Genomic DNA, 57,671 nt, shown 5'->3' with positions numbered 1-57,671 from the left:
TTCCATGCATCCCAATATTGACCACTATCCTCGAAAGCTTGTAGCTGATTTCCAGGACCACTAAGCACTTCCCGCTGATTAACCTGATCGAAGACACTACTTAAATCTCCAGTTTCTGGGTCTACCACCACTCGTAGGTATTGATTCTCTAATACGAAATCTTCAATCGGGAGTTGGGAATCGGGAATTGGGAATCGGGGATTGGAACCCACCCCTAACCCCTCCCAGGAGGGGAACGGGAATCGGGAATCGGGAATCGGGAATCGGGAATCAGGAATCGGGAATCGGGAATCGGGACGTAGCTCTAACTTCAAGTGCTCAGTATTGCTGCACAACCAAAAAACACGATATCCTACCGAAGGAATATTACTGGCTAGAAACAGCAATTCTATTTGAGAATAGGAGAGATTGTCATTGTTATTGTCATGGTTTTGGATGTGCTGGGCTTGATCGTGCTTAACTTGAGAGACTATCTTTTCCCCAAAACAGTCATACACTTCCCATTCGATTGACCCGACCGGTAAAGAAACAGGTAAAGAAATAGCTAAAGAAATAGCAATTACTTCTGAACGCTGCCAATTGAGAGGATTAAAGACAATAATGGCTTGAGCATGGGGTTTCGGTGGTGGTGGCAGGGTGATCTTGGATGCGATCGCATTTAATGATTCCTCTAATATCTCCCCTGTCACCTCCTCGACTTCCTGCCAAGCCTGATTAGCGTCTACAAAGACTTCCGGAATCGATGTTCCTGGTAAGATATCGTGAAACTGATTAAATAACACCTTTTTCCAGGCTTCCTCCAGTTCAGTCTTAGGATAGGCTTGTCCTGTCGCAATGGTTTTCAGGGCGGCAAACAGTTCTGCTTGGTACAATAACCCCTCACAACGACGTAGATAGCGCTTTTGGTCAGCGTGAGTGGTATAGCAACCCCGATGGAATTCTAGATAGAGTTCATCATTCCAGACCGGAATCTCTTTAGTGGTTTGGCTTTGGCCTTTCCCCCCTCCGCTGTCCTCTGTTCTGATTTCTTCTTCCCCCACACTTCCGACACTAAGGTTCTCAATACAACCTGCAACCTTGGCCAAAAGGCCACGCTTTCGGCAAAGCCGACGCTGCGCGAACGCGAACAACCTGCTAACCTTCAACCTACTAACCTTCAACCCGCTAACCTTGGCCAAAAGGCCACGCTTCGCGAACAACAAATACTCACTGGCGGTGGTAAATTCCAGCTTTGGGAAGAATGGGGATTTTTGCCAACGTCTTGCTACTTGTAACATATCCCTGGTGGGACCACCGCCATGATCTCCGACACCAGGTAACCAAAATGCCTCCTTGAGTGAGGTTTGAATTTCCCAATCAATGGCGTAGCTTGCCATAGTAATGGGATTTGTATCCATCACACCAGCAACGTTAGGGGGAGACATCAGGCTGAAGATTTGGCTGCCATCGGGAGACTGCCACCAGAAAGCACCATAGGGAAATTTGGTGGTATCGTTCCAGTGCAGCTTCTGGGTCACGAAGTAGTCAATTCCACCCTGTTTGAGTAATTGAGGTAGTTGCCAACAGAAGCCAAAACTATCCGTTACCCATGCCACTGTGGTTAACTGACCGAAGGTTTTCTGGACGTAACGTTGACCATAGAGGATTTGTCGGACTATTGATTCACCATCAATTAGGTTTAATTCCGGTTCTACCCACATCCCCCCCACAATTTCCCAACGACCAGCTGCAACTTGTTGTTTTATCCGTTTAAATAAATCAGGGCGATGCTGTTCTATCCAAGCATAAAGGGCAGGGGTGGTATGGCAAAAGGTGAAATCTGGAAATTCTTGCTGTAGCTTTAATACTGATTCAAAGGTACGCACAGCTACGTCCCAGGTCTCGCTGACTGGCCATAACCAAGCCAAATCAAGGTGAGCATGACCTAGCATTTGGATAGAGTTTTGACTATTTTGAATTCTGAAGTTTGAATTTTCAATTGTACTGAGTTGTTGGCGCAATCGGGTAAGCGATCGCATAAATTCTGTCGGCTGTGACACCATTTCCCAATCAATCTCAGCCACAGCCTTAGCTAGAGTCCCTAATTGTTCTGGATCAAAACTAGCGCTATACTTTTGTAAGACAGTCAATTCATCAGCTACAAAGCCTGGATCGATATCATTGGTGGCTTCGTAGAGGATTTGCGATCGCATTAATCCGCCGATATCATGACCAGGACTAACCAACCTGAGGGCTACGGCAAACTCTTCCCCTGGCACTACTGCTGGATTTAGCAGCATCCGTGTGGAGGAATCAAATAAATCCCCCTCTTGTACCAGCTGACTGTTGACAAAAATCTGAGCCGATTCTGCCCACCACGTCAATACCAAACGTAATCCTAAGCCAGCTAAAGGATAGCGCTGCAAATCCTGGGGCACTAGGAATCGTTGACTCAACCAGATCACTTGTCTTCCAGCAGACCAAGTAATGTAATCCTTGTCATTACGTTGGGCTATTGACCAATTGTTCCAGCACTCTGGTTGAGTGGCCACAGGATAAGGAATATCTTCTTTACAGTATCGCCAACCCTGCTGAACATTGGTTTGAGTTAAAGCACGGAGTTTTGCGATCGCATGATTAATCCCATCAATAAGCCTAATCTGATCCATTTCATTTACAGCGGTTTTCAATTCGGTGAGGTACTTTCGTTCTGGGAGGGAGCAGGGAATCGGGAATCGGGAATCGGGAATCGGGAATCGGGAATCGGCAATCGGGAATCGGGAATTGGGAATCGGGAAACAATCCTGTGTACCTGATCAGCTAGTCTTCATTTAAATTCTCTTGTGATCAGAGCAGGGGAGCTTCGCGAGCAGGGGAGAGGGTTTGACGGTTTTTTTGATAAGGGAATAATATCCAATTTTAAATACGCAACAGGTTATCATTAATTTGTTATTTGTGGTTTATTGACAGTTAACCGTTAACCATCAACTGTCAACCCATAACCACTTCCTGGTATATAGCGTTTCTCATAACTATGAGGTACACAAAATTTTTTACCTCTGCCCTCTTACCTAATCCCTGCTCGCTGCTCCCTGCTCCCTAAAACCCACAACTCTGTACCTCACCCAAATAATAATTGCTATATATGCAGCTTCAATGTCTATCAGCTAGCTAATCCCTCACCCAAGCAATAATCATCATGTCTTCCCCTGCCAAAGGTCCCTATCGCAGTAGATTGTTTAACTTTATCAATCGACAATCTCAACGGTTTGCTGACCAAATTCAACGTACAATACGGCATTTAAAAGTTGCAGGGGTATGGGGAGGGCAAATTTTACTTTATCCGGTTTACCTGCTGGTGCAAGCTAGTTTATCCGCTGGGCGTCAGATTTCTTCTTCGGTAAAAGCTGGATTGCCCCAATTAAGCACATTTAGCCACGCCCAGCCCCAGGAAAAACCGCCAGAAGCAGATACAGCAATTCAGCGAGTGCTACAAGAGTTGAACCTTGGCAAGTTTACCCTTGAAGCTGATCTAGACAACCTAAAACCGTCTAACGGGCAAGCTGTAACCCTAAATAACGGGCAACCTATCCTACTGGAACGGCAAAGGGGAACATCCCTAAATAACCAGGAACCTGTAAGCCTATATAACGGGCAAGCTGTAACCCCAGCTAAACCCGCGACTAATGAGCATATGCTAATTAAGGGAGTGGCTTGTTTATTGGACAACCGGGGTCTAGTGCTGGTGACAGTGGAAAATCAAATTCTGGATATATTGACACCCCAGCAGCAGCACAAACTAGCATCCAGAATCAGTTGGGAGCTGGCTGACTTACTGCGTAAATGGCGTTTAGCCCACTCGTTAGACGGCAAAAAAGCATCCCCTTCCCTTGCTACCTTAGATCACCCCCCTATTTTTCCACCCATCAGGCTATTCTGGCGATTAATGGCCTGGGTGCAAACTAGTCCTGTAGCGATCGCAATTAATCTGTTCGGGGAATCGAGGATCATCCCAGCTGTTTCCAACCGTCAATCAGCCACCTCTGAGCACCGACAACCTAAACCTTCCAAACCACTCAATCTATTACCTTCTAACCCAATTGAGAACCTATTAACTTCCCTGGATAACAAATTCCTGGAACTGGAATCACACCAATTAGTACAACGATCGGAAGTTGTGGTTAAACTGAGTAAGCAAATCCCCCTAACCCTGCGCCAGAGTACTAATCAGCTGATGCAAGCCCTACAAAAACCATTTATTAAGGGTGATAGCTCAGAGGAGGTAACGGCAGGGTCTGAAACTAACCGATTTAAACTCTTAAGCTTAATCTATGCTGCTATTGACTACTTCTTTGGCAGAACATCATCTAACTTTACTTTGAGTGGTTCCTCAGAGCAATCCCAAATTCTTTCTGGTTCTGGAGAGGGTTTACCAGGAGGAAACAGGGATAATTTATACCCAGAAGCCCATCAGCTATCAGGAGATAATTCCCCTCCACTTTCCCCGTCATTAATACCATCCACCTCAACACCATCTCGGTCTAAATCAGATGAACTTGATCCTTGGTTATCCGATAATGATTTATGGGGCAACCCAGATGGATCTGACCAGCCCGAAAATTTATCTTCCTCAACCTCCAACTCCGGAAATCAGGCACAATCACCGGTTGCTAATAGTAAATCTAGACATCAGTTACCAGAAGGATTCAACAGCAAAATTCCTGTGAAGTCAGAAAAGTCTATTTGGATTCTATTTAAGCGATACCTGAACTTACTAAAGGCTCCAGGTAAGCTAATTATTTCGAGAACTAAATCTTCAAAAGTTCAACCAAAACCATCTATCAGCCAGAATAAAAATTCCAGGACTGAAAAATCACCAGACCTGTCCCAAATTCAGGATAATTTAGGAAAAACTACTTCCAAAGAATATCAAGATCAACCGCTAGCAGTTGTTAAGTCTGGTAGCACCCAGGTTAAAGGATATAAGGGAGAAGAAAATAATGCGATCGCTAACTCTAGAAACGATAGTGATGTAGAGCCAAATCAAGAATGGATTGAAACTAAAGCAACTCCAGAAGGATATATTAAGCATCCTTTAGAACGAGTGTTGGAGTGGTTAGACATCACCATGCTTTGGATAGAAGAGCTAGTGGTTAAAATTTGGCGGTTGCTGCAACGGTTGTGGCCATTTTGAAAAAAGGGAACAGGGAATCGGGAATCGGGAGTCGGGAGTCGGAACCCACCCCTAACCCCTCCCAGGAGGGGAACGGGAATCGGGAGTCGGGAATATGGCATCAAAATTCTCGGCATTCCTACACGGATTGCTATATCAATGATCAGCATTCAGCTATCAGCATTCAGCTATCAGCATTCAGCTATCAGTGATCAGCTATCAGTGATCACTGAATACTTACGATGTAAAGCCCTAGGATTCCTCATCCATCGGATTATTACCGACATCGAATACAATCACAAATTTCGCATCAGGCATTAATCGCTTCAGGGCCCATAAATGTCCCTCCGCATCCGACCGGTTGCGAAAGCGAGCAACAACAACTCGCTGCATTTCGGGTAATAGCCTAATGACCACCCATGGATGAAGGCGTTCCGAATAACTCATAATCAAACTGTCTCCTTTTTTAGGGGAGCCAGAGCTAGCCCGTAGATTTTGGACTTTCGCCGGGCTAGCTCTTGACTCTGGGCGTCTCAGCGCCCACCTTTATAGTATAGCACAAATAACCTTTTATTATAACATATTTTGAAAAATTTTGTAAAAAACTGATCGGGAGTCGGGAATCGGGAGTCGGGAATCGGGAGCAGGGAAACTATTGCCTCTTGCCTCTTGCCTCTTGCCTAATCAATATCAGTAGAGTGGGCATCCTGCCCGCCCGACAATAAGCATGACACTGGCAAGATGCCAGTTCTACAGCAAGATGCCCGCCCGACAATAAGCATGACACTGGCAAGATGCCAGTTCCACAGCAAGATGCCTCTTGCCTCTTGCCTTTTGCCTATTGCCTTCCCTACCATGACTCCTCAAGTAAACCCTCCAACACCTCTTCCGTAAAAGGATTCTTACCAGCCCGGAGCTCATCTATCCATTGTTGCCGTTCTGCTTTCAACTCATTATCATCCCAAGTCCAGTCTACAAATGCCTGAAAATCTGATATCGCTCCTGGGGTATCCCCAGTCAAAGCCCTAGCCAAACCACGACTATCCTTTATTCCTCCATTTTCAGGTTCTTTTGCCACTGCTTTTTCACAAGCATCCATTACATCAGCAGCATATCCATGGAGGCTACCAAACCAACAGAGATTGTTCCAAGAATCAGCATCAATGTCTAGGTTTGGATCTAGTTGTTGTGCTTGTTTATAGAGAGATAGGGCTTTGGTTAATTTACCCTCTTTAGCTAACTGCTCACCTTGTTTAACTTTAGCGGGTACTGCTAGCTGTCTAGCTTTTATCTCTGGCTGTAATTCTAGCTCCCGATTCCATTCTTTGGCTTCTTGAAACTTAGCAATAGCACCATCAACATCCCCCTGTGCTCCTAACTCCTCACCTTTTGCAACAAGAGCGATCGCTTTTGCCTTTGCCTCTGGCTCTAATTCTAGCTCCGGATTCCATTCTTGGGCTTTTTGGAACTTAGCAATAGCACCATCCACATCCCCCTCTTTCGCTAACTTCTCACCTTGTTTAACAAAACCAGAAGCTGCAGCTATTTTGCCATCTTAATCTTGGCATTTCTTTAAGCTATCTAAGGATTCAGGATGATCCAAAAAGTAACCTTCAAGCAACTGACAGCCCCGAGCCAGCATCTCACCTAAATCTTCAACGGCCCAGAGTCTGGCAGTATGGTCGTAAGATGCCGTAGCCAGCATTTTACCATCTCGGCTAAAACTTACACTTAATACCGAGTCTTGATGTCCTTGAAAAACAGCTAATGGATTGCCCTGTAAATCCCAGAGTCTGACTGTTTTGTCCGCTGATGCCGTAGCCAGCATTTTACTATCGGGACTAAAACTTACACTTAATACCGAGTCTTGATGTCCTCTCAACACACCTAATGGATTTCCCTGTAAATTCCAGAGTCTGACGACCGTATTGTCCATTGATGTCGTAGCCAGGGTTTTACCATCGGGACTAAAACTGACACTATTGACCGAGTTTTGATGTCCTTTAAACACAGCTAAGGGATTGCCCTGTAAATTCCAGAGTCTGACAGTTGTGTCGGATGATGCGGTAGCCAGGGTTTTACCGTCGGGGCTAAAACTGACACTAGTTACCGGGGCTTGATATCTTATCAATACACCTAATGGATTTCCCTGTAAATCCCAGAGTCTGACAGTTCCATCCCATGATCCAGAAGCAAGCCTGTTACCATCGGGGCTAAAATGTACACTTTCTACCGAGTCTTGATGTCCTCTCAACACAACTAATGGATTTCCTTTTAAATCCCAGAGTCTGACAGTTGTGTCGGATGATGCGGTAGCCAGGGTTTTACCATCTCGGCTAAACCTTATACTTGATACCCCTTTTTGATGTCCTCTCAACAGTGCTAATTGATTGCCCTGTAAATCCCAGAGTCTGACTGTTTTGTCCGCTGATGCGGTAGCCAGGGTTTTACCATCTCGGCTAAAACTGACACTACTTACCGAATCAGTATGTCCTTGAAACAGTGCTAATGGATGTTCTTGTAAATCCCAGAGTTTGACAGTATCGTCCACTGATGCCGTAGCCAGGGTTTTACCATCGGGACTAAAACTGACACTATTGACCGAGTTTTGATGTCCTTTAAACAGTGCTAATTGCTTTCCCTGTAAATCCCAGAGTCTGACTGTTTCGTCCAATGATGCCGTAGCAAGCCTGTTACCATCGGGGCTAAAACTGACACTATTTACTGAGGATTGATGTCCTTCAAACACAGCTAATTGATTGCCCTGTAAATCCCAGACTCTGACCGTATTGTCGTATGATGCCGTAGCAAGCCTGTTACCATCGGGACTAAAACTGACACTATTGACTGAGGATTGATGTCCTTCAAACACAGCTAATGGATTTCCCTGCAAATCCCAGACTCTGACCGTATTGTCGTCTGAGCCAGAAGCGAGTATCTGACCATCGGGACTAAAACTGACACTATTGACCGAAGATTGATGTCCTTTCAAAACAGCTAATTGCTTTCCCTGCAAATCCCATAGTCTGACCGTATTGTCCTTTGATGCAGAAGCAAGCATCCTAGCATCTCGGCTAAAACTTACACTATTTACCCAGGATTGATGTCCTTCAAAAATTGCTAATTGATTGCCCTGTAAATCCCATAGTCTGACCGTATTGTCGTATAACCCGGTAGCCAGGGTTTTACCATCTGGGCTAAAACTTACACTCCATGCCCAGGCTTGATTTCCTTTAAATCTTCTCTTTTCTTTGAATTTACTAAGACTCTGCTGTAAAGCATAGAGAGGACTAATAGCAGGATAGTTATCCAGGGGGCGACCATCTTTCACGATATTATATAGTTGTTGCCCAGTCTCCATGGCTGAGTATAAAAGCTCTCGATTGCCATAGTAACCATTATCCCCTGGTAACCGTCGTAAAATACTAACCCCTTGTTGTTCTAGTCGCGTACCTTTCTGTGCTTTCTTAACTTGTTCCTCAGCGTAGATACCAGTCACTATAGCAATAATTATTGCTACAACTGAGAACAAACCCAGTGTTAAACCCCCTATCCGCATGGTTTGCTTCGCTTTCGTTTGAGCTTGAGTTAAGGTATCATTGGCTTTAGCTAATATTCGACTTTCTTGTGCCAATACCTTGCGGTCTAATTCCTGACCAGCAGCTAAAAACTGATAATCTAAATCGCTCAAACGTTTACCCCTAGCCCAAGCTTGAGCATCCTGTAAAGCCACCCCCCGCAACAAACGGGATTCATGCTTACATCCAGACTCAACCCAAGCGCTAAAGGCTTCAGAGTAGGGACGCAGTCTAGCTAATTCCTGCTTAACCCAATCCCGATCGAAAACACTGCCATAAATCCGGTTGTTAACCCTCAAACAGCCATCCCGCTCCACTACCAACCCCGATAGCCTTAATTCTGTCTGTTCCTCACTGCCATCAGCGGCAATACCACCGTGATCTAATACGTGCTGATACAATCCCAACAGCCTACCAGCCCGTTGCTCATTTCTGAGAATGCGATCGCGTATAGTCTTTAAATGCTCTGGCTTATCCTGAGATACCCAATTGTCAATAATCTGGCTACGGGCGACCTGTGCAACTCCAGTTCCCCCCTTGTTAAGGGGGGTTAGGGGGGATCCCAATCCCGAAGTGCTGTGGATGGATCCCCCTCCAGAATTTCCCCCAACTCCAGTTCCCCCCTGGTTAAGGGGGGTTAGGGGGGATCCCAATTCCGGAGTGCTGTGGATGGATCCCCCTCCCGTCCCCCTTAATAAGGGGGAAGCTTGAGCATGGTTCGATTCCCCTCCAGAATTTCCCCCAACTCCAGTTCCCCCCTTGTTAAGGGGGGTTAGGGGGGATCCCAATTCCGGAGTGTTATCGATGGATCCCCCTCCCGTCCCCCTTAATAAGGGGGAAGCCAGAGCAGGGTTAGATTCCCCTCCAGAAGTTCCCCCAACTCCAGTTCCCCCCTGGTTAAGGGGGGTTAGGGGGGATCCCAATCCCGAAGTGTTATCGATGGATCCCCCTCCCGTCCCCCTTAATAAGGGGGAAGCTTGAGCATGGTTCGATTCCCCTCCAGAAGTGCCCTCAACTCCAGTTCCCCCCTGGTTAAGGGGGGTTAGGGGGGATCGCAATCCCGAAGTGCTGTGGATGGATCCCCCTCCCGTCCCCCTTAATAAGGGGGAAGCCTGTTGATGCTCCACCATTAACTTACACAACTTCTGGGTCAGAAACGGTTGTCCCCCTGTCCAGGTCAATATCTCACCTAACACCTGTTGAGGATTATCCACTTTCCCTACCAAACCAGGGAGCAGTGGTGTTTTCGCCTCCTCAAAGGTAAAGCCAGTCAGTTCAATATCCCGACCAATATTAAACGGAGTGCGCTGTTTATCCTGAATCAAATCCGCTGGAGTTGCTACTCCCAGCAAACAAAAACTCAGGCGATTGTAGACAGGATTTTCGGCTCGTTTGTTATAACAACTGCGAATAAAGGCAAAGAAATCATCTTTAAACGCTACTTTAATAATACTGTCAATTTCATCTAGAAATATAACAATAGTTTCCGAAATAGTTGCCAACAATACCGATTCAATAAACTTGCCAAACCCTAACAATGGAGCGATGTGTTCTGTATCTCTAAACCAAGCTTCTTCATCAAACTTACTTGATAGCTTAAACTCATCCACGAGCATCACTATCAAGCTTGAATACCACATTTCTACCGGTATATTCTCTTTCCCAATCATGGTAAAATCGATACAACCACAGGCTACTCCTGCTTCCTGGAGACGCTTCATAGTTCGTACCCGCAAACTCGATTTACCCATCTGTCGCGAGTTGAGCACATAACAAAATTCCCCAGCCATTAAAGCCTGAAAAATTTCGGTATCAGCTTTTCGCAGGGCATAAGTTGTGGCATCTTGAGGTAAACTTCCGCCAACTTGGTAGATTGTTGATTGGTTGCTCATGGTAGGAAAGGGAGTAGGGAGTAGGGAGTAGGGAGTAGGGAATAGGGAACAGGGAACAGGGAACAGGGAACAGGGAACAGGGAATAGAGAACAGTAGTGAAGATATTGGAGTAGTATTTGGTTTTATGCTAAAGGGATACAGTATTGGATTTGATGATATAGTTATAGAGTTTTACAGGATTTATTTACTCTTCCTATTTCACTGCTCCCTGCTCCCTGCTCCCTGCTCCCTGCTCCCTGCTCCCTATCTATAAAATCCTGTTACTAAAATACTGACGATACAAATTATATCGAGGAATACAATCGTTCCCGATTGCTCTGACTAATCCCAGACTTTCTAACAGATACGTTTCCTTATAATCCAGACGCACAGCTTTAGTAGTTGTCAGTAACTTTTTGAAAGGGTTTAGTAAATTGGGATGGAGAATTAGATTATTTAAAAGTTCTCGCAAATGATGACGATAAATTCCTGATTCTGTCGGGGCGGTTTCTAACAGATGCTCTATGGTCATGTTTGTATTTTTGCTAAGAGTAGAGAAAGCTAGCTTCAATAAATAAGGATGTCCGCCTACCATACCCATTAATTTTTGCCCTGATTCAATAGATAAACTTAAGCCATAGCGCCCAGCTAAACTCTGAATATTGTTTAAATCAAAGTCCGATAACTCTACTGCTTCTCCCACATTAAAAGGAGACTGATTGATATCCAATTCAATATAAACTTCCGTAGAATAAACCACAATCAACCGCAGGTTTTTCCAAAGTTGATTATTTTTAGCATCCTCATGCCACGTGCGCAGCAACCCTAGAAATTCTCCAGCTACTTCTGGATGAGGAAACACTCGGTCTACTTCATCCAAGCACAAAACTACAGGACTGGATAAAGACGGTAACAGATACTGCTCAAAATATCGTTGACAATTCACCTTACTATATAACCGTTTACTCCAATAATTATCCAACTGGTCTGATAAGCCCAAATTGTCACCAAATCGCACGGAAAACGACTGTAAAAATACATCCAAATCATGGCAAGGTAACTGATTCAGATTCAAATAAACCGTGCGATAACCCCGAGACTTAGCATAACTAAGAATCCGATTACTGAGTAACGTTTTCCCCATCAGCTTCGGTGCTTTAATCCGAATTAGCGCTCCTGGTTGTAAAATCTTTTGATAACACTCAGCATCTTGGAGACGTTCTAGATAAAAGTCTCCAACTTGAGCAGTTGTCTGTGGTTGATTATTGGTGCTATTTGTGCTATTATAGTTGTTATTATTTGTTGGTAACTTAATACCCAGTAAGTTTAAAAATTCTGGTATAGACTGAGGGCGATCCCTTGCCACCAAATTCATGGCCTTGAGAATGGCTCGATTTATGCGATCGCTAATCTGGGGATTAAGATGGTTTGGTGGTGGTAATACAGCTCCCTCAACCCGCTCGTCAGCTGTTACTGGTTCATTTCCAGTTAAGAGCACATACAAGGTAGCGGCCAAAGCATAAACATCGGTGTAGGGACCGAGTTGCGCTCGCCACTCATATTGTTCCAGAGGAGCATAACCTGGTGTTAGGGCACACAGATAAGTTTGTTTAACCCCAGGGACAAACTTAGTGGCAATACCCAAATCAATCAACACCGCACCAGAACCATTGTTCCGCACCATGATATTATTAGGTTTAACATCCCGATGGAGCAAGCCTTGCTGATGAATGTCCCAGAGGGCGCTACCAATTTGCTGGATGTAAAGCAAGGCTTGCTCTTCTGAGAGGAAACCCTGCCGTTCCACCAGAGCCGACAAGGTTTCCCCCTCGATGTATTCCATGATTAGGCAGGGTAGTTCACCTTCTCGGATAATTTCTTCAGATAAGCGGACTAGATGAGGATTACCACAGCTACATTGGGCTAATTTTACGGCTTCATTGGCGAAAATTTTCCAAAATTCTAATAAATTATCTTGCCGGAGTACATCATTAAGGATAGTTTTGATAACTATGCGATCGCCTGTTTTAGTTCGGGCTAAATAGGTAATACCCAGCCCACCTTCTCCTAGTTTTGTTTCGATGGTGTACTTACCGTTCTGTAGCCGATAACCAGGGGGCCAGGTAAGATTACTTACGCCGTAGCTGTGGTTAGGTGCCTGAGTAGTTGAGGGAGGTTTGTAGGGAGCATAAGGCTCTCCAAGCGTAAGATGTATGGGTTGTGTGGTGCTGCTATGACGAATTTTAGGGGAATTAAAGAAGCGTTTAACTGCATTTAACCGCTTCTTTAATTTCCCACAGACTGACCGATGCTTATGAGTCTTCATTGGAGATGCCCAACCTATCCAGGAGCTTAATTTGGTAGGGTTTATATTTCCACACAAATAATTTTAACGTTTCTGATAACTATCAGAGCCATTCGATTTGCTTCACCCTACTTCCTACTCCTACTCCCGACTCCCGACTCCCGACTCCCGACTCCCGACTCCCGACTCCCGACTCCCGACTCCCGACTCCCGACTCCCGACTCCCGACTCCCGACTCCCTAATCATCCTCCCAGCTGTTGCTAAACGTATCAAAAGGCTCCGTTGCACCTGTCCAATTAAAATCATTAATTCGTAAACCAACTAAACCCCGTTGTTGAACTGGATTATAGCGCAATAAAATATTGTAGCTTCGACGAGAATACTCTAAAAAGAAATCAGTACTAATTTCCTGATTAGTATCTAAATTTAGGGAAGTCTGAAAACCCACTCGAAAGGGACCATAGAGTTGTTGGGTAATACCAGCATTAAGAATACGAGTATCTGCAACTCGGTCGAATAAAAATGGTGATGTATTTCCTAAAGCTACCTGACTATAGCTGATATTAAAACCCGTATAGTCCAGAAACGGTTTAGAAAAATGACCGAATTGCCCAGTTAAGCCAATGTTCCCACGGAGAAACTCTTGAGAATCACCGTTACTATAGGCACTAGCAACACCCGTAATGGATGAATTCAGTTGAATATTGGGAAGCAGTGGTGCTGGTGTATAGCGCATACCTTCTTCAGCAGTTGCTGGCAAGATTTTACCTTGCCAAAGGGGTTGTGTCCAAGTTAAGGTTGCACTCCCTTGATAACGGGTCAAATTAATCCGATTGTTATCCCGAGGTGGCAGAGGTAGCAAGTCTACTCGATCTGTGTTAGCATTAATGCGCTGAACGCCAGCTTGATATCGAATAGTCAAGCCAGTTTTCCCTAAGGGAATTGTCGGTGATTCAAATATACCCCCAATACTACTCTGAACGGTTTGGAAACCCAAAGACCCGTTAAAAAGGCGATCGCGGTAGCTAGCTTCTAAGGTCAAGCGATGAGGGTAGGTGTTACCAATAGTTTGTCGGAGGCGCAAACTCCCCCTAGTTTCGTTTTCTAAATCCTCAGGATCCAGACTAGTGAGTGCTGCGGAACCTACTAGTGTAGTGCGTGGACCTAAGGTAGCATCGAGGTCAACAAGCAAACCAAAGTTAGCCGGATCGATTACGCCACCACCTTCTGCATCATTGTTCTCATCTTCATCATTGTCTCCAAGAATAGCTTTTTGAAGAAAGAACTGTGGTGTTAGACTAAACCTGACCGAGGGAGTTTCAACTATCTTGAAGCCACGCTGAATAAACACACCACCCCGGTCGTCATCATCATACCCAAAATCCAATAAACTCGGTTGCCGCTCACGGCGGTCAATCACAAACCGTTCACGAAATGTAGGCAAGGAAAACCCTTGATCAAAAACCAGTCGAGGATTCTTGGCAACTACTTCATCTACTTCTGGGGAAATCCGTCTAAATCGAGCATTTCTGGTGCGCCACTCCAACTCTGGTGGGGAAAAGGGGTCGTTGGTAATTCTGACATTAGTAGCAACTCCTTCTAACCCGTCAAACTCCACCCGGTCGGCTTCATAGCGGAATCTATTGATAGTCCCTTCTATTTCTGGGGATTCTATGGTTGTTGTGCTTGTCCCAGTTTCAGCATTGGGAATAACCCGAGCACCAAACTCAATGGCAAAGGCTCCAGGATTACTAATTCCAGTTAAGGGCTGGCTATTAATAATTCTGCGACTGACCGGTTGAGTTGGGGGGGGTGGCCCAGAATCTGAACTTGCTCTGACAAATTCTCCCCTAGCCTTGAAAACCACACCAGTATCTTGAACAAAATAATACTCAAAGCGCTCTCCCTCTAGCACCTGGTTACCACGGGTCAGAGCCACATTCCCATCCGCAACCACAATCCGAGTAGGCAAGTTGACTTGCAGACGGTCAGCTTCTAGTAAGGCATCTTGGAACCGCAAGGTAACATTGCCCACCGCTGTAATCACTTGTCTGGTTTGGTCATACTCCTGACGGTCTGAAGTCAGCTCAAGTATGTCTAGCTGCTCATTGGTATCGAAGGTAATTGTAGGAGCAGTAACCTCGGAATCTAACTCGGAACCAGATTGGGGTTGAGACAAGTCTTGGTCTGATGGTGGTGCAGTCTCGTCTAGGGAAGCTGGGTTAGATTGTTCAGGGATGATTAACTCAAACTCTCTAGTCTCTCCCCCCCGCTCTTGAGCTATAATGCGCTTGCTTCTAGCAATTGGCAAAGGGCAATTGGAATTGATACTCAAGGATTCATCTGGATTCGGTAAGGTTTCAAGAGTAGAACATGGTTTGGGGTAGGATTTGACAGCAAAGAATATTTCCTGATTCCCAGGCTCAGGTTTAATCTCAGGTTGGCTATCAGCTTGGCGATCAGGTTGGCGTTGCTCAATTGAAGTCCGATAATTCCCCCCAAAATTGGGGGGTGAGGGGGGCAGGGGACTTTGAAGGTTTTGTTCCCCCCAGCGAGGGATTGCTCGCTGGGGGGCTAGGGGGGCGGAATCATACCCAGAATCAGCAACGGGTGTCTCAGAAGTAACCGATGAGGAAAACCTAGGAGAAACCCTAGTAGAAAATTCCGGTTCCAGAGTTGATGGTGCTTCTGGAGTTGGACTCTTGAGTAAGGACGTTAAATCAGGATTGAGTGGTTGCTTGATTCCTAGTTTTAGAAGAGCTTGTTGCCACTGTTGTCCTTGCCCTAGTTGCCAATTGTCTTGGCTGTTTGTTATCCTTGGCAAGGTCTGGCCAACTGCTGGGGAAATGGGTGGACCTAAGCTAGCAGCGCTTTTGTCTGTGGCTAATATTGGGAAAGCCTCAATCTTGAGCTCTCCTGTGGGGTAGGGTTTGAGCAGTACCTGGTTTTGCTGTTTTTGGTACTGTGCCGAAACGGTTATGGTTTGAGATAATTCATCTAGGTGGCTAGTGGTCTGGGAAGGTTTAACGGTTTGAATAATTGCGGGTACGACCGGCGGCTGAACTGGCTGGGGCATTTTTCACTAATTGTCTGGTGTTTTACTATTCAGACCAACAATCCTTGACTCAATCCCCAAGATTGTAGTTCCAAATCGGTTATCGACAAAGACAGCCCATATTACAATAATTAACCACAAATACAAAACCACCCTCCTCTAAGAGCGTGGTTTTGTCTGTATAGTCCCGTGTTAAAGAGCTGTGGCTATCTCTAGTTGGCCGATCGCTATTTACTCGAAATCCTTCCGCTTAGGGTTACGAGATGGATCGTTTGACAAGAATCCAAAGACAAATAAGGCAATAAAGAAGCTAACGACTATATAAACAATGATTTTGAGGGTTACCATGTTGAGTTCTCCCAAGAAGATATGAAATACGGAAGATGAAGAAGTAGGTGAGACATTGGTCTAATGGTGAAAGTTCTAGAATTTGGAATCTAGATCAAAAACCATCTTACCTCGCTACACGATTAACTTCATACTTTTTTAAGATCATACCTAAAGGTGGCTCCCATTTGAGCTTTAATATCCTTAAAACTAATATCAGTGGGTAAGCAGTCAGCGGTCAGCGGTCAGCGGTCAGCGGTCAGTGGTCAGTGGTCAGTGGTCAACAGTCAGTGGTCAGCGGTCAGCGGTCAGCGGTCAGCTGATTTTATTCAAAAGCTGTTCAGTGTAGCTTGGCCACAGGCCCGAAGCTGATAGCTGATAGCTGATAACTGATAGCTGATAACTGATAGCTCTATGCTTACCCAAAGCCGATGAGCGGATTTGAACCGCCGACCGTCCGATTACGAATCGAATGCTCTACCACTGAGCTACATCGGCACCAGTTTATTAATATAGCAAATATTACTATAGCAATAGCAAATCAGTCAGCTAAGTTAGGGTAAAACATTAATGACAAACTCGAACTCAAAAAATCCTGACCCCAATCCCAAAGTCTCTCGGCCAAAAATAAATCCAGAGAAGTATGCCAGGCTAAAAGCAGAAGCTCAACATCCCTACCGAGGCTTAAGAAAGTTTATCTATATTGCCTTCGGTGCCTCTGGTTTTATCGGTGCAATGGTTTTTCTAGCCCAGTTAGCTGCTGGGAAATCTGTAGCTACTGCCATGCCTAACTTGGCTCTGCAAATTGGTGTAGTTATCTTGATGGTTTGGCTATTTCGCTTGGAAAATAAGGCAGAACGAAAAATATAGCAGGAAAACCATGATACTCCTTTGAGCCAAAGAGGAATCTCAGGTATACTAGTAGGAGAAGAGTATCATCAAAGCCATGGTGAGCATAGGCTCTCTTCTGGATCCGATTAGGTCACTCCGGCTCAGCAGTTATAAATTTTAGACCGCTTTTTGATGAGAAAGTACACTCAAGAAAAGTGAATTTTAAGCATTTAGCGATCAGCGGTCAGCGGTCAGCTTATTTTATTCAAAAGCTGTTCGGTGTAGCTTGGCCACAGGCCTTTGGCTGATAGCTGATAAGCGACAAGCTGATCGCTGATAGATTAAGCTTCCTCATCTCCTGCTTCTAAGCTATCCGCTTCCTTGCTATCCATAGGAGCCACTGAGTTAGCTGAAACTACTGCTCCCATGTCGAGTTGCTGACGTACTTGCTGCTCAATATTCTCAGCAAACTCGGGATGTTCAACCAAATACTTAACTGTATTATCCCGACCTTGAGCAATATTGTCCCCATTGTGGCTGTACCAGGCTCCCTTGCGCAGAATGACTTTGGTTTGTTCTGCTAAATCCACCAAACACCCTAAGCGGGAAATCCCTTGGCCAAAAATAATGTCAAACTCTGCGATGCGGAAAGGAGGGGCAACTTTATTTTTGGCAACTTTGACTTTGGCACGAATCCCATATTCGCCCTCGTTAGATTTTTTCAGGGTTTGAATTCGACGAATATCCAGGCGAACTGAAGCATAGAACTTAAGTGCATTACCACCAGTAGTCACCTCTGGGCTACCATAGGTGATGCCGATTTTTTGTCGTAGCTGATTGAGGAAAATAACAGTACACCCAGATTTACCAATGTTACCAGCAATCTTGCGCAGCGCTTTACTCATCAACCGCGCCTGTAAACCCACTTGGTTATCACCCATTTCCCCTTCAATTTCTGCACGGGGTACCAAAGCGGCTACGGAGTCAATAACAACGATATCGACTGCAGCAGAACGAACCAGCTGATCCACAATTTCTAGGGCTGATTCCCCTGTGTCAGGTTGAGATACTAAAAGGTTGGCGATGTCAACCCCCAAAGCGGCAGAGTAGGTAGGATCAAGGGCGTGTTCTGCATCAACAAACGCTGCAACTCCCCCAGATTTTTGCACTTCTGAAACGGCATGCAAAGCTAGGGTTGTCTTCCCAGAGCTTTCTGGACCATAAATTTCAATAATGCGACCTTTTGGCAGACCACCCCCCAAGGCTAAATCTAGGGTAATTGCCCCACTCCGAATTGTTTCCACTTTCATCCGGGTGGCATCACCCAAGCGCATGATGGCACCTTTACCAAAATTACGCTCAATTTGTTTTAGTACCAGGTTCAGAGCTTTTTCTTTTTCGGGACTGTTTGTGATTGGGGTAGCCATGGATGCCTCAAAAAGTTTACTGTATCGGGACTGGTTAGGTAGTTTGGATTCTAAGTTATCGCTCTATAAGAGCTGTGGTGTGAATTTTAATTTTATTGAAATTAGGGCTCTTTACCGATTTGACTAATACTCTATATTAGGCCAACGGTCAGGTAAATCCCATCCCTTGTTAAGATTGGTGTTGCTCAAGCCTCCTGGATCTCAAATGCAAGGATAAGGCCAGAGTATAATTACTGATCCATTCTAACGGTTGAAAGTCCTTCAGCTCTCTGCAACACTGCTTGGTTAAGCTGGGTAGGAATGTTGAGGAGGATCAGTGACTTGGGTAAATTATAGTACAAAAGTACTTCCTTGTAAAGGAACTAGTCAGATTTTGTCAGTTGCTAAGGGCACAAGTCTTGGCATGGGCTACCCACTAGGAAATACTTTTGTTCAGAATTTAAATAAAATTGGTTACATAGAATCAACAAAACCCTTGTTGAGTCACTAAACAACATTCAACAGCATTATGTGAAAAATTATTAATTTAATAGACGATTAGCTTAACAATGGCCTCATCTCTAATCAATTCCCTATTCTCAGAAGCAATTTTGTCGGTTGCTGGGTTAACCGACTATATCCAAGAGTTGTTAGAGGAAGATAACCAACTCCATAGAGTTTGGGTGATTGGAGAAGTTTCTAGTAGCAACAACCATCCAAAAGGGATGTTTTTTACCCTCCAAGACCCAGATGCCAAAGCTACTATACAATGTGTAGCCTGGAGGAGCCAGTTAAGCAAGCTGGTGCAGGTACCAGCACTAGGAGAACAGTTGATTATTTTGGGCAGCCTCCGAGTTTATCCTCAGCGGGGACAGTATCAGCTAAATGTTTGGCAAGCCTTACCGGCGGGTGAGGGGTTGCAAGCCTTGCGCTCACGCCAATTACGTCAACGATTTGAAGCAGAAGGATTATTTGACCCACAACGAAAGCGCCCCCTGCCGATTCATCCTGAAACTATTGCTGTGGTTACCTCCCCCCAAGCTGCCGCTTGGGGAGATATTAAACGTACACTAAAGCAACGGTATCCTGGTTTACGAGTCTTACTTTCACCAGCTCAGGTTCAGGGGGAACTTGCGATCGCATCAATAGTTAACGCTATTGATCGAGTCGAGGGGGATGGCAGAGCCAAACTGCTGATATTAGCTAGAGGGGGTGGAGCATCAGAGGATTTAGCTTGTTTCAATGATGAACGGGTGGTGCGAGCAATTGCTCAATGCTCAATACCGGTGATCACTGGTATTGGTCATCAACGGGATGAATCCTTAGCTGACTTAGTAGCTGATCACAGTGCTCACACCCCTACAGCAGCAGCGGAAAAAGCTGTACCAGAACTGATTACCCTTTATGCTGAACATCAACAGCGGCGGACTAGCCTTTATCAAGCCGTGACTCAAATCACAGAGGCATCTCGCCATAAACTGCACCATCTACGCACACGATTACGACACCTAGGTCTAGACCAACAACTACACCAGGAACAAAATGGGAACGCATTTCAGCATCAGCGATTGTTGCAAGTGACCTCAAAGCGTTTGAGCCAAGGAGTCCAGCACTGTCAACTGCTCAAGGAAAAGCTCAATACCCTTGACCCTCAAAAAGTCCTAAAACGAGGCTATGCACTAGTGCGTACCCCAGACGGAACCATTGCTTCGTCTACAGAAAATTTGACTCCTGGAGAAGAACTACAAATTCAGTTAGGTGAGGGTCAAGTTAAAGTCAAGATTATCGAGATTGTTGATAGTTGACGGTTGAGGGTTAACGGTTAAGTTAAAGCTTGTAAGGCTTGCTCTACAATAAGAGCTGCTTGGTCAACTTCACCGGCTGAGACAATTAGGGGTGGAACAAAGCGAACTACCTTTGGTCCTGCTGGTACCAACAACAAACCCCGTTCCATCACAGCTTTAACCACATCCACTGAAGTTAGATCAATATCTGATTTTAGTACAAGCCCATTAATTAGACCCCAGCCTCGCACTTCTTCAATAACTTGGGGATATTTTTGAGCGATCGCTCTCAGTCTGGTGCGCAGCTGGTCACCCCGCACCTGAACATTTTGCAAAATATTCTCCTGTTCCAAGGTTTTTCCTACAGATAGGGCGACTGCACAGACAAAGGGATTACCACCAAAGGTGCTAGCGTGCTCTCCCGGTTGGAAGATATCACAGAATTTCTTAGACATCATCGCTCCAATGGGAATGCCACCAGCCAATCCCTTAGCACTGGTGAAGATATCTGGCTCTATTCCCAGATTCTGATAGCCCCAGTATTTACCAGTGCGACCCATACCCACCTGGACTTCATCTAGAATCAGCAGGATGCCAGTTTGATCACAGATCTTTCTAACTTGCTGGAAGTAGTCTAGGTCTCCTGGGCGAACACCCCCTTCTCCCTGCAATGGTTCGAGCATCACTGCTGCTACTCGCCGATTTCCCTCATCAATATCTGCGATCGCATTTTCCAGTGCCTGAATATCGTTGTAGGGTACGTACTCGAATCCAGGTACCAAGGGGTCAAAGTTTTTCTGGTACTTAGGCTGGCCAGTTGCCGTGATTGTTGCCAAGGTTCGCCCATGGAAACTGGCCTGAGCGGTCAAAATCACTGGCTGTTCAATATCGAGCACAGTGTGGCCATATTTCCGTGCCAGTTTGATAGCAGCTTCATTAGCCTCCGCTCCCGAGTTACAGAAAAATACTCGTTCTGCACAAGAATGGTCAATGAGCCACTTCGCTAATGCCCCTTGCTCTGGAATGTAGTAGAGATTGGAAACATGGTTTAGCTTTTGGATTTGCTTAATTACCGTTTCTACCACAACTGGGTGAGCATGACCTAAGGTACAGGTAGCAATCCCTGCCACAAAGTCAAGATAGTCTCGCCCAGAAGTATCCCAGACATGGCAACCGGCACCCCGCTCTAAGGCAATAGGAAAGCGTCCATAGGTTTTCATGACCCTAGCATCGAATGCAGTTAGGTCATAAGGTGCCCCCCCAGCCGGAGCTGACTCTGCCGGTGGCGAGGGATTGTTAACAATAGTTTCTGGGCTCACGAGCTTAGTCCTTGTGTGATTAGTGAATGGTCAAGGTTGGCTTTCTAGGATTTACCAATCAGCGTACGGAGCGTTATGCCATACTATTTTCAATTGCCCAACGAGCTAATTCAGTACGGTTATGGAGACCAGTTTTCCCTAGCATGTTCGATACATGGCTTTCTATGGTGCGCTGAGAAACATTCAGTTTCTCAGCTATTTCCCGATTTGCCATACCTCTTGCCACGTGCTGGACAACCTTTAGCTCAGTAGGAGTCAACTCAACATCGTAAGGAACTTTAATTTTGGGTGTGCTGTCTGGACCAGAACCTGAGTGAAGGATTAGACGAGACGCTTGCTTGAGGGAGGATTCCACCTGTGCTACCAGTTCTTCTGGCTCAAAGGGCTTCACCATATAAACATCCGCACCTTTATTAAGACCCTTTACGCGATCTTGGCTTTGACCCTTGGCTGAGAGAAAGAGTATGGGAATCCAGCTGGTGCGAGAATCATCTCTGACCTTTTCTACCAGGGTATAGCCGTCCATCTCTGGCATCATTACGTCACAGATAATCATATCAGGAATATCCTGCTCTAAAATGTCCAGAGCTTCTTTCCCATGTTCAGCAGTAATCACTTCGTATCCCTGAAACTCGAGGTAGTCCTTGACTAACAATATGAGGTTGGGGTCATCATCAATCAGCAGCAGTTTTTTTTGCTCTCTTACAGCATTGTCCTTCATAACTGTAACGTTTGTTATACTTTGCTTGCTTAATTTTATTAATAGTGGTAGTACCTCTTGCCTTTTCTTATGCCTGGAAGTTACCAAGCTGCTTTAACTCTCCAACCAATAATCCTACCTCACCATAATTAGGGTTGGTAAGGAAAAGGATCTTAACCTGGTTGGGGTTGGGTACCATTTGCTGCCATTGCCTGGTAGTCTGAAGCAGATGCTTGAAGAGTTTCTGGCAAAGGATGAACTAAAAAAGCATAGTCTTCTAAAACTTGGTTGCCAATAATATGCTCTTGAATAATGCGTTCAATTACCTCAGGGGTAGCATGGTGATACCAAACACCATCTGGGTAAACTACCATCACAGGACCAGAGGTACAGACTCGCAGACAATTAGCCTTGGTGCGAAAAATGCAACTTGGCTCAACCTCCTTGGGCTGGTCTAGTTTTAGCTCTTTTAGGCGTTTTTTAAGATATTCCCAGGATTCAAGGCTAATTTTTTTTGAGCAGCATTTCGGTTTAGTTTGATCAGCACACAAGAAAATGTGGCGCTGAATTTGATTAAGTCCTAAGCTCTTTACGTTAGCGGCTAGGGTAAGTTGTTCCGATTCTCCGAGAGTCGAAGTGTCAGAATTATCAGAATTATCAGAATTATCAGAATTAGATGGGGTAGCTTCAGGCTCAGTTTTGTCTGCTGGCATGAGTTTTAGGGCTTTTGTTGTGTGAGGATGAGTCGAAAGGACGAGAGTAAGAATATATCTGTTATATCTATTTGCTGGTTTTAGTGATCAGTGGTCAGCAGTCGATGGGTTGTAGTTCTGGTTTTTTAATCAATTCCTGGGACTAAGGTCAAACCTTAGATGAAACAGGTACAAGCTACACCATACCGATACGGATACACAGATAATAACCCAAAGCTATATCATCCGTGCATTCGCCATCTGTTAACCTACTATGAGTTCGGGAACCCGTACAGAGGTATTTATTGCCATCTCTTGCTGATTTTGAGTAAATTAGCACTCAGGAGCTGAGAGTGCTAAATCGGCTCAGATGAATCAGATGAACTAGAGAGGAAAAACTGATATGGCAGCTGTAACTCTGAGTGTTTCCACCGTTAAGCCCTTAGGGGATCGAGTTTTTGTTAAGGTAAGCGCCGCTGAAGAAAAAACTGCTGGCGGTATCCTACTACCGGATAACGCTAAGGAAAAGCCTCAAGTTGGGGAAATTGTAGCGACCGGACCTGGGAAGCGGAACGATGATGGTTCTCACGCTGCTCTCGAAGTCAAAGTAGGGGACAAGGTACTTTACTCCAAGTACGCTGGTACCGATATTAAGTTAGGCAACGAAGAGTACGTTTTGTTGTCAGAGAAAGACATCTTGGCAGTCGTCAGCTAACACCTTGAAGGTGAGTAAACAGCAAACAAGTTGAACCCTTAAATTTTCAACCTTTTACCTTCAACCTTTTACCTTCAACCTTAATAACCCTTAGGAACTGAATTCAAAACCTATGGCTAAGCGCATTATTTACAACGAAAATGCTCGTCGCGCCCTAGAAAAGGGAATGGACACTCTGACTGAAGCTGTAGCTGTCACGCTTGGACCAAAAGGTCGCAACGTAGTGTTAGAGAAGAAGTTTGGTGCTCCTCAAATTGTTAATGACGGTGTCACCATTGCTAAAGAAATTGAACTGGAAGACCACATTGAAAACACTGGTGTTTCTCTGATTCGGCAAGCAGCTTCAAAAACCAATGATGCTGCTGGTGATGGGACTACAACAGCTACAGTACTAGCTCATGCTGTGGTCAAAGAAGGCTTGCGCAACGTTGCTGCGGGTGCTAACCCAATCGCGTTGAAGCGGGGTATTGATAAAGCTACTGCGTTTCTGGTAGACAAGATTGCTCAACATGCCCGTTCAGTAGAAGACTCTAAAGCCGTTGCCCAAGTTGGTTCTATCTCTGCGGGTAACGATGAGACTGTTGGTCAGATGATTGCTGACGCAATGGACAAAGTGGGCAAAGAGGGCGTGATTTCCCTTGAAGAAGGGAAGTCTATGACCACTGAACTAGAAATTACCGAAGGGATGCGCTTTGACAAAGGCTATATCTCTCCCTACTTTGCTACTGACACTGAGCGGATGGAAGCAGTTCTAGAAGAACCTCACCTCCTGCTCACTGACAAGAAAATTACCCTGGTACAAGACCTGGTGCCAGTACTCGAGCAAGTGGCTCGTTCTGGCAAGCCGTTACTGATTATTGCTGAGGACATTGAGAAAGAAGCCCTGGCAACCTTGGTGGTCAACCGCCTACGGGGTGTTTTGAATGTAGCAGCTGTCAAGGCTCCTGGCTTTGGCGATCGCCGTAAAGCTATGCTGGAGGACATTGCTACCCTAACTGGTGCACAAGTAATCACCGAAGATGCAGGTCTAAAGCTTGACAACGCCAAGCTGGAAATGCTGGGTAAATCCCGTCGTGTGACCATAACTAAGGACAACACTACTATCGTTGCTGAAGGTAACGAAAATGCAGTGAAGGGTCGTTGTGACCAAATCCGCCGTCAGATGGACGAAAGCGATTCTTCCTACGACAAAGAAAAACTGCAAGAGCGATTAGCTAAGCTGGCTGGTGGTGTCGCAGTGATTAAAGTGGGTGCTGCGACAGAAACGGAAATGAAAGACCGCAAGCTGCGTTTGGAAGATGCCATCAACGCTACCAAGGCAGCTGTGGAAGAAGGTATTGTCCCTGGTGGTGGCACAACTCTAGCTCACCTGACTCCTGACCTAGAAACTTGGGCAAACGAGAACCTTAAGGCTGAAGAACTTACCGGTGCTATGATTGTTTCTCGTGCCTTGTCTTCACCTCTGAAGCGAATTGCCCAGAACGCTGGTCAGAATGGTGCGGTGATCGCTGAGCGAGTTAAAGAAAAAGAATTTAACGTTGGCTACAATGCTTCCAATGGTGAGTTTGTAGATATGTTTGAAGCTGGTATCGTTGACCCGGCTAAGGTAACTCGTTCTGCTCTCCAAAATGCCGCTTCCATCGCAGGTATGGTGTTGACCACTGAGTGTATTGTGGTAGACAAGCCTGAGCCTAAGGACAATGCTCCTGCTGGTGCTGGTATGGGTGGAGATTTTGATTACTAAAGCTTACGGAATTAATTAAAGTACTCTAATTGGAGGTGCAACTATTAGCCTTATAGCTCTCTAAACCTTGTCAAACATTATCTACTGTTTTATAATCAACTAAGTTAGTAACTTGTTTAACAAGGGAACACTACCGCCAAACGAAGAACTAAAAGCCTTGGCAGCTGGTCGTAAGTTAAGCGACGTAAAATAATGGACTGAGTGAAGTTACAGTGCGGTTTGAGAGTAGGCACCAGAGCCTCCATTAAGAAAATTAGCGCAATGCTTTTGGCATTGCTTTGTCGGCAACAACCATTAGTTTTAACTAATGCTATACCATCGTCCTATCTGCTTGTGAGTAGGTTTGTACAGGTTAAATGTTGCACTATAGGTGCGCTCTTACCATTAAGAATTAAATTCGCACCGCTTTGGGCGCGCCTTTCGGCAAAGCCGACGCGGTGCGCGTTATGGTCGCACCATTAGCTAGTTACAGCTGCTTCGTTGAAGAAGCAGCTGCTTTTTATTACCCAAACAAACCTAGATTCTCTAATCTAAGAGATACTAGAAACGAGCCTTGCAGCAGTTGAGATGGGACAGTTGCCTATGTCTTTGAAAATTGAATACGGACTCTTCAAGCTTGATTTCACTGACTACCACGCAGTTTTAGGAATTCCAGTTGATGCGGATGTTAAGGCAGTCCGTAAAAGGTACCTTCAAATTGCTAGACGTTTGCATCCCGACAGTTGCAAAGCCAGTACCGAAGTGGAAAAAAATCAAGCAAATCTGCTGTTAACACGGCTGGTTAATCCTGCTTATGAACAGCTATCCCGAGGTCATCGTGACTATGCTGCTAGTCTAAGCCACTTGAGTAAGCAGTTAGGGGCTCAAGGAGATAAAATTTCCCTGGCTAGCGCAACGGCTAAGCAATTATTACAAGCAGGGGCAAATTTAGATAATCTTTACAGAACCTCAGTTGACCACCTAGCATCAGAGCAATACCAAGCCCTTGACCAAGCCTTGGCAAAAATTGCCGAAATCAGTGAACTTAACCTAGTTTATTTGATGTGTAAAAGTGGTAAGGGCGAAACGGTAAAAACTCCTGTATCAACCCCTGTGAAAACTCAAGCAACTGGTGTGACCCAGCCAAATAGTCAGACTACTACCGGTGCAACATCACAGGGAGGGTCCGTTGGGACTAAGGGAGTATCACGAGTGGATAGCTATATCCGGCGTGCTGAAGGATATTTGGTGAAGAACAATTTTGCTGCGGCAGTTCTGGAGTTGCGAGAAGCTCTGAAGTTGGACCAAAACAATAGCGACTGCCATAGTTTATTGGGAATTGCTTATTTGAAGCAAAATAAGGGGACAATGGCTAAAGTACACATTAATAAGGCGTTGCAATTGAACCCTCAGAACGAAAAAGCATTGAAGGCGAAACAGATTCTCAATGAATTAACCCCGAAAAGTGGCGGTAGCCAACCAAAGGTTTCGCCTCAAGCAGCTAAAGGGAAACCTTCCAATAAATCTGGTGGTGGCTTATTTGGTGGTTTATTTGGTGGAAAGAAAAAGTAATGATTCATCAACCACCCCCAGGGGCAAGGGATTTACTTCCCCTAGAAGTTACCCAAAAACGCTGGATTGCTAACCACTTACAGCAAGTATTTCACCGCTGGAGTTACCACCGGATTATCACATCAACCCTAGAATGGTTGGATACTCTGATGGCAGGAGGAGCTGTCGAACGTTCCACGGTTATTCAGTTGCACGATGCTGAGGAAGGAACCCTGGGGCTGCGTCCAGAATTAACAGCATCCATAGCCAGAGCAATGGTTAGTCGTATTGCTGGCAGTAATAGTGAAGCCTGCCTATCTTTACCCCAGCGACTCTATTACAATGCCAATGTATTTCGACGACCAACTATAGGTAACCACGGACGTCAACTAGAGTTTTACCAGTCGGGGGTAGAATTATTGGGAGTTGGTGGGCTGTTGGCAGATGGGGAAATTCTGCTGTTGCTAGCCGATTGTCTTAATAATTTAGGGTTGCAGCAGTGGCACCTGATTTTGGGGGAAGCTCGGCTAACGCGATCGCTTTTGTCTCCCTTCCCTAAACCTATGCAAGAAAAGGTTCGTAAAGCCATTGCCTATCTTGACCGGGTTACCCTAGAAACATTACCCCTATCCCCAGAATTACGGGAACGAGCATTGTTTCTTTTTGACCTAAGGGGAGACCCTGCTGATGTTTTGCAAAAGGTTGCTAGTTTTGATTTAGACTCGTCGGAACACGAGATTGTGACCAATCTCAAATCCCTGGTGGAACTTTTAAATAGTAGTTCGGCTAGCCCCTTACCGATCGTTCTCGACTTGACCTTAGTACAAACCTTTGACTATTACACTGGTATTGTCTTTGAAGTAGTCAGTAGTAGCGAGGGCTCTAGCCGAGTTTTAGGTCAGGGAGGGCGCTACGATCAATTGCTGAGTCTATATCATCCTCAAGGAGAAGCCTACCCTGGAATTGGTTTTTGCCTCAACCTAGAAGACCTTCATTATGTCTTACTTTCCAGTAATCAATTACCCACCCAGACACCAGCTAGTGATTGGTTAGTGGTGCCAGAATTTCCCGAGGCTGAGGCAGTGGCTTTTACCTATGCCCAGAAACTTAGAGATTCTGAGCATTTGGTCAGGGTAGAGATGGATTTAGGGGGACGCTCACCAGCACAAATTAGAGAATACGCCCTGGGTCACGGTATCACCTACATTGCCTGGGTACAAGCCGATGGCACTCCTAGGATTGAGACCGTGACTAAGAAAGTGTGAAGTATTTCATAGTTCACACTTGCTACTTCAGTTAACTAATCCTCAGCAAAAACATAGCGATGTAGTTCGCTAGGGTCAGGTTCAGGACTGGCTTGGGCAAACTCAACTGCATCATTAATGACGTCCTGGATTTTGCTCTCAATGGCTTTGAGTTCTTCGGCAGTAGCTAGATTATTTTCTGTCAGGTAACTTGCCATCTTTTTAATGGGATCGCGAGTTAACCAGAATTCCTTCTCTTCTTTGGAGCGGAGTTCATCGGGGTCAGCCAGAGAGTGACCTCGGAAGCGGTAGGTCAGGGCTTCAATTAGGGTTGGGCCTTCTCCTGCACGAGCCCGAGCGATCGCTTCTTGGGCAACAGTTCTGACAGCCATTACATCCATCCCATCGACTTCTACTCCAGCCATGCCAAATACACTGGCTTTTTTATAAATTTCTGGCTGGGATGTTGCCCGTTCATGAGCCATCCCAATTGCCCACTTGTTGTTTTCCACCACATAGATAACGGGCAGTTTCCAAAGGGCTGCCATATTCAAACATTCAAAGAACTGACCATTATTGCAAGCTCCATCACCAAAAAAGCAAACGGTGACTTGATCAGCACTCTCATCCCCCAAGGCTTCGCGACGGTATTTACTTTGGAAAGCACTACCGGTGGCAACAGGAATTCCCTCAGCTACAAAGGCATAACCTCCTAGGAGATTATGTTCTTGTGAGAACATATGCATTGAACCACCGCGTCCCTTGCTGCAGCCTGTTGCTTTGCCAAATAACTCTGCCATCACTTCCCGTGCTGGCACTCCTGCACTTAAGGCATGGACGTGGTCACGATAGGTGCTACTAACAAAGTCTTCACCAATACGCAACGCCTTGATGACTCCTGTTGACACTGCCTCTTGACCGTTGTAGAGGTGGACAAAACCAAACATTTTGCCCCGATAGTACATTTCAGCACATTTGTCCTCAAAAAAGCGCCCGAGCACCATATCCTCGTAAAGTAGTAATCCTTCTGCGCTGGTAATGGGGCTATAATCCTCTACTTTAGGTAAAGTTCTTTCCTGAGCCATTAATTTGTCCTATACTTGTCCCAACACTATACTGGCATTTCGCCAAACTACTTGTTTACCCAATTTAAGCAAAGCTATCATAAAGTTTGACTCAAGCCTACAGGGTTTATCTTCCAGGATTTCTCTTCTAGGTCAAGCCTGGAGGGAATAGTTAGGTCAAGTTGACTTGAGTTAAAATCACACTACTGCTTGACAACCAATACTCTTTAGTTTAATTAAAGTTAATTAAAGGAGATGATCCACCCTAGTTGCTAGAATTAATAGTGTTTAGGGACTCGACAAAACCGGTTAGCTGCGATACTGTGTCTTTGACAATGACAGATGAATAGCTATAGCCAGTTTAGGGAGTACGATATGGGCTATCATCAACTCATTCAGTTGCTCGAAAAGCTGGGGAAGTGAACCGTGCGCATTCCGCTCGATTACTACCGCATATTAGGATTGCCGATTCAGGCTACAGCCCAACAGCTCAGCCAAGCCTATCGTGATCGTACCTTACAACTACCGCGCCGAGAATATTCGGAAGCAGCAATAGCCTCTCGTAAAACACTCCTTGAAAAAGCCTACGGGGTTTTGAGTGACCCCGAAACAAGAGAGGAGTATGATGCTGGCTTGATTGCCAAAGCTTATCAACTCCAAGAGCAACACCCATCAGTGGCGGGTGCTCCTGGTACTAATCAAACAGTAACAGGTGAAACCGTCGAAGCTCACACTCCTACGATTGAAATTGAGAACGACCAATTACTCGGAAGCTTACTGATTCTTCAAGAACTTGGGGAATACGAACTGGTTCTAAAACTGGCGCAACCGTTACTGGAAAAAGGTGACAGCGTTGGATTAAGTCAGGGGAAATTGGGGGATCCCCAACTTGTTCAACCCGACGTGGTTTTGACCTTAGCTATTGCCTGCTTAGAGCTAGGTCGAGAGCAATGGCAGCAAGCGGAGTATGAAAACGCAGCTATGTCCCTAGAAACTGGACAACAATTACTTCTACAAGAAGGCTTATTTCCGAGTGTTCGAGGGGAAATCCAGGCAGACCTCTATAAACTTCGCCCTTATCGGATTTTAGAATTATTAGCCCTGCCAGAAGAAAAAGCCATTGAGCGGCGCAAAGGCTTGCGGTTGCTCCAAGAAATGTTACAGGAGCGTCGAGGTATCGATGGCACTGGTAATGACCAATCTGGTTTAGGGATTGATGACTTTCTCCGCTTTATCCAACAGTTGCGAGGCTATCTTACCTCCAACCAACAGCAAACCTTATTTGAAGCTGAAGCACGACGCCCTTCAGCAGTTGCTACATACCTAGCTGTTTACGCCTTACTAGCAAGGGGATTTGCTCACAGAGAACCAGCTTTGATTGCTCGTGCCAAGAAAATGCTGATGCGTTTGGGTAAGCGGCAGGATGTTCACCTAGAACAAGGGGTGTGTGCTCTGCTTCTCGGCCAAACGGAAGAAGCCAGTCGTGCCTTGGAACTGAGCCAGGAATACGAACCTCTAGCTTTCATTCGGGAACATTCTCAAAATTCCCCAGACTTATTGCCAGGATTATGCCTCTACGGAGAGCGTTGGCTACAAGAATCTGTATTTCCCCACTTCCGGGATTTGGCGAATCAAAAGGTCTCTTTGAAGGAATACTTTGCTGATGATCAAGTACAAGCCTATCTAGAAAATTTACCAGATTCATCTGAGGAAACTAGCAATCAGTGGACGGTTGTACCTTCCCAAACAACCAGCTATGCAACGGTAGGCTCTTCTAAAAGCATCCTGGGGCAAGAGAGATTCAGCAATGGCCAAGGCTCACAGACAACGGCAGAACCAGTAACGGTGGGGTCAAGGTGGCCAAGTGGGGCGTTGGCAAACGGTGTTAGTCAAAGCAGGGTCAATAGCGATCGCTTCACCACTAATGGGGTATCAACTTTGCCTACAGCTCAAGGGATGTCCCACTCATCAAATGGCTCAGAAGCACAAACTCATCAGGACTTAGAGTCAAAAACCACAGGCTTGCGGAGTCATGGGCGGCGTCGTAGGCGTCAATCCTTAGGTAGTTTTATGGGTGGGGGCAAGTCAGGCAAAACCCTCGATAGTCAAAATTCAACTGCCTCAGGTGGTTGGTCTAGAGGCGGTTCTTTGGTCAAAGACTCCTCAAGTCAGCGGAGCAGTCTGAATCATTCATCCCCTGATCCTATGGAACCTTCACCAGAGCGATTCAAACCAGGGACTAAACTAAGACGTCTGATTTTCCTGAGTCTTTTAGGTTTGCTAGGACTGGGCATCCTGCTGATTTTGCTCAATAAAGCTCTTAAAAGTTTGTCAACACCACCCTTAGAGGGAGAACAAGCTTTTGTGCAGCTTGACCAACCTCCAGTCCCGATTCCTCCGAGCGGCAGTGAGCTGATCGCTCCAAGTGGTCCTCTAAATCAAGAAACGGCTCAGCAAGTCATCGAAACCTGGCTAAACACTAAGAAACTTGCCTTTGGAGAAAAACATGACGTAGGGCAACTTAATAAAATATTAGCTGAGCCAGCTCTGTCTGTCTGGCGAAAAAGTGCTAAAGCGGCTAAAAACAATAACTCTTACCGGTTCTACAAGCACAGCGTCAAAATTAACTCAGTTGAGACTAACACATCGAATCCTAATCAAGCTGTGATAGATGCTGCGGTCAAGGAGGAAGCAAAGGTATATCAAGATGGTATTCTGAGTCCGGCAGCTTCGAGTAATGACAACTTAAGAGTCAAGTATGAGTTAGTACGCCAAGGGGGTCAGTGGTTAATTAAGGGTTGGATGGTAAGATAACTAAAAACATATCTGACCAGTTAATTCCTGTCGAAAAGAAAAGGGAAAACTAATGATTATTCCTGTCGATGATTGATGATGCGATTAGCTTTGCCTTGCCACGCTTCGCTCACCTTGAGGAAAGCAGCCAAATAGTCTTGCTTATCCTCATTAAGGCTGAGAGATAAATGATTAATGAAAAGTGTCTTGGATAAGTAGATCAGAGCTTCATCCTTATTGGCGACGGATTACTGATGGTGCCTAACTTGATAATATTGATGACTGAGTCCTTAGGTGCGCTTGACCTATTAAGAATTAAATTCGCGCTTTGGTGCGCGCCTCCTAGGCCGGGGAACCCGGCCTAGGGTCGCGCCTTTCCGCAAAGCCGACGCGGGGCGCGTTCGGGTCGCACCTGAGGAGTGATGTGATAATTTCATGACATTTTGAGTCCATATTTTCTGGTAAATGCGTGAATTTACCGAAAATCGCCTGATTTACCCCTTGACCTGACCAAAAAATTCCTTGTTATATATAGTTGATCAGAGGATCCCATAAAAATGTTGGTTTGTTAGTATTTCACCAAATTATCGATGGCTGACTTGAGCATATTGTTGGTATAAAAAATAACTGAAGTGTCGCAAGGGTAGACGGGCAATTTCCATTAAAGTCTGGGAATCAAGAAGGATAAAAACTTTAGTCAGGTCTGACCTAATGGTAAGTTTCATAGCAACCAAAACTTTTTTTAATTAGGTGCGCTTTCCGTAATGGCGTTCGCGTAGCGTGACCTACGGTCAAGGGATTGCTCGCCATCACGGGTCGCACCTCAAGATTGACATCAGTAATCTATCAGGCAACCTAACAACGTATAGAACATAAATCATGGCAAAAGAAGGAACTCCCCTAGAAGAAATGACTCTACGGCAATTACGTAGAGTCGCGAGTGAATATGGTATATCTCGATACAGTAGAATGCGGAAAGCACGCTTATTGGCGGAAATTCAAGCAATAGAACGTCACAAAAGGTCTACCACTCCATCGCCGATAATTGAGGCACAACCGAATGTGGAATCAACCAAGTTTGAATTAGCTCAAGAAGAGCCGACTAGTGATACTCTAGTTTCTGTTGATGAGGGATTAGCAGAGCTACCAGAAGGTTATGGTGAAAGCCGGATTGTCCTAATGCCTCGTGATCCACATTGGTCTTATGCCTATTGGGATATTCCCTATGAACATAAACAAGAACTGCGCTCTCATGGAGGTCAACAACTCGCTCTAAGGCTCTATGATGTTACCGCAATCAAACTGGATTATCAAAGTCCCCATAGTATCCAAGAATATCCCTGTGATGAGCTAGCGCGAGAATGGTATCTACCCATGCCAGTTAGCGATCGCGACTATGTAGTTGAAATTGGTTATCGCTGTGAAGATGGTCAATGGCTAGTTCTTGCCCGTTCAGCACCTATCCATGTTCCCCCTGCCTATCCCTCTAAATGGATGGAAGACCAATTCGTCACGGTCAACTGGGATGATAATCTACAGGGTAAGACTGTCCTAAAACTTGTGCCGCCTAGCCAGACAGCTAATGGGAGTAGCTCGGAAATTCCTGATCGACCTATCTATGGGGAAATCTTTGGCATGACTCAATCTGTGGAAGCTGAGGGAGTAGCTGGTTCTCTTTATAGTTCTATGCAGCAACTACCAAGGTCAGTAATAAGTTCCAATGCTTTCCCTTCGGGTATTGGTAAGTGGGTTTCTCCAAATATGTCGGGAGCTGGTTTCAATGCTTCTGCTCCCCCCGCTCGTTCTCCGGAATTGTCCTTAGTCGTAGATGCTGAGCTAATTATCCATGGTACCACTGATCCTCGTGCTTCCCTTACTATTGATGGACGTCCGATTAAGATTAACCCAGACGGTACCTTCAGCTTCCAGATGTCTTTCCAGGATGGTGTGATTGACTACCCAATCATGGCAGTGTCAGTGGATGGCAAGGAAACTCGCTCAATCCATATGAAGTTAATCCGCGAGAAGCCATCATGCCATACTGATATCGTGTTCAGTTGAAGAAAATTTGTGAGTGCAGTCCCCACCCATAATTTACACCTATACTTTATAAGTTGGGTGGGGTCAGCCAAACCAGCTTTTACCGAAGCGAAGCGTCAGCTTCTATGGTACGATACCATTAGCAGTTCAACGACTCAGGGTTGATGAGGTTAGTAGACAGTAGGCAAAAGTATCACAAAGCTTGCCAAAACCTCAAGTAATTTGCTATACTTTAACTATGAAATTAGTGCCATGACCTTGTCTCACAATTAAATAAATTTCCCGAAAACCAAGGGTTTTGTAGTGACATTGGATCTGGTTGACGCACTTTTATGATGGCGCACGAGGAATATTTCTTCGTGCTTTGGGAGATACCCCCTGGCTGAGCAATCAGCTTGCATTGGCGGGCTAAAGTTTCTCTTGGTAGACTTTGGTAGCTAAAAAGTATCGGTTCTGAATCTCCTTGTATTTATGGGTTCGATAAAGTCAAACATAAATATGCTATAATATCAAAGTTTTATAGTTACCAGGATCAGTTGTAGCTTTTGATACCAATAATCTAATAGTTAGTATAGCTAGATACTAACTATTTGTATATAGTTCAAGAAGCAGCATTGGCCTATAATAACCTGAGAATTCACACTTCATACTTCTAAGGAGTTCCCCCGACACTAGCCGGGGGATTTTTTTGCCAAGAGTCAATAGGTGCGCTTGACCCATTAAGAATTAAATTCGCCACGGGTCGCACCTGAGGGAGTGACAAGCAGGATAAAAACTAGACCGGGTGTGGGTTGTGGACTGAAAGGATTTGGGGAAAATAGGAGTCAGTTCCCTGGTTCTAGTCACGCCAAGAATTTGACAAAACTTGCCTTTACCCATCCCTCTTAAGCCGCGAAGCTCAAACTAGTTAGGTGTGCTTTCCGCATCTAATTATTAAATTCGCCACGGGTCGCACCTCAAGTGTGATTAATTGGTTATGATCGCAAGTGGTTTGAAGAGAATAACAACTCATCTCAAGTCTGCTTGATACCAAGTTGCGGTCAAACGTACAACTTTCTCTTCCGCCAATTTCCCCATCTCCCCATCTCCCTATCTCCCTATCTCCCTATCTCCCCATCTCCCTATCTCCCTATCTCCCTATCTCCCTATCTCCCTATCTCCCTATCTCCCTATCCAACCAATCTACTATCTTTGAATGCAACTCGGTATGAATACCCACGGGCTAGACTGACACCGGAAAACCCACCACACGGTCAGACAGGGTAGAGATTTTGATTATGGGTAATTAAACGAATTTGATATAAGCTATAACTGCGAGAGACGATGGTGATAGTTTTTTGTAATTTTTGAACTAATCAGGGTTAGGCTTTTTAGTGGCGTTTACGTTTGGACCATTCGTTGTCACCCAAAATCCCTAGATATCCGGCTCTTCCGTTTTGAGTATGCTAAATTATCACAAACCCAATCTAAACTGTTGATACAATAAGGAGGTTGTGGGTTTAGCTAAAATTTTATAGTAAAAAATAATTATCAAAACCTTAAAGCTATACATGATAGTAATTTGAGTTCATCAAAGCTAACAGTTTAGCATAACAGGTACGGAAGAGCCAGATATCCCCACCCAAGGAGAATAAAAAACCCGATGCGCTCGAAGATCGGATTGCTTTGGCATCAGATGTTAATTAAAATTGTGCTTATAAAGTATTTATTAAAGAAATTAATATCAAATAAAAATAAATTTACACCGTTGTATTTAATAATTGCCTGGACCAGTTGTAATGATGCCCTAGCAGTAACCCTAACTTCTTTGCCAAGCAATCATAGATCTCTAAGAGCAAGTAACCTTCTGCTTAAGCAGCAGGAGAATAAAACTGCTCAGGAGTCAGTAAAATTGGTTGATGGAAATTATCAAAATCAGATAGGTGAACTATTAGCGCCCATACTATCAGATTCAGAAGGACCAGTTCTACTAGAGACTAAACCCAATACACCTGCTAGACTAACTGCTTTTGACTCTAAAACCATTCAAGTTGATAAAATCGAAGTCATTGGCAGCACCATCTTTTCACCAGAGCAGTTTCAGCAGATCATACAACCCTATCTAGGACGCTCCCTGACTATTGAACAACTAAGAGAAGTCGCGGATGATATTACCACCTTTTACCTCAAGCAGGGCTATATTAACACTAGAGCAATTCTTCTTGCCGATCAAACAATTGACATTACCAAGGGCATTGTTACAATTCGTGTCATAGAAGGGGGTATAGAAAAGATCGAAGTTGAAGGAACACGCCGCCTCAATCCCAACTATATCCGCAGCCGTGTCCAGTTGGGGACTGGAACACCATTCAATACTACTGATTTGGAAAACCAATTACGATTGTTACGGCTTGACCCAAAGTTGGACAGCATAGAAGCCAGCCTGCGCAAAGGAACAAAAGTGGGACAGAGCATTCTGATTGTTCGTGTTGTGGAAGCTAATCCGTTTGAAGGAAGTGTAGGGGTTGATAACTACTCACCTCCTAGTATTGGTTCTGAACGAATGAGCTTTAATGTTCGCCATCTCAACCTAACTGGCAATGGGGATGAAATTTCCTTCACTTATCGTCGTTCGACCACTGGCGGGTCTAATATTTTTGATTTTGGCTATCGCTTTCCCCTCAATCCCCGCAATGGTACCTTAGAACTGCGAACAGTGATCGACCGTAATCGGGTGACTCAAGCACCATTCAATGTTTTTGATATTGAGGGAGAATCTGAGCTGTATGAAATTCGATTTCGTCAGCCGTTGTACCGTACACCTCGGGAAGAATTTGCTCTTTCTCTAGGGTTCAGTTATAGAGATGGTCAGACTTTTTTGGGTGATGAGCCTCTTGGGTTTGGCTTTGGTCCAGATCAAAATGGCTCGACTACCCTGAGCGTGATTAAGTTTGAACAAGAGTATCTACGTCGGGATTTGGAGGGAACTTGGTTTTTGCGATCGCTTTTGAGTCTGGGAACTGGCTGGTTTGATGCCACTATCAACCCCGATCCTATACCTGATGGACGCTTTTTTCGCTGGCTAGGCCAAGTACAGCGGTTGCAGATTCTCTCAGAGGATAATTTCTTAATTATGGGAACCGAGGTTCAGCTTACCCCCAATAGCCTATTGCCTCCCCAACAATTTTTGCTTGGCGGTGGTCAATCCCTGAGGGGCTACCGTCAAAATATTAGAGCAGGGGACAATGGATTACGATTCTCTATTGAAGACCGTATCACTTTACATCGAGATGTAGACGATCACCCCACATTACAACTAATTCCGTTTTTCGACATGGGTTATGTCTGGAATAACCCTGACAATCCTAATACGTTACCGTCACAACGGTTTTTAGCGGGTATTGGCTTAGGGCTAATTGTGCAGCCAGTGACAGGGCTTAATCTGCGACTTGACTATGGCATTCCTCTGGTTGATTTGGATGATCGCAGTAACAATGCCCAGGATGAGGGCTTCTACTTTAATGTTCGCTATCAATACTAAACTATTTCAACTCTGACGATTACGGTGAATGGGCAACCGTGAGCGTCAACAGTCAATAAAACTTGATCAAATACTGACTAAATTACTAGGATTAGCGCCAACTGCCTATCTTTAGAATACAGACTTTGAATAGAAGAACAGATGTTCACTTCCTACATCGGGTGCTATGTTGCTGCGCTAGATTCGATTATAGTCTTGGTTTCCAAACTCCCTAGGAAATTTTTATGATCGAATGAATATCATCTAAAAGCAAACATTCCCGGTGAATCCATTGACCCATTCTAATTTATTGCCTGACCCGTTAAAAGCGTGGTACACCCAATCTGTCGAAAATTCTCTAGCAGAATCCGGCTGTGACCCTCAAGCCGGTTTGACCTCTCAACAGGTATCACAGCGGTTGGAATACTATGGCTTAAATGAGCTAGAGGAAAAAGCAAAGCGCAGTTCCTGGGCAATGTTCCTTGATCAATTCAAGGACATCATGCTGCTGATGCTGATTGCAGTAGCGATAGTTTCCGGGATTTTAGATCTGATCAATCTGCAACAAGCCTCAGAAAAGGCGAGTGAATTCCCCTTCAAAGATACGATTGCTATCCTCTCAATCGTGATTCTCAATGGCATCCTCGGGTATCTCCAAGAAAGCCGTGCTGAAAAAGCCCTAGCAGCCCTGAAAAGTATGGCATCCCCTAAGGTACGAGTGCTGCGGGATGGTCGTACCTTAGAGGTAGATAGTCAACAGCTTGTACCAGGGGACATCATGTTGCTGGAAGCTGGGGTACAAGTTGGAGCAGATGGTAGGCTAATCAAGGCATCGAATTTGCAGGTCAGAGAATCTGCCCTGACTGGGGAAGCTAATGCTGTCAATAAAACCGTAGAGGTAGAGCTATCGGAAGATACTCCCATAGGCGATCGCATAAATTTAGTTTTTCAGGGAACTGAAGTCGTCCAAGGCAGAGGTAAAGTCCTAGTTACTGGTACTGGGATGAATACGGAACTGGGTAAAATTGCCCAGATGCTACAAGGGGTGGAAAGTGAACCGACACCTCTGCAACAGCGCATGTCTCAGCTGGGAAAAGTCTTGGTGACGGGTTCGCTATTGCTAGTAGCACTAGTAATTATCATTGGCTTGGGCGTAAGCGGTTGGGACTTGAGTGTGTTCCAACAACTGGTAGAAGTTTCTTTAAGTATGGCAGTTGCTGTAGTTCCAGAAGGCTTGCCAGCGGTGGTGACTGTTACCTTAGCCCTAGGAACCCAGAGAATGGTACGCCGTCATGCTCTAATTCGCAAACTACCAGCTGTGGAAACCTTAGGAAGTGTCACTACCATTTGTTCTGATAAAACTGGTACCCTGACCCAAAACAAAATGGTTGTGCAACGGGTGGATACCCTCAACACTAGTATTCAGGTGACTGGGGATGGTTATGAACCTGTAGGGGAATTTCTCCTAGACAATCAGCCCATTACTACAGAACAGTATCCTGAACTAGAACCCCTACTTTTAGCTTGTGCTCTGTGTAATGATGCCATCTTGCAGTATGAACAAGGGGAGTGGAAGATTTTAGGAGACCCCACAGAAGGAGCATTAATTGCTCTGGCTGGTAAAGGGGGTGTGGATAAGGAACCTCTGAGTCAACAGTATTCCCGTGTGGATGAAATTCCCTTTTCCTCTGAGCGCAAGCGTATGAGTGTGATTTGTCAGTGGGATAGTTCTCCAGATAACTGTGAACCTGCTAACCTAGCCTACTCGAACCCCAAAGGCGAACAACCTTGGCCTTTCGGCCACGCTACGCGAACAACCGAGAACCCACAACTGACCGGTTACATGATGTTGACCAAAGGGTCTCCAGAATTGGTGTTAGAGCATTGTACTTCATCAGTACATAATGATGACTTAGCAGGAGGAACTCTAGGGTGTCAACCCTTGACAGAAGACCAGCGGCAACAGATTTTGGAACAGAATAACCAAATGGCAGGGGCTGGTTTGCGAGTCCTAGGTTTTGCCTATAAATCCCTAGATAGCTTATCAGCTCCAGAAGCAGACCATGAAACCTTAGAGCAAGGGTTGGTGTGGTTGGGGTTAGTGGGAATGTTGGATGCTCCACGGCCAGAGGTACGAGAAGCAGTTCAGCGGTGCCGGAATGCTGGAATTCGTCCGATTATGATTACTGGAGACCATAAACTTACCGCTAGAGCGATTGCCCAGGATTTGGGAATTGCCAATCACACTGATCAGGTACTGACTGGTCAGCAGTTACAAAAGCTCTCCCAACTCGATCTAGAGGAACAGGTAGACCAAGTCAGCATTTATGCTCGTGTTGCTCCGGAACACAAACTCAGAATTGTTCAGGCACTCCAGGGTAGGGGTAAATTTGTTGCCATGACCGGAGATGGGGTGAATGATGCACCCGCTCTCAAGCAAGCTGACATTGGTATTGCTATGGGAATTACCGGAACCGATGTCAGTAAAGAAGCCAGCGATATGGTGCTGTTAGATGACAACTTTGCCACCATTGTTGCTGCCACAGAAGAAGGTCGGACAGTATATGACAATATTCGTCGCTTTATTAGATACATCCTGGGCAGTAACATCGGTGAGGTATTAACTATTGCCGCAGCCCCGATCATGGGACTACCAGATGTTCCCCTCACTCCCTTACAAATTCTCTGGATGAACCTAGTCACTGATGGTTTACCCGCTCTTGCCCTAGCTGTGGAACCAGCAGAACCCGATGTGATGACGCGATCGCCTTTTAGTCCTCGGGAAAGTATTTTTGCCAGAGGGTTGGGGTCTTATATGGTGCGCATTGGTATTGTCTTTGCCATTTTCAACATTACCTTAATGGCAATTGCCTATGGATACTTCCCTCACTGGAAGACAATGGTATTTACTACCCTATGTATTGCTCAAATGGGCCACGCCCTCGCAGTCCGCTCCAACAAACGCATTACTCTGGAATTAAACCCATTTTCTAACCCTTATTTGCTGTTGGCAGTTACTGTGACTACTCTCTTACAGCTGCTACTGGTCTATGTACCCTTTTTGCAAGACTTCTTTGGCACTGAACCTCTGACTATCATGGAATTCGCTGTCTGTCTTGGCTTTAGTACGTCACTATTTGTTTGGGTTGAGCTGGAGAAATTATTTATTCGTTGGTATAGCAAGGGAAAAGTTCAAGGTTAGTCGGTTGGGAGGTTGGGAGGTTGAAGGTTGTTCGCGTAGCGTGGCCAAAGGCCAAGGTTGAAGGTTGAAGGTTGGGAGGTTGAAGGTTGTTCGCGTAGCGTGGCCAAAGGCCAAGGTTGGGAGGTTGAAGGTTGTTCGCGTAGCGTGGCCAAAGGCCAAGGTTGGGAGGTTGAAGGTTGCTGGTTGAAGGTTGCAGATTGAAAGTGAAATATTAAACGGTTAGAGATTTTTTTAGTTGATATCAGACTTCTCATCTTAAGGCTGTTAACCTATTCACCTAGAACCTGCTAACCTAGAACCTGCTCACTTTCAACCAGCTAACCAACCCTACAAGGGATGCCTTGGGCAAACAACCTCTTAACCTTTAACCTCTTAACCTTTAACCTCTTAACCTTAAACCTCTTAACCTTCAACCTCTTAACCTTCAACCTCTTAACCTTAAACCTCTTAACCTTCAACCTCTTAACCTTCAACCGATTAACCTTCAACCGATTAACCTTCAACCTGCTAACCTTCAACCTGCTAACCCCCAACCTACTAACCCCCAACCTGTAACCTTCATTGGATGTACCTTAAGAGCCTACACCTGCGACAGTTTCGTAACTACAGGGATTGCCTGGTTAACTTCGATGCTCCCAAGACAATTTTACTGGGTAATAATGCTCAGGGGAAATCGAATCTACTAGAGGCAGTAGAGTTGCTCTCTACCCTAAAGAGTCATCGGTCAGCACGCGATCGCGAATTGGTCTTAGAAACTACTCCCATTGCGGAGATTCGGGCTACTCTAGAACGAACCTATGGTTCAGTAGAACTAGGATTAACCTTGCGCAGTCAGGGAAGGCGTACTGTTGCTCTCAATCAAGAATCCTTACGTCGGCAGTTGGACTTTTTAGGTATTCTCAATGCGGTACAGTTTTCTAGCCTGGATTTGGAACTGGTGCGAGGAGCACCAGAACGGCGTCGCGCCTGGCTCGATTCGATTCTGACTCAGCTCGAACCAATTTATGCTTACATTTTGCAGCAATATAACCAGGTATTGCGACAGCGCAATGCTTTGCTCAAAAAAATCCGTAAACTTCAACAAGAAGGGGAAGTTGATCCATCGGTATCCAACCAGTACAATGCCGAGCTAGGGTTGTGGGATGCCCAACTGGCTACTGCTGGCTCACGAGTCACCCGCCGTCGAGACAGAATGCTAAAACGGTTAGCTCCTTTAGCCCAAGCATGGCACGCTAGTATTAGTGGCAAGACAGAGGTATTGGATATTACCTATGCCCCTAATGTCAGTCTGTTCAAAGATGACCCAGATCTAGTCAAGCAGGCTTTTTTAGAGAAAATCCAACAGTACTCCCTTCCTGAATTTCATCAAGGGAGAACCCTAGTCGGTCCTCACCGGGATGAAGTACAGTTTACCATTAATCAGACCCCTGCAAAGTCCTATGGTTCTCAGGGTCAACAGCGAACGTTAGTATTAGCGCTCAAGTTAGCAGAATTGAAGCTGATTGAAGAGGTGGTGGGAGAGCCACCTTTGTTGTTACTAGATGATGTATTAGCTGAACTAGACCTGAATCGGCAAAATTTACTGTTGGATGCTATTCAGGACCGGTTTCAGACTTTGATTACTACTACTCACTTGGGAGCCTTTGATTCCCAATGGCTGAATTCGTCTCAGATTCTTTCAGTGCAAGCAGGACAGATTAAAAAGTTGCAAGCTTGATGGTTGATGGTTGATGGTTTATCGGGTAAACCGCTTTTTACACCTTGTTGTTAAAACAAAATTTTTTGGGAACACTAAGGTTGTATCTTGTGATCACAATTAGAGATATAGCTGTTATAATAGTTATGAGATACACAGAATTTTTTCCTTGTTACCTGTTGCCTAAAATCCCGAACTTGTGTAACTCACCCAATTAATAACTGCTATATCCCTGTGATTTATCACAAAATTAATTAATGTTGTTTTTTAGTTAATATACAGATCATAACACATGGAACTTCATGCATATACTAGAACAATTAATGATATTTTTGCCGCTAACAAAAAGTATATTGTTCCTAGATTTCAGAGAGAATATTCTTGGTCAAAAGACGAAGTTAATGAGTTGTGGGAAGATATAATCTCGAATATTGAGATTATAGACAATCATGAGTTTCACCATGAAGAACATTTTATAGGTGCTCTTGTTTTAGTTGGGGAGGACAAATCACAAGAATTAAAGATTGTTGATGGTCAACAACGACTCACTACTTTAACGATTTTTCTTTCTGCACTATGCGAGCGTTTTATGACCATCGAAAACAAAACTTTAGCTGAAGCAATATATAATAATTTTATTGCTGGAAAAGATAGTGATGGCGAAGATTATTTTAAACTTCAAAATGAAAGTCCTAAACCATTTTTTCAAACCCGAATTCAGTATATTGAAAAAGAAAACGAAAAAAATGAACCCAATACAGAAGAAGAAAAAACACTTTTAAAAAGTTATGAACAGCTATACGAGAATCTGTCTCGAGAAAACTTATCCGAAGTATTTAAAGATTTTAAAATAGATCAAAATCCCAACTATGAAAGGCTTTTGAAAGAAATCAGAAATCAACTTTTGCTTTATCTCAAGGTGATTTACATTACAGTAAAAGAGGAATATCAAGCTTATACAATATTTGAAACCCTCAATGCTAGGGGTATTAATCTCAGTTTTGTAGATCTGATTAAGAATAAGCTTTTTAAAGAGCTTAAGAAACAGCATCCTGATGATACCGCAAAAACAAAATGGAAAAAATTAAGATCCTTGATGTCTTCACGAGAGGGGCTTGGTAGTTTGGAAACATTTGTTAGACATTGGTGGATCTCAAGATATTCCTATGTAAGTGCTAAACACTTATATAAAGCTTTTAGAAAAAAATGGAATACTAATGAAATAAATGCCAGTCAGTTTATTGATGATCTGATTAGCGACGCTGAAAAATATATAAAAATAGCATCTCCTAATTTGGATGATTGGAAACATCAACACGATAAAGATATTTATAGATCATTAAATGCTCTAAAAATTTTTAATGTCAGCCAAAATCGTCCTTTTATTTTAAGTTTATTTAGAGCTAAAGAAGCCAAAATAATTAAGTTCAGTGAGTTGAAAAATATTTTCAAATTTATTGAAACATTTCATTTTACTTTTACGGCAGTTTGCTCTATGCGACCTTCAGGAATTGAGGCAAGTTATTCAAAAGCTGCTAGAGATATTTTTCAAGCTAAGTCTCAAAAAAATCTAACAGATATAATTATGAATTTTAAGAATCAACTTAAAAAAAGAATCCCTAATAAAAATATTTTTCAAGAAAAATTTGAAAAATTAAAATATCCTAACAATCAAAAACTTATCAATTATATTTTTGTTTTGATTGAAGTTTCAAAAAGTGAAACCAAAGAATTTCAACCAGAGGATCTTACCCTTGAGCATATATTGCCACAATCCTCTGGGAAAGATGATTGTCTTGGAAAGATAGGAAACCTACTTCCTTTAGGCAAGAATTTAAATCAAAAAGCTGGTAATAAATCGTTTCAAGAAAAGATCAAAATTTATCAGGAATCCGAGTTTTATATAACCCGAGAGTTTGTAGCCAATAACTATCAAACATGGGGAGAGGAGCAAATCAATGAAAGAACTAACGAATTAGCTGATTATTGTTATGATTTACTCCAAACAAAATTATAGTATAAGTAAATTATCTGCTACCTATAGTTTAGCCAGAAGTGTTGCAATTCTGGTTTTCATGGTATTGTAAGGCCGAGAGTTTTTTTTGACAGCATTCCTAGGACTTGAGTGGTTTCTGTTCGAAGGAATGCTTGCTGCTCTCACTTGAGTCAATACCTGCCATTTTTTTATCCTGGTAACGGGATTATGAGAAAATCTTATACTCAATTGACATCCTCCCACCGCTATAATCTTCGATTTAGTGGTGGGAGGATGTCAACTACAGAGCATTACGATAATCTTGCTTTAGCAAAGCTAAATCAATTTAGAGAATGTTTGTTCCCTGTTCCCTACTCCCTGCTCCCTGTTCCCTGTTCCCTGTTCCCTGTTCCCTGTTCCCTTTGCTATTGTTGACATGGCATCGATTGTGTTCGATGATTAGATTTCTCCCAAGGGTTTACTCGTAACAGATGGGCTGCAACTTTGAGAACTATTCCCATCCTATCTGCATTGCTAAAAACATTGTAAAGAAATTTGGTATCTTCCCTGCAACCATTCAGATACATGATACTTTTTTAGATACTCTCTGAAAAAGCAGCAAAAAAAAATTTATCATTTGACACTGCTTTTAACTGATTCTCTTGCATTGCGAGCCTAGTGAAATCAACACCCAAGCTCTTTGGCAAGACTACAAAGTTTTAGGTTTTTTTAACCTTTCTGATCATTGATCATCAATTATATATATTCAGGATATCCGATATGAGTACAACACCAGATCAAACCGCAGATGCACGGAACCGCGTCATTGAATCCGCCAAGCGATTGGGAGTTCAACTCAATGAACAAGAATTGGAACGATGGATGAATTCCATTACCCAAACCACAGAGGGCAGCGATATTGTCGTCGATGAAAAGACAGGGGTTTTCGGTCACAAAGTCAGCATGTTGGATTTTGACCCGAAAGACCTGGAGCGTTTTCGCACTATCGGTAAAATTGTGGAATTTGACGATGTTCCTGGTCTGGTAGAAACTGCTTTGGCCCTCTCTGGTTCAGCCGCTCAATCCAAGGTTCAAACTCACCCTGGAGACTGTGACTACTTCGAGCGGGTGAATATTATTGCCCCCACCAAGGCTGAAGCTTGCCAGATTCTAGCTCGAATTATGCGTGAGAAAGCAATCAACAGCCTGTCGGGTGACAATTTTGAATTCATTGAACTGAAATTTGGTAGCTATCCCCAAGACGTTATCTGCAACGAACGCCCCTGTAGCAAAGGCTCACCGATCGCGTGGTCTTCTGACGAAGTTGTGGCTGGAAAGATAGAAGCGAGGGACTCTGAAGGAAATCCTGTCATCATCACCTGGGATTCTGTAGCCGACGATCCCGGTTGGTGTAAGCTGGACTGGGTAATTTCTGATCCAGTGCGCGGTCAATTGGCCAACGCTAGCAACATGTTGGATGTGACCTGGGAAGCTCCCGATGGTACAATCACTCCCTTAGACGGCTATCTAGACGCTTATTTTCAAGAGGTTTACCTGGATGCCGAATCTGCTCCCATCTTTAACAAACTGGTGAAGCAGGTTTCCAGCGATGTCATGGATGATTACGTGACGGCGTTGCAAGACCAAGTTAAAAAATATGTTAAGGAAGATCATCTCAACTATGGCAAAGCTGCCAAACGTTTGTATAATATATTCCGGCTGAATGGGCAGTATGAGGAAGCTGCCTTCCTGCGGGAACTTTTTGACGAACCGGCGGCATTACTTTATCAAGTCCACGCCCTGGTAAAAACGGTTCAAGAAGCCACGGAAAAAAGCACCGTCTTTGATATCGACAGCATTCTTGATCAGACTGATGAACTGATTATGTCAGTGATCAAGGTCTTGGAAGGGGAAGAGGAATTGGAGATCGTGCGCCATCTGCTGCGTCTATCCCGCTGCATCAGCCGTCAGGAGGAGGGGGTTCCCCTTGGTCCCCAAGTAGACGCAGCCCAAGCAGAGGTAATGAATATTGTCAACAATTTCTTCTACGAAAAGATGACAGCACTACCTGCAATTAAGGCTTATATTGACCAGCTCAAGAGTTGATAATTACTCTAGCCGCCTATCGTAGGGGAAACGCATCTTGTTGGATAAGCAGGGAGAGTTCTCCATAAACCCTGCCTTGTCTTGATGCAGTCGCTCATGGTTTTGGGTTTGGGTGCCAAACCTGTGTCGGCACCTTGAAAGCCCCGTGGCAATCGCCTTTAGCCGACTGCATCGCTTCGCTTGATTGTTGACAATGCACTTTCCATTGGGTTTGATGATTAGATTTGTCCCAAAGGTTTACTAGTACCAGATGGGCGACTCTTACCAGATGGGCTGTGCAACTGGGTTAGAAATATTCCCATCCTATTTGCATTGGTACAGAGATTGTAAATAAATTTGATCTCTTACTTGCAACCATTCATAAATATGATATCTTTCTAGATACTCTTCCTGAAAAAGCAGCCAAGAATTTAGCCTTTGACACTGCTTTTAACTTATTGTCTTGCATTGCGAGCCTAGTAAAATCAAGGCCCAAGCTCTTTAGCAAGGCCACAAATTTTTAGGTTTTTTTAACCTTTGTGATCCTTGATCATCAATTATATATATTCAGGATATCCCACATGAGTACAACACCAGGTCAAACCGCAGATGCACGGAACCGCGTCATTGAATCCGCGAACCGATTGGGGGTTCAAATCAATAGACCTCTTGCCAAAGTATTTTTATGATAGTGTTTACGTCAATTCTTGTCCACTGTTCCCTGTTCCCTGTTCCCTGTTCCCGACTTCTGCCGCGAAGTCTAATGAACAAGAATTGGAACGATGGATGAATTCCATTACCGAAACCACAGAGGGCAGCGATATTGTCGTCGATGAAAAGACAGGGGTTTTCGGTCACAAAGTCAGCATGTTGGATTTTGACCCGAAAGACCTGGGACGTTTTCGCACCATCGGTAAAATTGTCGAATTTGACTATGTTCCTGGTGTCGTAGAAACTGCTTTGGCCCTCTCTGGTTCAGCGGGCTTAAATCAAGGTTTCGGCATGAATCAACTCATAACCAGCAACTTTCAACTTCCGATTATGGACACGGGCGTTATTGGTTCGGAAGTTAGGTTGTGAGGAATCCCATAACACTTTGGGGAGATTGTAGCGATCGCATATTTGATCAGTCAGCTCCCGCGTCGTGAGTTTGAGGTCGTTAACTAGGTTGTAGATACCTTGGCAGCGGTTTCGTCGGGCAAACTCCACGGCCTGAACAATGTCGTCTCGGTGAATCCAATTGATAAAGTTATCGCCACTGCCAGGAAGCGTCGTGCCTGCCAGTCGCTCAAACCGCTTGCTTAACTCACGACCGGGACCATAAATCCCCCCAAGGCGCAGGATACAGACGTTGCAATTTTCACTGCTTGCACCTAATAAAATATGTTCCGTCAAAGACAAAACGCGACCATGTTCGTTGGCTGGAACGATGGGAGAATTTTCATCTACCCATGCCCCCTCTTGGTTACCGTAGACGGCGCAACTACTTAGGTAAATTACCTGCTTCACATTGGGATTATCTGCTAAAGCTGCTACCAAATTGCTAGCGGTGGGGATGTAGGTGGCTTCGTAGAAGTTGGCATCAACTTGCCTATTACTGATTGGGGCAATACTCAGGACGATAGTGTCTTGATCAATAAGTGCCGACTGCATCCCTTGGGTATCATCCCCTTTCATCACCACCACCTGTGAAGCGACTTCCTTCAGCTTTGCTACCCGTTCTTGGGTAGTAGTGGTAGCTGTAACCTGGTGACCCTGCTGGTGATGCCAGAAATTTGCTAGAGCTGTGCCAACATAACCGCAACCAATAATGGTAATATTCATAAGGTATAATCTTTAGGGACATCCGTAACAATTTCAATAAAGCGAGTCTGAACCCCTCGCTAAATAGATCCGTTGGAGGAATATGCTTGACTTCAACAGTTGAGCTGTTGGTTCCGGATTAAGTAACGTCAGATCAACCTGTCTAGGACTTTCTAATAGAATTCCCAGAGGTTATGATCACGTAACAGTTTTGGCTGAATCCTGAACAGCTTTTGATTTCCAGATAGATATTGCTGTTTTATTATATCAATTTTAGCCTAAATGTAAATATTTGTAAATGTAATGTAAAATACATACGTTGCTGTGCTAAAATGTCGTAAACTAACAGCGATTAGCCAAGGGTTGCACACCATCAGCCCAAAATCCTCAACGTTTCAAGTCGAGGAGATTTCAAATCAGCGACTTACCCCAATTATTTGGGATTATGTGAGAGGAATAGTGGTACAGTATTTGTGGTATTGCTACAGAGTTGAGATCGCTTAAACAGCTTAATCTGGATTCAGCAGCTTGATATCGAACTCTGTAACCTCAGCATATGCGCTACGCGCACGCTGCTTGAGGTGCCGTGAGCTTTTGGCTCAGGCTACTTGATGTGCCGTCAGCCGTTGGCCGTAGACCAAGCTAAGGGAACAGCGGTGAGCTAAAGCTCACGCTGCGCGAACAGCTTTTTTTATTCAAAAGCACCGATTGCGCTACGCCCACGCTGCTCTGTTGGCAACTTTTGTCCTGTACTGAGATTTACGCCTAGTCTTATAAAAGTAAAAGAAAAAGATCACCATGAAACCATATTTCTCTGGACTTTTAATCCTATCCACAGTAACCACAATGACTGGTTGCACGAACGTTGGTGGTACGCCAAGGGCACAGGCTGCGCCATGCGAAAATCCTGTCACAAAAAACGATGTTCTAGCTGCACAGGAAAGCTGGGGCAAAGCCATTGTCGCCATTGGCAAGGCAGAAAGCCCACAAGCAGAAGCACAAAGTACTCTTGACAGGCTTTATGCTTATGATCTTGGTACGGTTTTGTTCAAACCAACACTGGCCAGCGATGATCCGTTCAGAGGCACGGAGAAAGAGGCTTTGTCTTATTTTGTCGGCGGCAGCATCAGCGAAGATAAAGGTTTTGCTCTTGCGCCCTATAATAAAGTGCGCTTTGAGAATGAAGGAATTATTACCAACTGCGATACAGCCATGTCGATGGGTGAGTATTTTTTCACCAAAACAGACGGTAGCGAGATCAAGGTAGAATACTCTTTTGGTTATGTTCGCGATGAAAACGGTGATCTGAAAATCAATCTGCACCATTCATCTCTGCCGTATCAAGCAAAATAAGGGCGATTGACCGTAGGTCACGCTACGCGATCGCACGTCTGTCAAAAGTTGAGCTAGGTCTGGCGCTAGACTGTCCACCCATTGCTGTTGCTGGCTCGACTCTTTTGGCGGTTGAATCTCTTCTGGTGGTTGGGTCATTTCGGGTGCTGCTTCTATCTGTGATGCTTCAGATAATGCGCTCGGCTCTACAGGGGGCTGATTTGCTTCTGGCTTGGGCGTTTCGGGTACTGCTTCCTTAGATTCTGCTTGAGCTGTAGGTGGTGTTTTTGATGCGTAAAATTCAGCTAGTGCCCTAGCTTGGCCTTGAGGTATGGCATCATTAAATATTTTGCTAAGAGACCTCCTGTGATGAACAACGGTGAGCCAAAAGCAATCATCAAAGTCACTCTCAAGCAATGCTTTGGCACCATAAGGAAGACAAGGATAACGATCAAATAGAGCGGTTCTGTGGTTGGATGAGGTACACAAGAAATGGCTTTCCCCTAGTAGGGCTGATCAAGATGTACCTCACAGTCGCGGGAACCGCTATCACTCTTTAGTCGCCGCCACCGCAGCCACCACAGCCGCCACCGCAGCCACTATCACCGCCACCGCAGCTACTGCCACCGCCACCGCAGCCACTATCACCGCCACCGCAGCTACTGCCACCGCCACCGCAGCTACTGCCACCGCCACCGAAGCCACCGCCACCGAAGCCACCGCTATTACCAGAATGGCTGGGAGGATTAAATACCTTTAGCAAGTCTTCTAGACCATATTGGCTCAAAACTGTACTACCAAATAGAGCAAATGCCAGGGCTAGTTGAGAATTGTTTTGAGCATTTTGCAGCATCCGATGCTTAACTTTTAGGTTTGCTAATACAGTATCGCCATAACGACTACGGTTGACTGGTACAACCAGAAAGAACAAACCAATGATTGCTGTGATGACGCACAGTATGATCAAGAAACCGACTGGCTTATGTCGGGAAATGCCTACTATAATCTTGCTGATTCCTAAGAACAAGACAGCAAACAGAGGCAGTGCGGGATATTGCTGGGCTGATTGGGCTTGGTCTTTTGTAAGTAAGAGATTGAGATCGGTTAAGCGATCGCGTATTTGGTTTGTAGCGGATCTAGCGGCTCTTCTGATCGGAGTGATGGTCTTACCAGTTCTAGCACCATTATCAATCTTAAACTCAAGGGGATCATTTTTGTAAACCAAAGGATTGACTAATTCTAGCCCTCGGTATTCAGGCACAGGTTTTAAATGTCCACTCTGCACAAGGTTAACGATGGCTGTATCGACAGCTCGCTGTTGACCACCAACTAAATAGCCTGTCTCATAGGCATCGAGAGAGACCGATTTGCCATAGGGTGCGGAAGCTGGTTGTCGTAAATACCAACGTAAACCGTAGGCCAAGACTACCGCAGCACTTACTAGCAATAGATAGAACCTGAGAAATAATGGTCCTGTAAAATTAAGTGGATTTGCGCTATTGACTAAGGCTAATGACTGACAACCTGTGATGGTTACTGCCAAGACGAACAATAGGAAAACAATCGCGTATTGGTTGAGGCTGAAGTTGGGGAGTGACTCTAAACTAACCTTAGGTAAGTGCCCCCTAAATCCCCCAATTCTGGGGGACTTTGACATCATTACCCCTCCCGGTGCGCTTTCCGTTGGCGAATTAAATTCGCCACGGGTCGCACCGAAAAATTGGGGGGCAGGGGGGCAAAACCAATTAACTTTAGGTAAAATCCAGTGCTGCTGAGGGTTTACCCGCACAAAATTGATATCCTGACTAACATGAATATCAGCAGGTGCCCAAATATCTAATGGTGGTGCTTCCCCAAAGAAATAGTGATAGCTGGCTAGGGTTTTACTGTACCAATCGTCGAATTTAGACTTTTCTCTGGCACCACCACCACTAGGCAGATGATGAAAGGGGGTTTGTAGAATGTTTGGGCAAAATTCCCCCCAGTAAGAATGGGTATAGGTTAAGTGTAGATGCCACACTTGATCTACTGGGTCAGAAGGGGAGACGGGATGGCCAGCTACTACTGCTAGAAATGCAAATTTCTTGTATTCTTCAATTACCCGCTGAGTGTAGTTAAAACTCCAGCGATTTTCCCGAGCTAGTCGCTTGCTAAAGGGAAATTTGGCATCAGGGTCATCTAAAGAAAATGCCTGAAGGCGTTGATAAATTTGGGTTTGTTGAAGGTTCATCATTGTTTGTCTTTTCCTGTACAATGCTAGTTACCTGAATCTACCCATATATTTCTATTCAGCCTAAAAATAAGGTTTTATGAAAAGGTCTCTTGATTTTGCGTTCGCGTAGGGTGGTCTACGCCCAGGTGGGGGAATGCGTCGCGATTTTGTTCAAATAAATGTGAAGATAGTTTAAATATTTCTGGATAATTTCAAAAATATGGTATAATCTATATACTATAAAGTATGCTAGTTGCCTGAATCCCATACCCCCATAACTTAAAGCGCTGCTTGACTCACAATTCTTAGGATTAAAATTCCTAGTAAATCCTGAGGGAGTAACAGCGCTAATCATCAACATGCAAATTTTCGTAAGTCAATCAGAGTCAAGGAGACTCCTGTAGCTTATTGGATCTGGCAATCTACCAAAATACGGCAATCAATAGAAATGAATAGAGTAGTTACTTTAACACTAGATGGTGACCTAGATAGTGGAATTCGAGTCACTTTGACATGGGGAACAACAGACAAGTCAGCTGAAGGAAAAATTATGAGTCGGTTGGCCCCAAACCCCGAAATTTATCAACTATACACCGATTGGCAGCAAGGATATCGTAATTTAGAGTATTTTTACCGAAACCCCCGCTTAACTCCCAAAGGAGTGTACATCTCTTCGGTTAAATCCTGTGAGCAATTGGTTGACGAGTTAAGGAACAATATTAACCAATGGCTGAATTCTAGATCCGATGGCTTTGACCAGGTCAGAGATCAATTAACAACTGAGTTAAGCCGTCATCGTGATACTCGGGTATTGATTCAGACCGATAATCCTCAGCTTCAACGATTACCATGGCACCTCTGGGATGTATGGGAAAATAATCATGACTCCGTTGAATTTAGTTTAATTCCCTTGGAATACCAGCCACATCCAGAAACTAAACTGAGAAATCGGGTCAGACTATTAGCTATTCTTGGTAACAGTGAGGGAATTGATATCGAAACCGACCGCAACTATTGGCAGCAAGTCTCTAGCTTAGACTCATCCTCTTGCTTTCTAGTAGAACCGACACGAGAGGAGTTAGACCAAAAACTTTGGGAAAACGATGGTTGGGATATTCTGTTTTTTGCTGGTCATAGTTATAGCGAATGTAATGATGAAACCGGTCGAATTTATATAAATCAGGAAGACAGTATTCTCATTAATGAGTTAATCCCAGCTCTCAAGCAAGCCATTAAAAACGGCTTGAAGCTAGCTATATTTAATAGCTGTGATGGTTTAGGTTTAGCCAATGCTCTAGCTAAATTACAAATGCCACAAGCGATTATTATGAAAGAGCCAGTGCCCGATGAAGTTGCCCAGACTTTCCTCAGGTTTTTTCTGGAAGAATTTTCTCAAGGAAAGTCTCTCCAGAAGGCAGTTAAAGTAGCACAAAAAAGACTGCATTATCTAGAGAATCGATTAGATAGAAAATTACCATACGCTACTTGGTTACCAGTGATTTATCAGCATCCTAAAGCACAACCTTGGCGTTGGCCAGTGTCAGGATCATTAGTTAAACTTTTGATTAAATTAGCCTTAGGGACTGTTGCGATCGTTAGCATTTACGGAATTTACAAAATTGGCACAGAACCTAACAAGCTAGGAGACAAGATTAGTTCTGGGGAAGAGATACTGGATACAACCTCTGCTCGACGTTTCAAGCAACGGGGTGTTAAATTTGTGGCAGAATGTCAGACTCCATTGAGAGATAATTTATCTATTTTTAGTCAAAAAACTTGGCAACGATGGGAGAGGTGTTGGTGGACAAAATCTAACTATAAAAAAGCTGGTGATTTATTCTTAAAATCCTGGCAAGAGGAAGACAAAAACCCAGAAACGTTAATTTATCTGAATAATGCCCTCTTAGAGGCTACTAAATCCGATTACTATACCATTGCGGTGGCGGTGCCCATCGTTAGGAACAAGGATGGCTCTGTCAAGAATCCGGAGCTAGCTCAAAAAATTCTTCGAGGAATCGCTCACGCTCAAACAGAAGTTAACTTAGACCTTTTTCAGGATAATGACAAACTCCCTAACAACTTTATTGAAAAGTTACCAGGAAAGGATGTTTTAAACGGTAAATCAATCAAGGGTAAGGGTCTCAAAGTTATTATTGCTGATGATGCCAATATCCCCTCAGAAGCGATCCAAAGGGCAAAAGCAATAGTCAAGGAACGGGATATCCTAGGGGTAGTTGGTCACTATGCTAGTGATATGACTATGGAAACGGTGGATATTTATAATAGTAATAAGCTAGTGTTAATCTCCTCTGGATCCACAACGGAAGAATTAACAGAGCACCCTAGAAAATTTTTCTTTCGGACGGTACCTACCGCTAAAATTTCAGCCCAATATTTGGTTGATTATTTGGTTGACATTGGTTACCAAAAAGCGGCAGTTTTTTATAATCCTCGCAGTCCATTCACTCACTCGTTCTGGCAAGAATTTAAACAGCAGTTTACTAACCAAGGAGGAGAACTTGTCGATATCGAACACTATGATATATCTAAGCCCAACTTTAACCCTAAGCAAGCAATAGAGGAAATTGGGAAAACCCAGGACACAGCTATTGTTTTAAATCCTGATGGTCAAGTCACCAATGCTGTCACTAATGCTATCGATATGATCAAGGAAAACAATGGTCGTAATGTGATGGTGGGTTCCTCGGGAATCGCCAGGTCAAAAACACTAGCACTTAAACAGCCCGATCTATTCGAGAACCTTGTGGTGTCTGTTTCCTGGCATCACCTAAACAGTGCTAACCCACAAGTTAATCAAGATGCTCAAACCTTATGGGGAAAATCTTTTAATTCCTTAACTGCCTGGTCTGCTTTAGCCTATGATGCAACTCGTGGGTTGATTACGGCTATCGAAAAACAGAACAATCCGACACGCATTGGTATGCAGAAAACCTTAAGAAGTCCTGATTTTATTGCCGAGGGGGTAACCGGAAAAATTGAGTTTGAACCGTCTAACGGTAATCGTAAGAATCCCTCACAAATCTTAGTCCATGTGGTGCCTTGTCCCAACCAGGAGTCTGGGTTAGCCTTTGTGCCCCTTGAGTATTCTTCTTGTGATTGAAAGTATTAAGATATTAGCTATCAGCATTCAGCATTCAGCATTCAGCGATCAGCCAAAGGCTGACAGAATTCTAAATTCTTAATTCACCATTCTTAATTCAATCTTTCTAAAACACTATTTAATAACTGCAGCTGATAAACTTTGCTGCTGACATCCTGTGGTTCTTGATTTCTTGGCAAACTGATCACTTTCTCTGCCTTGGTTTGATACTGACGCACCATCGAGAAAGCTTCTTTACTGAAACAAGTCAGATAATCCTGAGCTGCATTACTTAAGGCTTGGGCTACTTGATGGTCATAAGAGTCAGCAGATGAATTTGATTTATCTTTCTTTGCCCCTTTACTGAGGATATAGCTAGCCCCTCCAGCCATGGCTGCGCCCACTTTACCTTTTAAAGCCAAACGGATTCCAGTAGCAAGAGCAATTGGGATAACTTTCTTTAACTCCTCGGAAGAGTCGGCAGGCTCAGGTATAATAACTTGGGGAGTATCGGGAACAGAAATGATTAGCTTACCAGGATACTGATGCTCAAAAAACTCACAAGCTTTATCAACCCATTCCTGGATTGCTTGTTGATATCCATCCATGTCTTGTTGGAATTGTGCTTGCCAACTGCTAAATTCCCCTTGCTGAAGTGCTGTCGCAAGTGTTGATTGATAGCGTTCTAACAGTTTGGGCAAATAGAGCCAACTCTCGAAGTCAGAAACAGTGGCTTGGAATCCTTGTTTAATCAATTTCTGAGCTTTTTGTTGCAGTTCAAGTTTAGCCTGATGCTTCTCTTTGGCAGTTTCTAATTCTGAGTTGATGACTTGGATTTTAGACTGTAGTGCTGCTTTAACTTGAGTTGCGATCGCATCCACACGATCCAGGCGAACCGTTGTCTTTTCCCGTTGAGCAGCTACCATACTTTGTAGTGCTGATTCAAACATCGCCAATCCCGTCGTATGTGCTTGATCAGATAATCCTTTTAGTCTAGCTCTCAAAGCAGGTAGGGCATCAACTCGATACAAGTTACTAAGGGTATTCGGTAATTCCGAGCGAAAACTTTCAGCTACAAACCGTAGCCTAGTCTGGACTTCTTTTTGCTGATTAGGTTCCAATAAATTCAGGAAATTGACTACAAAAACAACAGTCTTGATTCCTCTATCTATTAACCAATCTCTCAGGTTTTCCCGCTCACCCAAAGTCATCAGCTGGCGACCATCCAGTACTTGAACTACTAAATCTGCCGTTAGCAGTTGGTCGCGCACTAATTTATCCTGAGCTTCCCGGTCATTTGTTCCTGGTAAATCCAGAAATTCTACACCAGTTTTTAGGAAGGGATGGGGACAGTAAACGTCTACCGAAGCGACATCAGAGCGCATACACCGTTGCTCATCTAAGATAGCATAGCGCTTCAAGACCTCTGTGCTATTTTCACTAATTTCTGTGCCATCAGTCAGGGTAATTCGAGTATGCAATTGTTCTCCATATCGGATATGAATTGCAGCCCCTGTAGTGGGAATTAGACCAATGGGCAGAGTGCGCTTTCCTAGCAAAGCATTGAGCAAGGTGGATTTGCCATAATTAAACGGACCAAAGACAGCAATCCGAAATGTGGGATTTTCTAGATAGTCGCACAGGGCAATTACATCCTTTCGCAAGGGTGAGTCTTGCTCCAAATCAAGCAGACCGATAGCAGACCTAAGAGAATTAACAACAGACTGATAGATTTGCTGATCTTCCATGACAAGTTGTGTTAAGTAATTGGTCTGTGGTTCGATTCCTCGACTTGAACCCAGCACTAAGCACGGTAGCAAATACAGTATAGCCAAAAAAAATAGAGAGCCGTTCGTTTGACTCTCTTGATCATCAGGGTGCATCTACTGATCTAAGTATAGCAAGATAAATGTTGGGTGCAACCCCTCACCCCTCTAAGCAAGCAAAATGTTACAAAACTTAATAGTGTGCATCGGCTTAATGATTGGGATGAAGGGTACGCACCGCTTCAAACCTATCACTTCAAATATGTAAAGAACTCTTAAGACATCTCAAAAAAAATAAGAGAGCCGTTGGTGTGACTCTCTCGATCATCAGGGTGCATCTACTAATCTAAGTATAGCAAGATAAATGTGGGGTGCAACCCCTCACCCTTCTAAGCAAGCAAAATGTTACAAAACTTAATAGTGCGCATCGGCTTAATGATTCTGATCAAGCGTACGCACTCCCAAAGCAACCACCAGTTGACTTGAAACCCTTGACTTCAAACACCATTAGAATTTTTCAGCAATCTCAAAAAAAAATAGAGAGCCGTTGGTGTGACTCTCTTGATCATCAGGGTGCATCTACTGATCTAAGTATAGCAAGATAAATGTTGGGTGCAACCCCTCACCCCTCTAAGCAAGCAAAATGTTACAAAACTTAATAGTGTGCATCGGCTTAATGATTGGGATGAAGGGTACGCACCGCTTCAAACCTATCACTTCAAATATGTAAAGAACTCTTAAGACATCTCAAAAAAAATAAGAGAGCCGTTGGTGTGACTCTCTCGATCATCAGGGTGCATCTACTAATCTAAGTATAGCAAGATAAATGTGGGGTGCAACCCCTCACCC

General features: G+C 44.4%; 43 protein-coding genes and 1 tRNA gene (1 of these 44 running past the window's edge). 24 read left to right on the top strand and 20 right to left on the bottom strand.

Features of this window, described 5'->3' with window-relative positions:
* Together F6K51_RS14755 and F6K51_RS14750 are read right to left on the bottom strand one after the other, a co-directional pair.
* Positions 1-2,648 carry the 5' portion of an alpha-mannosidase gene (locus F6K51_RS14755; protein ID WP_293021343.1) on the bottom strand. 922 nt of this gene lie to the left of the window's left edge, so only the first 2,648 of its 3,570 coding nucleotides appear in the window; the start codon lies at positions 2,646-2,648; the stop codon falls past the left edge of the window.
* 1 nt (position 2,649) lies between these two features.
* Positions 2,650-2,781 (bottom strand): hypothetical protein, encoded by a 132-nt coding sequence (locus F6K51_RS14750; RefSeq protein WP_293021341.1) that lies wholly within the window; start codon positions 2,779-2,781, stop codon positions 2,650-2,652.
* Positions 2,782-3,178: 397 nt separating this feature from the next.
* Between F6K51_RS14750 and F6K51_RS14745 the strand changes: the two genes are divergently transcribed.
* A complete protein-coding gene (locus F6K51_RS14745; protein WP_293021339.1) occupies positions 3,179-5,173 on the top strand; it encodes a hypothetical protein in 1,995 nt (664 codons plus the stop codon).
* On the top strand, positions 5,161-5,364 hold the full coding sequence (locus F6K51_RS14740) for a hypothetical protein (protein ID WP_293021337.1): 204 nt from the start codon (positions 5,161-5,163) through the stop codon (positions 5,362-5,364). The genes F6K51_RS14745 and F6K51_RS14740 overlap by 13 nt, the downstream gene beginning before the upstream one ends.
* A gap of 40 nt (positions 5,365-5,404) precedes the next feature.
* Here F6K51_RS14740 and F6K51_RS14735 read toward each other — a convergent pair whose 3' ends face one another.
* The 4 genes from F6K51_RS14735 to F6K51_RS14720 all read right to left on the bottom strand — a co-directional run bounded on the left by F6K51_RS14735 (position 5,405) and on the right by F6K51_RS14720 (position 10,622).
* Complete coding sequence (locus F6K51_RS14735; protein ID WP_293021336.1) at positions 5,405-5,599, bottom strand: hypothetical protein; 195 nt, start codon at positions 5,597-5,599, stop codon at positions 5,405-5,407.
* Positions 5,600-5,832: 233 nt separating this feature from the next.
* A complete protein-coding gene (locus F6K51_RS14730; protein ID WP_293021335.1) occupies positions 5,833-6,009 on the bottom strand; it encodes a hypothetical protein in 177 nt (58 codons plus the stop codon).
* Entirely contained in the window at positions 6,003-6,641 is a 639-nt protein-coding gene (locus F6K51_RS14725; protein WP_293021333.1) for a hypothetical protein, read from the bottom strand. Before F6K51_RS14725 ends, F6K51_RS14730 begins: the two co-directional genes overlap by 7 nt.
* Before the next feature lie 66 nt (positions 6,642-6,707).
* Positions 6,708-10,622: an AAA-like domain-containing protein gene (locus F6K51_RS14720; RefSeq protein ID WP_293021332.1), complete on the bottom strand. Its 3,915-nt coding sequence runs from the start codon at positions 10,620-10,622 to the stop codon at positions 6,708-6,710.
* Between the two features lie 125 nt (positions 10,623-10,747).
* Between F6K51_RS14720 and F6K51_RS14715 the strand changes: the two genes are divergently transcribed.
* Positions 10,748-10,876: a hypothetical protein gene (locus F6K51_RS14715; RefSeq protein WP_293021330.1), complete on the top strand. Its 129-nt coding sequence runs from the start codon at positions 10,748-10,750 to the stop codon at positions 10,874-10,876.
* Here the strand turns inward: F6K51_RS14715 and F6K51_RS14710 are convergent.
* Positions 10,871-12,928, bottom strand: coding sequence for an AAA-like domain-containing protein (locus tag F6K51_RS14710; RefSeq protein ID WP_293021329.1), 2,058 nt, complete (start codon positions 12,926-12,928; stop codon positions 10,871-10,873). The two genes, F6K51_RS14715 and F6K51_RS14710, sit on opposite strands and share 6 nt — an antisense overlap.
* 97 nt (positions 12,929-13,025) lie before the next feature.
* Between F6K51_RS14710 and F6K51_RS14705 the strand changes: the two genes are divergently transcribed.
* Entirely contained in the window at positions 13,026-13,172 is a 147-nt protein-coding gene (locus F6K51_RS14705; protein ID WP_293021328.1) for a hypothetical protein, read from the top strand.
* On the opposite strand, the gene F6K51_RS14700 is transcribed toward F6K51_RS14705, so the two are convergent.
* Together F6K51_RS14700 and F6K51_RS14695 are read right to left on the bottom strand one after the other, a co-directional pair.
* Positions 13,147-15,984 (bottom strand): DUF3769 domain-containing protein, encoded by a 2,838-nt coding sequence (locus F6K51_RS14700; protein WP_293021327.1) that lies wholly within the window; start codon positions 15,982-15,984, stop codon positions 13,147-13,149. The genes F6K51_RS14705 and F6K51_RS14700 overlap by 26 nt on opposite strands.
* A 210-nt stretch (positions 15,985-16,194) precedes the next feature.
* Positions 16,195-16,311: a photosystem II reaction center protein I gene (locus tag F6K51_RS14695; RefSeq protein ID WP_293021326.1), complete on the bottom strand. Its 117-nt coding sequence runs from the start codon at positions 16,309-16,311 to the stop codon at positions 16,195-16,197.
* A gap of 198 nt (positions 16,312-16,509) precedes the next feature.
* On the opposite strand from F6K51_RS14695, the gene F6K51_RS14690 reads away from it, so the two are divergent.
* Positions 16,510-16,662 carry a hypothetical protein gene (locus F6K51_RS14690; protein ID WP_293021324.1) on the top strand — a complete coding sequence of 51 codons (153 nt, stop codon included), beginning with the start codon at positions 16,510-16,512 and terminating at the stop codon, positions 16,660-16,662.
* A gap of 54 nt (positions 16,663-16,716) precedes the next feature.
* Here F6K51_RS14690 and F6K51_RS14685 read toward each other — a convergent pair.
* Positions 16,717-16,788, bottom strand: a tRNA-Thr gene (locus F6K51_RS14685).
* 72 nt (positions 16,789-16,860) lie between these two features.
* Here F6K51_RS14685 and F6K51_RS14680 point away from each other — a divergent pair.
* A complete protein-coding gene (locus tag F6K51_RS14680) occupies positions 16,861-17,160 on the top strand; it encodes a DUF3493 domain-containing protein (protein WP_293021322.1) in 300 nt (99 codons plus the stop codon).
* 302 nt (positions 17,161-17,462) lie between these two features.
* Here F6K51_RS14680 and recA read toward each other — a convergent pair whose 3' ends face one another.
* On the bottom strand, positions 17,463-18,548 hold the full coding sequence (gene recA / locus F6K51_RS14675; RefSeq protein WP_293021320.1) for a recombinase RecA: 1,086 nt from the start codon (positions 18,546-18,548) through the stop codon (positions 17,463-17,465).
* 548 nt (positions 18,549-19,096) lie between these two features.
* Between recA and xseA the strand changes: the two genes are divergently transcribed.
* Positions 19,097-20,332 (top strand): exodeoxyribonuclease VII large subunit, encoded by a 1,236-nt coding sequence (xseA, locus tag F6K51_RS14670; RefSeq protein ID WP_293021318.1) that lies wholly within the window; start codon positions 19,097-19,099, stop codon positions 20,330-20,332.
* A gap of 17 nt (positions 20,333-20,349) precedes the next feature.
* Here xseA and F6K51_RS14665 read toward each other — a convergent pair whose 3' ends face one another.
* The 3 genes from F6K51_RS14665 to F6K51_RS14655 all read right to left on the bottom strand — a co-directional run bounded on the left by F6K51_RS14665 (position 20,350) and on the right by F6K51_RS14655 (position 23,043).
* The gene (locus F6K51_RS14665; RefSeq protein ID WP_293021316.1) at positions 20,350-21,630 is read right to left on the bottom strand and encodes an aspartate aminotransferase family protein; all 1,281 of its coding nucleotides are present in this window, start codon (positions 21,628-21,630) and stop codon (positions 20,350-20,352) included.
* Positions 21,631-21,703: 73 nt separating this feature from the next.
* A complete protein-coding gene (locus tag F6K51_RS14660) occupies positions 21,704-22,351 on the bottom strand; it encodes a response regulator transcription factor (RefSeq protein ID WP_293021314.1) in 648 nt (215 codons plus the stop codon).
* A 152-nt stretch (positions 22,352-22,503) separates the two neighbouring features.
* Positions 22,504-23,043, bottom strand: coding sequence for a ferredoxin (locus F6K51_RS14655; protein WP_293021312.1), 540 nt, complete (start codon positions 23,041-23,043; stop codon positions 22,504-22,506).
* A 382-nt stretch (positions 23,044-23,425) separates the two neighbouring features.
* Between F6K51_RS14655 and groES the strand changes: the two genes are divergently transcribed.
* The 4 genes from groES to F6K51_RS14635 all read left to right on the top strand — a co-directional run bounded on the left by groES (position 23,426) and on the right by F6K51_RS14635 (position 28,276).
* Positions 23,426-23,737, top strand: coding sequence for a co-chaperone GroES (gene groES, locus F6K51_RS14650; protein WP_008180318.1), 312 nt, complete (start codon positions 23,426-23,428; stop codon positions 23,735-23,737).
* Between the two features lie 112 nt (positions 23,738-23,849).
* Positions 23,850-25,481 (top strand): chaperonin GroEL, encoded by a 1,632-nt coding sequence (groL, locus tag F6K51_RS14645; protein ID WP_293021309.1) that lies wholly within the window; start codon positions 23,850-23,852, stop codon positions 25,479-25,481.
* Between the two features lie 567 nt (positions 25,482-26,048).
* The gene (locus F6K51_RS14640) at positions 26,049-27,032 is read left to right on the top strand and encodes a DnaJ domain-containing protein (RefSeq protein ID WP_293021307.1); all 984 of its coding nucleotides are present in this window, start codon (positions 26,049-26,051) and stop codon (positions 27,030-27,032) included.
* Positions 27,032-28,276 (top strand): ATP phosphoribosyltransferase regulatory subunit, encoded by a 1,245-nt coding sequence (locus F6K51_RS14635; RefSeq protein WP_293021306.1) that lies wholly within the window; start codon positions 27,032-27,034, stop codon positions 28,274-28,276. The genes F6K51_RS14640 and F6K51_RS14635 overlap by 1 nt, the downstream gene beginning before the upstream one ends.
* A gap of 35 nt (positions 28,277-28,311) precedes the next feature.
* On the opposite strand, the gene pdhA is transcribed toward F6K51_RS14635, so the two are convergent.
* The gene (gene pdhA / locus F6K51_RS14630) at positions 28,312-29,340 is read right to left on the bottom strand and encodes a pyruvate dehydrogenase (acetyl-transferring) E1 component subunit alpha (protein WP_293021304.1); all 1,029 of its coding nucleotides are present in this window, start codon (positions 29,338-29,340) and stop codon (positions 28,312-28,314) included.
* A 405-nt stretch (positions 29,341-29,745) separates the two neighbouring features.
* On the opposite strand from pdhA, the gene F6K51_RS14625 reads away from it, so the two are divergent.
* From F6K51_RS14625 to F6K51_RS14605, 5 genes are all read left to right on the top strand, one after another.
* Positions 29,746-32,133: an IMS domain-containing protein gene (locus tag F6K51_RS14625; RefSeq protein ID WP_293021303.1), complete on the top strand. Its 2,388-nt coding sequence runs from the start codon at positions 29,746-29,748 to the stop codon at positions 32,131-32,133.
* Between the two features lie 858 nt (positions 32,134-32,991).
* A complete protein-coding gene (locus F6K51_RS14620) occupies positions 32,992-34,173 on the top strand; it encodes a DUF4912 domain-containing protein (RefSeq protein WP_293021302.1) in 1,182 nt (393 codons plus the stop codon).
* A 1,002-nt stretch (positions 34,174-35,175) separates the two neighbouring features.
* The gene (locus F6K51_RS14615) at positions 35,176-35,418 is read left to right on the top strand and encodes a hypothetical protein (RefSeq protein ID WP_293021301.1); all 243 of its coding nucleotides are present in this window, start codon (positions 35,176-35,178) and stop codon (positions 35,416-35,418) included.
* A 481-nt stretch (positions 35,419-35,899) separates the two neighbouring features.
* Complete coding sequence (locus F6K51_RS14610) at positions 35,900-37,672, top strand: ShlB/FhaC/HecB family hemolysin secretion/activation protein (protein ID WP_293021299.1); 1,773 nt, start codon at positions 35,900-35,902, stop codon at positions 37,670-37,672.
* Positions 37,673-37,934: 262 nt separating this feature from the next.
* The gene (locus F6K51_RS14605; protein ID WP_293021298.1) at positions 37,935-40,853 is read left to right on the top strand and encodes a cation-translocating P-type ATPase; all 2,919 of its coding nucleotides are present in this window, start codon (positions 37,935-37,937) and stop codon (positions 40,851-40,853) included.
* Here F6K51_RS14605 and F6K51_RS14600 read toward each other — a convergent pair.
* Positions 40,850-41,107: a hypothetical protein gene (locus F6K51_RS14600; protein ID WP_293021297.1), complete on the bottom strand. Its 258-nt coding sequence runs from the start codon at positions 41,105-41,107 to the stop codon at positions 40,850-40,852. The genes F6K51_RS14605 and F6K51_RS14600 overlap by 4 nt on opposite strands.
* An 82-nt stretch (positions 41,108-41,189) precedes the next feature.
* Here F6K51_RS14600 and F6K51_RS14595 point away from each other — a divergent pair, with 82 nt between their 5' ends.
* The 6 genes from F6K51_RS14595 to F6K51_RS14570 all read left to right on the top strand — a co-directional run bounded on the left by F6K51_RS14595 (position 41,190) and on the right by F6K51_RS14570 (position 47,689).
* Entirely contained in the window at positions 41,190-41,408 is a 219-nt protein-coding gene (locus tag F6K51_RS14595; RefSeq protein ID WP_293021296.1) for a hypothetical protein, read from the top strand.
* A gap of 10 nt (positions 41,409-41,418) precedes the next feature.
* Entirely contained in the window at positions 41,419-42,570 is a 1,152-nt protein-coding gene (gene recF, locus F6K51_RS14590; RefSeq protein ID WP_293021295.1) for a DNA replication/repair protein RecF, read from the top strand.
* 271 nt (positions 42,571-42,841) lie between these two features.
* Positions 42,842-44,566, top strand: a complete 1,725-nt coding sequence (locus F6K51_RS14585) for a DUF262 domain-containing HNH endonuclease family protein (protein WP_293021294.1) — start codon at positions 42,842-42,844, stop codon at positions 44,564-44,566.
* A gap of 252 nt (positions 44,567-44,818) precedes the next feature.
* On the top strand, positions 44,819-44,959 hold the full coding sequence (locus F6K51_RS14580) for a hypothetical protein (protein WP_293021293.1): 141 nt from the start codon (positions 44,819-44,821) through the stop codon (positions 44,957-44,959).
* A gap of 345 nt (positions 44,960-45,304) precedes the next feature.
* Positions 45,305-46,630, top strand: a complete 1,326-nt coding sequence (locus F6K51_RS14575) for a hypothetical protein (RefSeq protein ID WP_293021292.1) — start codon at positions 45,305-45,307, stop codon at positions 46,628-46,630.
* Between the two features lie 648 nt (positions 46,631-47,278).
* Entirely contained in the window at positions 47,279-47,689 is a 411-nt protein-coding gene (locus F6K51_RS14570) for a hypothetical protein (RefSeq protein WP_293021291.1), read from the top strand.
* Here the strand turns inward: F6K51_RS14570 and F6K51_RS14565 are convergent.
* The gene (locus tag F6K51_RS14565) at positions 47,594-48,433 is read right to left on the bottom strand and encodes an SDR family oxidoreductase (RefSeq protein ID WP_293021290.1); all 840 of its coding nucleotides are present in this window, start codon (positions 48,431-48,433) and stop codon (positions 47,594-47,596) included. The two genes, F6K51_RS14570 and F6K51_RS14565, sit on opposite strands and share 96 nt — an antisense overlap.
* 777 nt (positions 48,434-49,210) lie before the next feature.
* On the opposite strand from F6K51_RS14565, the gene F6K51_RS14560 reads away from it, so the two are divergent.
* Positions 49,211-49,765, top strand: coding sequence for a hypothetical protein (locus F6K51_RS14560; RefSeq protein WP_293021289.1), 555 nt, complete (start codon positions 49,211-49,213; stop codon positions 49,763-49,765).
* On the opposite strand, the gene F6K51_RS14555 is transcribed toward F6K51_RS14560, so the two are convergent.
* Both F6K51_RS14555 and F6K51_RS14550 read right to left on the bottom strand, forming a co-directional pair.
* Positions 49,739-50,233: a hypothetical protein gene (locus F6K51_RS14555; protein WP_293021288.1), complete on the bottom strand. Its 495-nt coding sequence runs from the start codon at positions 50,231-50,233 to the stop codon at positions 49,739-49,741. The two genes, F6K51_RS14560 and F6K51_RS14555, sit on opposite strands and share 27 nt — an antisense overlap.
* A 67-nt stretch (positions 50,234-50,300) precedes the next feature.
* Positions 50,301-51,977 (bottom strand): TIGR04222 domain-containing membrane protein, encoded by a 1,677-nt coding sequence (locus F6K51_RS14550; protein ID WP_293021287.1) that lies wholly within the window; start codon positions 51,975-51,977, stop codon positions 50,301-50,303.
* Positions 51,978-52,404: 427 nt separating this feature from the next.
* Here F6K51_RS14550 and F6K51_RS14545 point away from each other — a divergent pair, with 427 nt between their 5' ends.
* Positions 52,405-55,077, top strand: coding sequence for an ABC transporter substrate-binding protein (locus F6K51_RS14545; protein ID WP_293021286.1), 2,673 nt, complete (start codon positions 52,405-52,407; stop codon positions 55,075-55,077).
* Between the two features lie 92 nt (positions 55,078-55,169).
* Here F6K51_RS14545 and F6K51_RS14540 read toward each other — a convergent pair whose 3' ends face one another.
* A complete protein-coding gene (locus F6K51_RS14540; protein WP_293021285.1) occupies positions 55,170-56,804 on the bottom strand; it encodes a dynamin family protein in 1,635 nt (544 codons plus the stop codon).
* Positions 56,805-57,671: the final 867 nt, after the last annotated feature.

Origin of the sequence: Moorena sp. SIO3I8 (assembly GCF_010692325.1) — a bacterium.
In the GTDB taxonomy this organism is placed as follows: domain Bacteria; phylum Cyanobacteriota; class Cyanobacteriia; order Cyanobacteriales; family Coleofasciculaceae; genus Moorena.
The sequence above is the reverse complement of the archived record's forward strand: the minus strand, read 5'-3'. Positions and strand labels throughout refer to the sequence as shown.

What these genes read in the sequence shown, in the direction of transcription:
- F6K51_RS14730 (WP_293021335.1), bottom strand. Translation starts at nt 6,009, where the DNA reads ATGGTAGGGAAGGCAATAGGCAAAAGGCAAGAGGCAAGAGGCATCTTG.
- F6K51_RS14585 (WP_293021294.1), top strand. Translation starts at nt 42,842, where the DNA reads ATGGAACTTCATGCATATACTAGAACAATTAATGATATTTTTGCCGCT.
- F6K51_RS14640 (WP_293021307.1), top strand. Translation starts at nt 26,049, where the DNA reads ATGGGACAGTTGCCTATGTCTTTGAAAATTGAATACGGACTCTTCAAG.
- F6K51_RS14635 (WP_293021306.1), top strand. Translation starts at nt 27,032, where the DNA reads ATGATTCATCAACCACCCCCAGGGGCAAGGGATTTACTTCCCCTAGAA.
- F6K51_RS14710 (WP_293021329.1), bottom strand. Translation starts at nt 12,928, where the DNA reads ATGAAGACTCATAAGCATCGGTCAGTCTGTGGGAAATTAAAGAAGCGG.
- F6K51_RS14745 (WP_293021339.1), top strand. Translation starts at nt 3,179, where the DNA reads ATGTCTTCCCCTGCCAAAGGTCCCTATCGCAGTAGATTGTTTAACTTT.
- F6K51_RS14620 (WP_293021302.1), top strand. Translation starts at nt 32,992, where the DNA reads ATGGCAAAAGAAGGAACTCCCCTAGAAGAAATGACTCTACGGCAATTA.
- F6K51_RS14655 (WP_293021312.1), bottom strand. Translation starts at nt 23,043, where the DNA reads ATGCCAGCAGACAAAACTGAGCCTGAAGCTACCCCATCTAATTCTGAT.
- recF (WP_293021295.1), top strand. Translation starts at nt 41,419, where the DNA reads ATGTACCTTAAGAGCCTACACCTGCGACAGTTTCGTAACTACAGGGAT.
- F6K51_RS14720 (WP_293021332.1), bottom strand. Translation starts at nt 10,622, where the DNA reads ATGAGCAACCAATCAACAATCTACCAAGTTGGCGGAAGTTTACCTCAA.
- F6K51_RS14560 (WP_293021289.1), top strand. Translation starts at nt 49,211, where the DNA reads ATGAAACCATATTTCTCTGGACTTTTAATCCTATCCACAGTAACCACA.
- F6K51_RS14575 (WP_293021292.1), top strand. Translation starts at nt 45,305, where the DNA reads ATGAGTACAACACCAGATCAAACCGCAGATGCACGGAACCGCGTCATT.
- groES (WP_008180318.1), top strand. Translation starts at nt 23,426, where the DNA reads ATGGCAGCTGTAACTCTGAGTGTTTCCACCGTTAAGCCCTTAGGGGAT.
- F6K51_RS14660 (WP_293021314.1), bottom strand. Translation starts at nt 22,351, where the DNA reads ATGAAGGACAATGCTGTAAGAGAGCAAAAAAAACTGCTGCTGATTGAT.
- F6K51_RS14715 (WP_293021330.1), top strand. Translation starts at nt 10,748, where the DNA reads ATGCTAAAGGGATACAGTATTGGATTTGATGATATAGTTATAGAGTTT.
- F6K51_RS14580 (WP_293021293.1), top strand. Translation starts at nt 44,819, where the DNA reads ATGTCAACTACAGAGCATTACGATAATCTTGCTTTAGCAAAGCTAAAT.
- F6K51_RS14700 (WP_293021327.1), bottom strand. Translation starts at nt 15,984, where the DNA reads ATGCCCCAGCCAGTTCAGCCGCCGGTCGTACCCGCAATTATTCAAACC.
- F6K51_RS14565 (WP_293021290.1), bottom strand. Translation starts at nt 48,433, where the DNA reads ATGAATATTACCATTATTGGTTGCGGTTATGTTGGCACAGCTCTAGCA.
- groL (WP_293021309.1), top strand. Translation starts at nt 23,850, where the DNA reads ATGGCTAAGCGCATTATTTACAACGAAAATGCTCGTCGCGCCCTAGAA.
- F6K51_RS14600 (WP_293021297.1), bottom strand. Translation starts at nt 41,107, where the DNA reads ATGAGAAGTCTGATATCAACTAAAAAAATCTCTAACCGTTTAATATTT.
- F6K51_RS14595 (WP_293021296.1), top strand. Translation starts at nt 41,190, where the DNA reads ATGCCTTGGGCAAACAACCTCTTAACCTTTAACCTCTTAACCTTTAAC.
- F6K51_RS14695 (WP_293021326.1), bottom strand. Translation starts at nt 16,311, where the DNA reads ATGGTAACCCTCAAAATCATTGTTTATATAGTCGTTAGCTTCTTTATT.
- F6K51_RS14540 (WP_293021285.1), bottom strand. Translation starts at nt 56,804, where the DNA reads ATGGAAGATCAGCAAATCTATCAGTCTGTTGTTAATTCTCTTAGGTCT.
- xseA (WP_293021318.1), top strand. Translation starts at nt 19,097, where the DNA reads ATGGCCTCATCTCTAATCAATTCCCTATTCTCAGAAGCAATTTTGTCG.
- pdhA (WP_293021304.1), bottom strand. Translation starts at nt 29,340, where the DNA reads ATGGCTCAGGAAAGAACTTTACCTAAAGTAGAGGATTATAGCCCCATT.
- F6K51_RS14680 (WP_293021322.1), top strand. Translation starts at nt 16,861, where the DNA reads ATGACAAACTCGAACTCAAAAAATCCTGACCCCAATCCCAAAGTCTCT.
- recA (WP_293021320.1), bottom strand. Translation starts at nt 18,548, where the DNA reads ATGGCTACCCCAATCACAAACAGTCCCGAAAAAGAAAAAGCTCTGAAC.
- F6K51_RS14545 (WP_293021286.1), top strand. Translation starts at nt 52,405, where the DNA reads ATGAATAGAGTAGTTACTTTAACACTAGATGGTGACCTAGATAGTGGA.
- F6K51_RS14735 (WP_293021336.1), bottom strand. Translation starts at nt 5,599, where the DNA reads ATGAGTTATTCGGAACGCCTTCATCCATGGGTGGTCATTAGGCTATTA.
- F6K51_RS14550 (WP_293021287.1), bottom strand. Translation starts at nt 51,977, where the DNA reads ATGATGAACCTTCAACAAACCCAAATTTATCAACGCCTTCAGGCATTT.